The organism is Acinetobacter sp. UBA1297 (assembly GCF_002307755.1).
In the GTDB taxonomy this organism is placed as follows: domain Bacteria; phylum Pseudomonadota; class Gammaproteobacteria; order Pseudomonadales; family Moraxellaceae; genus Acinetobacter; species Acinetobacter radioresistens.
Genome location: NZ_DBUF01000028.1, coordinates 288358 through 344327 on the forward strand (window position 1 = coordinate 288358; position 55970 = coordinate 344327).

66 protein-coding genes (2 of these 66 only partly in view) are annotated in these 55970 nt (G+C 43.7%); 46 read left to right on the plus strand and 20 right to left on the minus strand.

All coding sequences use genetic code 11. The features are described from left to right. The 3 genes from B3R63_RS13330 to B3R63_RS13340 all read left to right on the plus strand — a co-directional run. Nucleotides 1-1246: the 3' portion of a hypothetical protein gene (locus B3R63_RS13330; RefSeq protein WP_286731833.1), read on the plus strand. The gene continues 23 nt to the left of window position 1, outside the view; the window shows 1246 of its 1269 coding nt (coding positions 24-1269); its start codon lies beyond the left edge, outside the window; it ends in the stop codon at nucleotides 1244-1246. A gap of 201 nt (nucleotides 1247-1447) precedes the next feature. Continuing rightward, nucleotides 1448-1666, plus strand: a complete 219-nt coding sequence (locus B3R63_RS13335) for a hypothetical protein (RefSeq protein ID WP_286731835.1) — start codon at nucleotides 1448-1450, stop codon at nucleotides 1664-1666. A gap of 96 nt (nucleotides 1667-1762) precedes the next feature. Then, nucleotides 1763-2716, plus strand: a complete 954-nt coding sequence (locus B3R63_RS13340; RefSeq protein ID WP_286731837.1) for a 2-hydroxyacid dehydrogenase — start codon at nucleotides 1763-1765, stop codon at nucleotides 2714-2716. A 146-nt stretch (nucleotides 2717-2862) separates the two neighbouring features. Here B3R63_RS13340 and B3R63_RS13345 read toward each other — a convergent pair whose 3' ends face one another. The 6 genes from B3R63_RS13345 to B3R63_RS13370 form a co-directional block, all read right to left on the minus strand. Next, complete coding sequence (locus tag B3R63_RS13345) at nucleotides 2863-3348, minus strand: hypothetical protein (protein WP_286731839.1); 486 nt, start codon at nucleotides 3346-3348, stop codon at nucleotides 2863-2865. Between the two features lie 217 nt (nucleotides 3349-3565). Continuing rightward, entirely contained in the window at nucleotides 3566-3955 is a 390-nt protein-coding gene (locus B3R63_RS13350) for a hypothetical protein (protein ID WP_034682882.1), read from the minus strand. A gap of 71 nt (nucleotides 3956-4026) precedes the next feature. Then, nucleotides 4027-4980 (minus strand): COG2958 family protein, encoded by a 954-nt coding sequence (locus tag B3R63_RS13355; protein ID WP_414630845.1) that lies wholly within the window; start codon nucleotides 4978-4980, stop codon nucleotides 4027-4029. A gap of 66 nt (nucleotides 4981-5046) precedes the next feature. Next, nucleotides 5047-7116, minus strand: a complete 2070-nt coding sequence (gene glyS, locus B3R63_RS13360; protein ID WP_286731844.1) for a glycine--tRNA ligase subunit beta — start codon at nucleotides 7114-7116, stop codon at nucleotides 5047-5049. After that, on the minus strand, nucleotides 7116-8105 hold the full coding sequence (glyQ, locus tag B3R63_RS13365; protein ID WP_005018241.1) for a glycine--tRNA ligase subunit alpha: 990 nt from the start codon (nucleotides 8103-8105) through the stop codon (nucleotides 7116-7118). Before glyQ ends, glyS begins: the two co-directional genes overlap by 1 nt. A 261-nt stretch (nucleotides 8106-8366) precedes the next feature. Beyond that, nucleotides 8367-8825 carry a hypothetical protein gene (locus tag B3R63_RS13370; RefSeq protein ID WP_286731847.1) on the minus strand — a complete coding sequence of 153 codons (459 nt, stop codon included), beginning with the start codon at nucleotides 8823-8825 and terminating at the stop codon, nucleotides 8367-8369. Nucleotides 8826-9033: 208 nt separating this feature from the next. On the opposite strand from B3R63_RS13370, the gene B3R63_RS13375 reads away from it, so the two are divergent. Continuing rightward, nucleotides 9034-10140, plus strand: a complete 1107-nt coding sequence (locus B3R63_RS13375; RefSeq protein ID WP_286731851.1) for an HPP family protein — start codon at nucleotides 9034-9036, stop codon at nucleotides 10138-10140. Nucleotides 10141-10217: 77 nt separating this feature from the next. On the opposite strand, the gene B3R63_RS13380 is transcribed toward B3R63_RS13375, so the two are convergent. Further along, nucleotides 10218-10487 (minus strand): PspC domain-containing protein, encoded by a 270-nt coding sequence (locus B3R63_RS13380; RefSeq protein ID WP_151828691.1) that lies wholly within the window; start codon nucleotides 10485-10487, stop codon nucleotides 10218-10220. A gap of 350 nt (nucleotides 10488-10837) precedes the next feature. Between B3R63_RS13380 and B3R63_RS13385 the strand changes: the two genes are divergently transcribed. Then, entirely contained in the window at nucleotides 10838-11500 is a 663-nt protein-coding gene (locus B3R63_RS13385) for a hypothetical protein (RefSeq protein WP_227499304.1), read from the plus strand. Nucleotides 11501-11593: 93 nt separating this feature from the next. On the opposite strand, the gene B3R63_RS13390 is transcribed toward B3R63_RS13385, so the two are convergent. Further along, entirely contained in the window at nucleotides 11594-13417 is a 1824-nt protein-coding gene (locus tag B3R63_RS13390; RefSeq protein ID WP_286731855.1) for an acyl-CoA dehydrogenase C-terminal domain-containing protein, read from the minus strand. Nucleotides 13418-13660: 243 nt separating this feature from the next. Here B3R63_RS13390 and B3R63_RS13395 point away from each other — a divergent pair, with 243 nt between their 5' ends. After that, nucleotides 13661-16051 (plus strand): hypothetical protein, encoded by a 2391-nt coding sequence (locus B3R63_RS13395; RefSeq protein ID WP_286731858.1) that lies wholly within the window; start codon nucleotides 13661-13663, stop codon nucleotides 16049-16051. Nucleotides 16052-16104: 53 nt separating this feature from the next. Here B3R63_RS13395 and aroE read toward each other — a convergent pair whose 3' ends face one another. The 4 genes from aroE to ribA all read right to left on the minus strand — a co-directional run bounded on the left by aroE (nucleotide 16105) and on the right by ribA (nucleotide 19244). After that, the gene (gene aroE / locus B3R63_RS13400) at nucleotides 16105-16896 is read right to left on the minus strand and encodes a shikimate dehydrogenase (RefSeq protein ID WP_286731860.1); all 792 of its coding nucleotides are present in this window, start codon (nucleotides 16894-16896) and stop codon (nucleotides 16105-16107) included. Between the two features lie 123 nt (nucleotides 16897-17019). After that, entirely contained in the window at nucleotides 17020-17226 is a 207-nt protein-coding gene (locus tag B3R63_RS13405; RefSeq protein WP_005018267.1) for a hypothetical protein, read from the minus strand. A 339-nt stretch (nucleotides 17227-17565) separates the two neighbouring features. Further along, entirely contained in the window at nucleotides 17566-18507 is a 942-nt protein-coding gene (hemF, locus tag B3R63_RS13410) for an oxygen-dependent coproporphyrinogen oxidase (RefSeq protein WP_111282426.1), read from the minus strand. Nucleotides 18508-18641: 134 nt separating this feature from the next. Further along, nucleotides 18642-19244: a GTP cyclohydrolase II gene (ribA, locus tag B3R63_RS13415; RefSeq protein ID WP_005407243.1), complete on the minus strand. Its 603-nt coding sequence runs from the start codon at nucleotides 19242-19244 to the stop codon at nucleotides 18642-18644. Nucleotides 19245-19546: 302 nt separating this feature from the next. Here ribA and dxs point away from each other — a divergent pair, with 302 nt between their 5' ends. From dxs to B3R63_RS13455, 8 genes are all read left to right on the plus strand, one after another. Continuing rightward, nucleotides 19547-21460 (plus strand): 1-deoxy-D-xylulose-5-phosphate synthase, encoded by a 1914-nt coding sequence (gene dxs, locus B3R63_RS13420; protein WP_286731866.1) that lies wholly within the window; start codon nucleotides 19547-19549, stop codon nucleotides 21458-21460. A gap of 117 nt (nucleotides 21461-21577) precedes the next feature. Beyond that, nucleotides 21578-22408 carry an inositol monophosphatase family protein gene (locus tag B3R63_RS13425; protein WP_005024392.1) on the plus strand — a complete coding sequence of 277 codons (831 nt, stop codon included), beginning with the start codon at nucleotides 21578-21580 and terminating at the stop codon, nucleotides 22406-22408. 524 nt (nucleotides 22409-22932) lie between these two features. After that, the gene (locus tag B3R63_RS13430; RefSeq protein ID WP_286731869.1) at nucleotides 22933-24792 is read left to right on the plus strand and encodes a DEAD/DEAH box helicase; all 1860 of its coding nucleotides are present in this window, start codon (nucleotides 22933-22935) and stop codon (nucleotides 24790-24792) included. Between the two features lie 348 nt (nucleotides 24793-25140). Continuing rightward, entirely contained in the window at nucleotides 25141-25959 is an 819-nt protein-coding gene (locus tag B3R63_RS13435; RefSeq protein ID WP_286731872.1) for an ABC transporter ATP-binding protein, read from the plus strand. Continuing rightward, nucleotides 25956-26732: a lipid asymmetry maintenance ABC transporter permease subunit MlaE gene (mlaE, locus tag B3R63_RS13440; protein ID WP_248131639.1), complete on the plus strand. Its 777-nt coding sequence runs from the start codon at nucleotides 25956-25958 to the stop codon at nucleotides 26730-26732. The genes B3R63_RS13435 and mlaE overlap by 4 nt, the downstream gene beginning before the upstream one ends. Continuing rightward, nucleotides 26732-27394, plus strand: coding sequence for an outer membrane lipid asymmetry maintenance protein MlaD (locus B3R63_RS13445; protein WP_286731877.1), 663 nt, complete (start codon nucleotides 26732-26734; stop codon nucleotides 27392-27394). The genes mlaE and B3R63_RS13445 overlap by 1 nt, the downstream gene beginning before the upstream one ends. A 17-nt stretch (nucleotides 27395-27411) precedes the next feature. Beyond that, nucleotides 27412-28050 (plus strand): MlaC/ttg2D family ABC transporter substrate-binding protein, encoded by a 639-nt coding sequence (locus B3R63_RS13450; protein ID WP_286731879.1) that lies wholly within the window; start codon nucleotides 27412-27414, stop codon nucleotides 28048-28050. A 23-nt stretch (nucleotides 28051-28073) separates the two neighbouring features. Further along, entirely contained in the window at nucleotides 28074-28364 is a 291-nt protein-coding gene (locus tag B3R63_RS13455) for an STAS domain-containing protein (RefSeq protein ID WP_248087094.1), read from the plus strand. Nucleotides 28365-28398: 34 nt separating this feature from the next. Here B3R63_RS13455 and B3R63_RS13460 read toward each other — a convergent pair whose 3' ends face one another. Beyond that, nucleotides 28399-29412: a magnesium and cobalt transport protein CorA gene (locus tag B3R63_RS13460; RefSeq protein WP_005407151.1), complete on the minus strand. Its 1014-nt coding sequence runs from the start codon at nucleotides 29410-29412 to the stop codon at nucleotides 28399-28401. 164 nt (nucleotides 29413-29576) lie between these two features. Between B3R63_RS13460 and B3R63_RS13465 the strand changes: the two genes are divergently transcribed. Continuing rightward, nucleotides 29577-30158, plus strand: coding sequence for a TIGR00730 family Rossman fold protein (locus tag B3R63_RS13465; protein ID WP_286731969.1), 582 nt, complete (start codon nucleotides 29577-29579; stop codon nucleotides 30156-30158). 9 nt (nucleotides 30159-30167) lie between these two features. Then, complete coding sequence (locus tag B3R63_RS13470) at nucleotides 30168-30569, plus strand: NUDIX hydrolase (RefSeq protein WP_286731885.1); 402 nt, start codon at nucleotides 30168-30170, stop codon at nucleotides 30567-30569. Here the strand turns inward: B3R63_RS13470 and B3R63_RS13475 are convergent. Both B3R63_RS13475 and recG read right to left on the minus strand, forming a co-directional pair. Then, on the minus strand, nucleotides 30566-31201 hold the full coding sequence (locus B3R63_RS13475; RefSeq protein ID WP_286731888.1) for a ComF family protein: 636 nt from the start codon (nucleotides 31199-31201) through the stop codon (nucleotides 30566-30568). The two genes, B3R63_RS13470 and B3R63_RS13475, sit on opposite strands and share 4 nt — an antisense overlap. Beyond that, nucleotides 31188-33233 carry an ATP-dependent DNA helicase RecG gene (recG, locus tag B3R63_RS13480; RefSeq protein WP_286731891.1) on the minus strand — a complete coding sequence of 682 codons (2046 nt, stop codon included), beginning with the start codon at nucleotides 33231-33233 and terminating at the stop codon, nucleotides 31188-31190. The genes B3R63_RS13475 and recG overlap by 14 nt, the downstream gene beginning before the upstream one ends. A gap of 23 nt (nucleotides 33234-33256) precedes the next feature. On the opposite strand from recG, the gene B3R63_RS13485 reads away from it, so the two are divergent. After that, entirely contained in the window at nucleotides 33257-34066 is an 810-nt protein-coding gene (locus B3R63_RS13485; protein ID WP_286731893.1) for an NAD-dependent epimerase/dehydratase family protein, read from the plus strand. A gap of 39 nt (nucleotides 34067-34105) precedes the next feature. Here the strand turns inward: B3R63_RS13485 and plsB are convergent, their stop codons facing one another. Then, entirely contained in the window at nucleotides 34106-36673 is a 2568-nt protein-coding gene (gene plsB, locus B3R63_RS13490) for a glycerol-3-phosphate 1-O-acyltransferase PlsB (RefSeq protein WP_005024417.1), read from the minus strand. A 289-nt stretch (nucleotides 36674-36962) separates the two neighbouring features. Here plsB and B3R63_RS13495 point away from each other — a divergent pair, with 289 nt between their 5' ends. Further along, nucleotides 36963-37835 (plus strand): acyl-CoA thioesterase, encoded by an 873-nt coding sequence (locus B3R63_RS13495; protein ID WP_286731898.1) that lies wholly within the window; start codon nucleotides 36963-36965, stop codon nucleotides 37833-37835. 143 nt (nucleotides 37836-37978) lie between these two features. Beyond that, the gene (locus B3R63_RS13500; protein ID WP_286731902.1) at nucleotides 37979-39226 is read left to right on the plus strand and encodes a dicarboxylate/amino acid:cation symporter; all 1248 of its coding nucleotides are present in this window, start codon (nucleotides 37979-37981) and stop codon (nucleotides 39224-39226) included. Nucleotides 39227-39323: 97 nt separating this feature from the next. Here B3R63_RS13500 and yihA read toward each other — a convergent pair whose 3' ends face one another. The 4 genes from yihA to B3R63_RS13520 all read right to left on the minus strand — a co-directional run bounded on the left by yihA (nucleotide 39324) and on the right by B3R63_RS13520 (nucleotide 43034). Then, nucleotides 39324-40160 carry a ribosome biogenesis GTP-binding protein YihA/YsxC gene (gene yihA / locus B3R63_RS13505; RefSeq protein WP_005018323.1) on the minus strand — a complete coding sequence of 279 codons (837 nt, stop codon included), beginning with the start codon at nucleotides 40158-40160 and terminating at the stop codon, nucleotides 39324-39326. A 100-nt stretch (nucleotides 40161-40260) separates the two neighbouring features. Further along, nucleotides 40261-40710, minus strand: coding sequence for an RrF2 family transcriptional regulator (locus tag B3R63_RS13510; RefSeq protein WP_286731909.1), 450 nt, complete (start codon nucleotides 40708-40710; stop codon nucleotides 40261-40263). 102 nt (nucleotides 40711-40812) lie between these two features. Next, nucleotides 40813-41574 (minus strand): globin domain-containing protein, encoded by a 762-nt coding sequence (locus B3R63_RS13515; protein ID WP_005018325.1) that lies wholly within the window; start codon nucleotides 41572-41574, stop codon nucleotides 40813-40815. Nucleotides 41575-41840: 266 nt separating this feature from the next. After that, nucleotides 41841-43034: a PLP-dependent transferase gene (locus tag B3R63_RS13520; RefSeq protein WP_248131628.1), complete on the minus strand. Its 1194-nt coding sequence runs from the start codon at nucleotides 43032-43034 to the stop codon at nucleotides 41841-41843. 161 nt (nucleotides 43035-43195) lie between these two features. Between B3R63_RS13520 and B3R63_RS13525 the strand changes: the two genes are divergently transcribed. The 27 genes from B3R63_RS13525 to rpsD form a co-directional block, all read left to right on the plus strand. Continuing rightward, on the plus strand, nucleotides 43196-43924 hold the full coding sequence (locus B3R63_RS13525; protein ID WP_286731911.1) for a type 1 glutamine amidotransferase: 729 nt from the start codon (nucleotides 43196-43198) through the stop codon (nucleotides 43922-43924). Between the two features lie 257 nt (nucleotides 43925-44181). Next, nucleotides 44182-44493, plus strand: coding sequence for a 30S ribosomal protein S10 (gene rpsJ / locus B3R63_RS13530; RefSeq protein ID WP_000070912.1), 312 nt, complete (start codon nucleotides 44182-44184; stop codon nucleotides 44491-44493). A gap of 58 nt (nucleotides 44494-44551) precedes the next feature. Next, nucleotides 44552-45190 carry a 50S ribosomal protein L3 gene (gene rplC, locus B3R63_RS13535; RefSeq protein ID WP_005018329.1) on the plus strand — a complete coding sequence of 213 codons (639 nt, stop codon included), beginning with the start codon at nucleotides 44552-44554 and terminating at the stop codon, nucleotides 45188-45190. Nucleotides 45191-45201: 11 nt separating this feature from the next. Further along, a complete protein-coding gene (gene rplD / locus B3R63_RS13540; RefSeq protein WP_005018333.1) occupies nucleotides 45202-45804 on the plus strand; it encodes a 50S ribosomal protein L4 in 603 nt (200 codons plus the stop codon). Continuing rightward, nucleotides 45801-46121 (plus strand): 50S ribosomal protein L23, encoded by a 321-nt coding sequence (gene rplW / locus B3R63_RS13545; RefSeq protein ID WP_005018334.1) that lies wholly within the window; start codon nucleotides 45801-45803, stop codon nucleotides 46119-46121. Before rplD ends, rplW begins: the two co-directional genes overlap by 4 nt. 11 nt (nucleotides 46122-46132) lie before the next feature. After that, nucleotides 46133-46957: a 50S ribosomal protein L2 gene (gene rplB / locus B3R63_RS13550; RefSeq protein WP_005018335.1), complete on the plus strand. Its 825-nt coding sequence runs from the start codon at nucleotides 46133-46135 to the stop codon at nucleotides 46955-46957. Between the two features lie 20 nt (nucleotides 46958-46977). After that, on the plus strand, nucleotides 46978-47253 hold the full coding sequence (rpsS, locus tag B3R63_RS13555; RefSeq protein ID WP_004985338.1) for a 30S ribosomal protein S19: 276 nt from the start codon (nucleotides 46978-46980) through the stop codon (nucleotides 47251-47253). 9 nt (nucleotides 47254-47262) lie between these two features. After that, on the plus strand, nucleotides 47263-47592 hold the full coding sequence (rplV, locus tag B3R63_RS13560) for a 50S ribosomal protein L22 (RefSeq protein ID WP_001982638.1): 330 nt from the start codon (nucleotides 47263-47265) through the stop codon (nucleotides 47590-47592). 1 nt (nucleotide 47593) lies between these two features. Further along, nucleotides 47594-48346: a 30S ribosomal protein S3 gene (gene rpsC / locus B3R63_RS13565; RefSeq protein ID WP_005018336.1), complete on the plus strand. Its 753-nt coding sequence runs from the start codon at nucleotides 47594-47596 to the stop codon at nucleotides 48344-48346. 3 nt (nucleotides 48347-48349) lie between these two features. Beyond that, the gene (gene rplP, locus B3R63_RS13570; protein WP_005018339.1) at nucleotides 48350-48763 is read left to right on the plus strand and encodes a 50S ribosomal protein L16; all 414 of its coding nucleotides are present in this window, start codon (nucleotides 48350-48352) and stop codon (nucleotides 48761-48763) included. Continuing rightward, the gene (rpmC, locus tag B3R63_RS13575) at nucleotides 48763-48960 is read left to right on the plus strand and encodes a 50S ribosomal protein L29 (RefSeq protein WP_005018343.1); all 198 of its coding nucleotides are present in this window, start codon (nucleotides 48763-48765) and stop codon (nucleotides 48958-48960) included. The genes rplP and rpmC overlap by 1 nt, the downstream gene beginning before the upstream one ends. Beyond that, on the plus strand, nucleotides 48957-49214 hold the full coding sequence (gene rpsQ, locus B3R63_RS13580; protein WP_005018344.1) for a 30S ribosomal protein S17: 258 nt from the start codon (nucleotides 48957-48959) through the stop codon (nucleotides 49212-49214). The genes rpmC and rpsQ overlap by 4 nt, the downstream gene beginning before the upstream one ends. Nucleotides 49215-49306: 92 nt before the next feature. Beyond that, nucleotides 49307-49675, plus strand: a complete 369-nt coding sequence (rplN, locus tag B3R63_RS13585; RefSeq protein WP_005018345.1) for a 50S ribosomal protein L14 — start codon at nucleotides 49307-49309, stop codon at nucleotides 49673-49675. A gap of 9 nt (nucleotides 49676-49684) precedes the next feature. Continuing rightward, the gene (gene rplX, locus B3R63_RS13590; protein ID WP_005018346.1) at nucleotides 49685-50005 is read left to right on the plus strand and encodes a 50S ribosomal protein L24; all 321 of its coding nucleotides are present in this window, start codon (nucleotides 49685-49687) and stop codon (nucleotides 50003-50005) included. 15 nt (nucleotides 50006-50020) lie between these two features. After that, nucleotides 50021-50557: a 50S ribosomal protein L5 gene (gene rplE, locus B3R63_RS13595; protein ID WP_005018347.1), complete on the plus strand. Its 537-nt coding sequence runs from the start codon at nucleotides 50021-50023 to the stop codon at nucleotides 50555-50557. A gap of 9 nt (nucleotides 50558-50566) precedes the next feature. Beyond that, on the plus strand, nucleotides 50567-50872 hold the full coding sequence (rpsN, locus tag B3R63_RS13600) for a 30S ribosomal protein S14 (protein ID WP_005018349.1): 306 nt from the start codon (nucleotides 50567-50569) through the stop codon (nucleotides 50870-50872). 12 nt (nucleotides 50873-50884) lie between these two features. Then, nucleotides 50885-51280, plus strand: a complete 396-nt coding sequence (gene rpsH, locus B3R63_RS13605) for a 30S ribosomal protein S8 (RefSeq protein WP_005018351.1) — start codon at nucleotides 50885-50887, stop codon at nucleotides 51278-51280. Nucleotides 51281-51293: 13 nt separating this feature from the next. Continuing rightward, nucleotides 51294-51827, plus strand: coding sequence for a 50S ribosomal protein L6 (gene rplF / locus B3R63_RS13610; protein WP_005018353.1), 534 nt, complete (start codon nucleotides 51294-51296; stop codon nucleotides 51825-51827). Nucleotides 51828-51841: 14 nt separating this feature from the next. Continuing rightward, complete coding sequence (gene rplR, locus B3R63_RS13615) at nucleotides 51842-52192, plus strand: 50S ribosomal protein L18 (RefSeq protein WP_005018355.1); 351 nt, start codon at nucleotides 51842-51844, stop codon at nucleotides 52190-52192. A 2-nt stretch (nucleotides 52193-52194) separates the two neighbouring features. Beyond that, nucleotides 52195-52692 (plus strand): 30S ribosomal protein S5, encoded by a 498-nt coding sequence (gene rpsE / locus B3R63_RS13620; protein WP_005018357.1) that lies wholly within the window; start codon nucleotides 52195-52197, stop codon nucleotides 52690-52692. A gap of 6 nt (nucleotides 52693-52698) precedes the next feature. Beyond that, nucleotides 52699-52875: a 50S ribosomal protein L30 gene (rpmD, locus tag B3R63_RS13625; protein WP_005012961.1), complete on the plus strand. Its 177-nt coding sequence runs from the start codon at nucleotides 52699-52701 to the stop codon at nucleotides 52873-52875. A gap of 3 nt (nucleotides 52876-52878) precedes the next feature. Continuing rightward, nucleotides 52879-53319, plus strand: coding sequence for a 50S ribosomal protein L15 (gene rplO, locus B3R63_RS13630; RefSeq protein ID WP_005018359.1), 441 nt, complete (start codon nucleotides 52879-52881; stop codon nucleotides 53317-53319). A 45-nt stretch (nucleotides 53320-53364) separates the two neighbouring features. Continuing rightward, a complete protein-coding gene (gene secY, locus B3R63_RS13635; RefSeq protein WP_171053907.1) occupies nucleotides 53365-54684 on the plus strand; it encodes a preprotein translocase subunit SecY in 1320 nt (439 codons plus the stop codon). A gap of 20 nt (nucleotides 54685-54704) precedes the next feature. Next, nucleotides 54705-54821 carry a 50S ribosomal protein L36 gene (gene rpmJ / locus B3R63_RS13640; RefSeq protein WP_000867907.1) on the plus strand — a complete coding sequence of 39 codons (117 nt, stop codon included), beginning with the start codon at nucleotides 54705-54707 and terminating at the stop codon, nucleotides 54819-54821. 106 nt (nucleotides 54822-54927) lie between these two features. Next, nucleotides 54928-55284: a 30S ribosomal protein S13 gene (gene rpsM, locus B3R63_RS13645; RefSeq protein ID WP_005018362.1), complete on the plus strand. Its 357-nt coding sequence runs from the start codon at nucleotides 54928-54930 to the stop codon at nucleotides 55282-55284. A gap of 19 nt (nucleotides 55285-55303) precedes the next feature. Continuing rightward, a complete protein-coding gene (rpsK, locus tag B3R63_RS13650; protein ID WP_001040166.1) occupies nucleotides 55304-55690 on the plus strand; it encodes a 30S ribosomal protein S11 in 387 nt (128 codons plus the stop codon). Between the two features lie 12 nt (nucleotides 55691-55702). Beyond that, nucleotides 55703-55970, plus strand: partial view of a 30S ribosomal protein S4 gene (gene rpsD, locus B3R63_RS13655; RefSeq protein ID WP_005018363.1) — the 5' portion only. It continues 356 nt past the right edge of the window; only the first 268 of its 624 coding nucleotides appear in the window; it begins with the start codon at nucleotides 55703-55705; its stop codon lies off the right edge, out of view.

The window sequence follows — 55970 nt, forward strand, 5'->3', positions numbered from 1 at the left end:
AGACGACGATATCCGGGTAATTTTTCTAAAAGGACATTCTCGTGAACTGGTTTTTTCCTTTGGTGATTTAATTACCAAAGCTAATGGTATGTCAATTAATGCCGAGAAATCTCTTTCTAAATATGACTACAACGTTATTGGTGTCATGCCCAAGCGGAAATCATGGTTTCCGGCAGCCAGTATGCAGGCCATGCTGGAACAGATACAGCCTATTTTAGCGCAGTTCGACTATGTAGCTGGATATGGCGGCTCAATGGGTGGTTATGCTGCGATAAAATATTCTCGCTTGCTTGGCATGAACCGGGTCATTGCTTTTGTTCCGCAATACTCCATTAATCCAGATGAAGTCAATGACCGCCGTTATAGCGAGTTCTTTGATGCTGACCTGAATGCCAATATGCGGATTGAACGCTCTGATATTGCGCCAGATAGTGAATATATTCTGGTTTATGACCCGTATTTTGAAGCTGATCATGAACATTATTCAAAGATTCAGCCCCTAATTCCGCAACTGCATACTATTCATTTACCGTTTACCGGCCATGATGCCTTGGCTGTACTGGCCAGCTCGACCCTGCTAAATGACTTTATTTCACATGAATGGGACCAGCAATATTTTTATAAACAGGTGCGTGAGGTTAAAAAGAACAGTAAATTCTATTACCGTAATGTTATTGCCAGGTTCCTGCCAAAACACAGCGCTAAACTTGGAAAAATCCTGAAAAATGGTGAATTCCAGCTCGACGGGCAATATCTGGATGCTCAATTAAAGCAGCTGATTACCCGAACCTTGCTGACCAACAAGCAGGTAAATGAGCAGGACCTGTTGAAGCTGGGTATTAAAGTCAACATGCCCCATGATCAGGAGCAGCGCAGCCTGTTGCAGGACTGCCATCAGGCCTATCTAGTATTTAATTTAATTACACAGAAGCTGGAAAGCTATAGTCAGGATGCAATTAGTCTCAATAACAAGTATCTGATCTCTCTACAGGCGAAAGAAACTGGTCTGCTCAGTGTTGATCTGAACAATGAGCGCTATATGGTGGTAATGAATGACCGCCGTATTATGCGGCTGGTAAAAGAGCAGGATGCACTTTCTCCAGACATGAGTCCGATTGTTCTAAAAAAATATCCGGATTTTTATGTACTCAGTTATAAAAACCTGAACCTGAGCTGTGATGAATATGGCAATTGCCATTTTTCTATAGAGCACGTTCAAAATACAGAGAAATTTGTGGTGGTCTAAAGGCCAGATTAACCTGTTAGCCGGGCTAAGCCTTCATTGTTTAGCCCGGCTTTTTTGGGTCTGTAAATAGCTGGAATTTAAATAGGAAAGTTACCTGATCTTACAAACTTGCTTTATTCTGTATGTGGGCTATAGTCGGGATTCAGTAATAGGTTTTTTGTAAATACCTAAATTTAAAGAAAAAAGATAAGGAGTGTAGATGTGAATGTTGATCCATCTTTGCTGTTTAGCTTAATATTTTTATTCCCTGGCTTCGCTCATGCGGGTGCAGTACATACACCGCATCTGGTTTTTGGTCTGGGAGTCATGGTAGTGCTGACTTTCGCGCTATATGTCTTAAAAGAGGCCTGGCAATTTTATAAAAGCCATCAGCACAAACCAGTGATTAAAAAACGCAAATTGCTGTCACCTGAAATTTAACACTAAAACTGTAGGCTAAGGATCATCTCTTGTACTGCTCTGGAATAAACATGGACGAGCTGTTTAAATAGAGTAGAGTCGCAGGAGATGAATCCAATGAAAGCCGTATTTCTAGACTTTAATTCACTGAACCAAAATGATCTGGAGATCAGCCGTCTTCAACAGCAGTTTGACCAGCTGACTTTACATGCAGTTACTGCACCAGATGAAATTCTGGAACGTGTACAGAATGCCGATGTCATTATTACCAATAAAGTCAGAGTAAATGCCGAACTGATTCGTCAGCTTCCCAGGTTAAAACTGATTCTGATTTCTGCTACCGGCACCAATAATGTAGATCTGAGTGCGGCCCGTGAGCATAACATCGTGGTCTGTAACTGTCAGGGCTATGGCACACCGGCTGTTGCCCAGCATACCTTATTGCTTATGCTGAGTCTGGCAACCTCCTTTTTAAAATATGACCGTGCGGTGCGGACCGGTGCATGGAACAAGGCCGAGCAGTTCTGTCTACTCGACTTTCCGATTGTTGAACTGGCTGGAAAGACTTTAGGAATTGTAGGGTATGGCGAACTTGGACAGGCTGTAGCCCGGCTGGCAGAGGCATTTGGCATGCAGGTCAAGATTGCCTCTTTACCGTGCCGTCCGGGGGGGCCTGATCGGATTCCATTAAAGGAGCTGTTGCCGCAAGTTGATTTTCTGAGCCTGCATTGTCCTTTAACCGAACAGACCCAAAACCTGATTGGAGCAGCAGAGCTGCAACAGATGAAACCTACCGCCTTTCTCATTAACTGTGCACGTGGTGGACTGGTGAATGAGACAGCATTGGCCCAAGCCTTAAAAAATGGTGAAATCGCCGGAGCTGCCAGCGATGTACTCACCGTTGAGCCACCTAAACAGGGTAATATTTTACTGAATGAGGATATTCCAAATCTGATTATTACACCGCATTCTGCTTGGGGAAGTGTTCAGGCGCGACAGCGTATGCTAGAGCAGCTTGCTGAAAATACTGAAGCCTTTAAACGAGGCCAGCCTATCCGGCAGGTCAATTAGTAAAGAGTTTTAACCAGCCAGCCCATTCCAAAGCATGGGCGTTGCATAATCCTAATCTCTTAATATTTTGCTCAAATATTGTGTAAGCCTGTTAAGCATTTAAAGAAACGTGTTAGCTCAATATATTTATTTAACCCCACGCAAGTTTAAAGTTCTGTGATTGCATAGCTTGTAGCACCTGAATGGGGTTGTAAGGGCGCTGTAGTTTGGGTAGCTGTCGATGACTGGCTTAGAGGCTGCTGAATAATAGGCGCCGGTTGTTGCGGTGTACCACCCCATGCTTCTCGGGAGCTCTGGATTCTCTGGTTAGCTTGTTGAGCTGCCTGCTGTGTTCCCTGATCTACCTTTTGAATAGTATCTGAGGCAACAGATTTGGTGTTGTTCCAGGCGCGGTCGACATCTGGCTTAATTCTGGCGATACTTTTTTCAGTCACCTTTCCCACTTTCTCCGCAGTATTGACTACGCCTTCTTGTGCTTTATAGGCAAATACATGCAGCAGATTTGGGTTCTCACCATAAGGTGTGACCGGTTTAGTAATCTGTGAAGAGGTCTGAGTAGAATTCGCCTGGGTGAGGAGTGGTACAGCGCCCATAAGAGCGATGAGCAAAAGTATTGGAGTTTTAATATTCATTAAGAATCGACCTCGAATTTGTTAAAGAGCGGTCTGAATTTTTTAGTGTAGCGGATGATGTTTTAAAAACAATGAATATCCTGTGAAGAATCGCTAAAGAAGAATATTGCAGTATCTTATAATTATTTTAATTTAAAAAAGATATAGAGGGTTATACAGCGATTTATGCAGCAACGTCATAGAGGACGCCCTATCTTTTATAAAAAGGGCGAGTTTGCTAGTTACATTGATCTAGCGCTTCTTTGGCAAAATGATCGCGCAGGGTAACAAAGTTCTTTTGAACATTCGCATCATGCAGGTTAAATTTTTCTGCTTTGCTGGTGCCATCACGCTGGAATGTGGCTGAACCGGCATTCATTAATCCCATACCTTTAAATGACCACTGCTCCACAACACGGTTTTCACCAATATCACCTGTAAATTCAATCACGCATTTATCAAGGAATTTGGTCAGTTTTGCCTTGTTATTGGTAGTTGCCGGAACAACTTCAAGATTTTGTACTTCCTGTAAAACGCCAAGATCAAGCTGAGGAATTTTCGGGGCTGAGCTACAAGCTGTAACTGCGATACTCGCAAGACCCGTCAACATGAGTGTTTTAAATGTCATATGATTCTTTCTTGTTGAGTGTTGTTAGTTTGAGTATATGAAATATATAGTGAAATGCCTATAGTCATACATTATCTATTCCAATCTTGAGGACGAATACGGCCTGTTTGATAGTAAATAGAAACAAGTTCTATAAAATTTCTAAAATCAGAATTTTCATTTAATATTCGATTAATGGATTGCCAATCAACCTCTGGTCTACGACGAGCAGGTAATAAAATTTCACTTTCACTTGGATTTTCAGGAATTAGAAGTATTACCCCGATACCGTGGAGGGCAGAAAGCATCCGAAGCTCTTCTTCAACCTCACTCGTAGATATTGATGTTGCGACTAAATATCCTTCATTAGCCCAACTTGAATTACTCACAGCCTGGAAAAAACTACTACGAATATTACTGCTATTTAGTTCCTTCTTGACTTCAAAAGACCATAGACGAACATTTTGACCAGAGCTATGTTTTACACAGGTTCTAATTAATTCATTCCAACGGTCATCTAATGCTTGCATAGCAACAACGTCAGGATGTAGCCATTGATTTCCATTCTGACCACGGGAATTTTTTGAACGTTTCTCATCAATTCTAAGGCAGTTTAGATTAACTTCAGAATTTAAAAACTCAATAAGAATTGGATAAAGATCATGTTCAGATAAATGATCTAATCTAATAATAGGTAAGTGAACTTCAGCATCAATATTTTCAGAATTAAAAATAGTATTAATTTCCCGTGTTAATTCATATGTTGAATTAGGATCAAACCAGAATTGTCTTGGACGAGGTTGATCACGTATATGAATATGCGGCGATACCTTTAAAATACTAGTTTTTGCATTACTACTAATTTCACGAACAATTTGTTGTACAAAATCTGAATTTGATTCAAATCGATGATTTAATCTTTTTTGTTCGTAATCTTCAGGAAAAAGCTGAATAATAGCCTCAGCTATTTCACGCGATGTAAATTTTTGATTTGGGTAAGATTTTAAAAATTCTACAACTTTTTGCGATTGTGATAATTTCATTATATTTAAAAAAATAAAAACCCCACTAACTTATAGCGGGGTTCTATAGACTTTTCAACTAATTAAAGCTTAGTGCTGCAACACCGAAATATCAGCTACTTTGGTAAACAAGTCACGCAGCTGAGCTAGCAAACGTAAACGGTTTGCTTTTAGCTCGCTATCATCAGCCATGACCATTACGCCGTCAAAGAACGCATCGACTGGCGCACGAAGAGCAGCAAGTGCAGACAACGCAGCAGTGTAGTCTTTGGCAGCAAATAATGGCTCAACCACAGGCGTAATTTTCGCAAGTTCAGCGAACAATGCTTTTTCGGCATCTTCAATCAGGCTCGCTTCAACTACTAAACCTTCAGGTGCAGCTTCTTTCGCCAGAATATTGGCTACACGTTTATTGGCAGCAGCAAGCGCAGCAGCTTCAGGCAAATTGCGGAAATGGTTAACGGCATTAACACGCTTGTCAAAGTCAAGCGGAGAAGCAGGTGACATCGCCTGGACTGCCTGAATGACATCTACCTGAACACCTTGGTCTTCATATTTGGCCCGGTAACGGCCTTCAAGGAAGGCAACTGCATCACTACGGGTTTTATTCGGATCAGTAATCAGCGCGCCATAGGCATGCAGGGCAGAGTTCACCAGTGCTTCAATCGTTACATCAAGATTATTTTCAATAATCAGACGCAAGATACCAATTGCCGAACGGCGAAGTGCAAACGGGTCCTTTGAACCTGTAGGAGCCTGCCCAATCCCAAAAATACCTACCAGTGTATCCAGACGGTCGGACAGTGCAATCGTAGTGCCTGTTTTGGTTTTTGGTAAAACATCACCTGCAAATTTTGGCAGATACTGCTCGCCAAGCGCTTCAGCGACTTCATCGTTTTCACCCTCAAGTCGGGCATAGTATGTCCCTGCAATCCCTTGAAGCTCAGGGAATTCACCTACCAGCTCGGAAGTCAGGTCGCATTTAGACAGCATGGCGGCTCTTTCAGCATCGGCAACCTGTGCACCTGTAAACTTGGTCAGTTCCACAGCCAGCATTGCGATACGTACAGTCTTGTCCCATAAGGTGCCAAGCTGTGCCTGAAATACCATGTTAGCCAGTTTTTCTGAACGTGAAGCCAGCGGCTGTTTCTGATCCTGCAAAAAGAAGAACTCGGCATCTGACAGACGTGGACGAACAACTTTTTCATTACCTTCAATAATCTGCTTCGGGTCTTTTGACTCAATATTCGATACGGTAATAAAATAAGGCTGAAGCTTGTGGTCGCTGTTGACCAGACAGAAGTATTTCTGGTTATCCTGCATGGTCGTGATTAGTGCTTCTTGTGGAACGGCAAGAAAACGCTCTTCAAAGCTGGCACGCAGAGCCACCGGCCATTCTACCAGTGAAGTTACTTCATCACGCAAGTCAGCCGGTACAATGGCAATTGCATTAACTTCATCAGCGAGAGCTTTTACCTGCTGGTCAATAATGGCTTGACGTTCTTCAAATGAAGCTACGACTTTAGCTGCACGCAGTGCATCCAGGTAGGCATCAGCATTTGCAAGTGTAATTGCGTCTGGTGCATGGAACCGGTGACCATAGGTTACATTACCGGCTGTATGGTCCTGAATAGTAGCATCAATGACCTGATCATCTTTTAGTAATACTACCCATTTGACTGGCCGTACAAATTCAGTACGGCTGGCTGCTGAGCGCATACGTTTTGCCACAGGCAGATGATCTAAAGCAGTTTGCAGGATTTGTGGCAGTAATACATCCAGACTCTGACCTTTTACATCTTTTAAGTAGCAGACCTTTTCAACTTTACCTGCCTGGAATGTTGATACTTGATCAATACTGATACCCTGACCACGCATAAAGCCTTCTAAAGCTTTGGTTGGTTTGCCTTCAGCGTCATAAGCCGCTTGAACCGCAGGACCATCAAAACGCTTCTGTGTATCTGCTTGTGCACCATCGACACTCACAATTTTAAGGGCTAAACGACGTGGGGCAGCATAAGCTTCGATTGAATCAAAGGCCAGACCAGCATCTTTTAAACCTTTTACTGTTTCTGCCTGTAAGGCATCTCGTAGGGTTTTCAGGCTTTTTGGAGGAAGTTCTTCACAGCCAAGTTCAAATAAAACTGTATGTTTAGACATTATTTGTTCTCCGCTGATTTTTCTGCCTGAGCAGCATCATTTTCCGCTTGAGCTTTAAGCTGGGCCAAGACTTCATCACGCAGATGAGGCTCGGCCATCGGGAAGCCTAGTTTGGCACGGGCCTGTACATAACTCTGTGCAATGGCACGGGCCAGTGTACGTACACGCAAAATATAGCGCTGACGTTCAGTCACAGAAATCGCACCACGTGCATCAAGCAGGTTAAAGCTATGTGAAGCTTTGATCACCTGTTCGTATGCCGGTAGTGGAAGTTCTGCTTCCATTAAACGGCTGGCTTCAGTTTCGTAAAAATCAAATAGTTCAAATAGTTTTTCAACTGGCGCATATTCGAAGTTATAAGTGGACTGTTCTACTTCATTCTGGTGAAACACATCGCCGTAAGTGACCGTACCAAACTGGCCTTTGGTCCAGACCAGATCATAAACCGAGTCTACACCTTGCAGGTACATGGCCAGACGCTCAAGACCGTAAGTAATTTCACCTGTAACCGGATAGCACTCTACGCCACCAACCTGCTGGAAATAGGTAAACTGTGTCACTTCCATACCGTTCAGCCAGACTTCCCAGCCCAAGCCCCAAGCGCCAAGTGTTGGAGATTCCCAGTTGTCTTCTACAAAACGGATATCATGGGTTAGCGTATCAATACCAATAGCTTTTAATGAATCCAGATAAAGCTGCTGGATATTATCCGGATTAGGCTTCAGCACTACCTGGAACTGGTAATAATGCTGTAAACGGTTTGGATTCTCACCGTAACGTCCATCTTTAGGACGGCGTGATGGCTGGACATAAGCCGCATTCCAGGTTTCAGGGCCTAATGCACGCAGAAAAGTCGCAGTGTGGAAAGTACCTGCACCCATTTCCATGTCGTAAGGTTGTAATACGACGCAGCCTTGCTCGGCCCAGTAATTTTGTAAGGCAAGAATTAAGCCTTGAAATGTATCAATATGTGATATGGCGCGACTCATGTAGCATCCACTAGAATATGAGAAAAAATTGTCCCTAAGTATAGGGAATTTGCAGGGGAGTGGCAAAGAATTCTATTTAAGAGTGCGAATCATGAGTTAAAGCAGAATTTTCAAGTCAGACCAGGCTTATTATTAAAATCAGTTCAGCTTTTTTATACAGATAAAATTCCACCAAACAGGTATTTAAACCTGGATTCTAGAAAATAAACCAGTATAAAACCTGATTCAGCTATAGCGAAATTCCTGTCCTTCAACTATTCATCAGTAGGTTTTTAACTTGTTAAAATGTGCAATTGCTGGGGCAGGTTGTGAATCAAAATATTTAAGTAGCAACCAGTAAAAGAATCCGGTCAATAAAGCCATCATATAATAGCCACCGCTCAAATAAAGTTCCCAGCCCATCGAAATATGATGATTGAGTATGAGCTGCAACAAAGTCAGCATAATTAACCATACACTTATAGAGCCAACTAAAATAATTCCCAGATTTAGATGAAATTTGAGTTGTATAAGCTGAGATAAGCCATAAGCAAACGGTAATGCTAAAATACAGTAAACTGCATAAATCATGACAGCTACAAACAGAATACTGACTACAGAGGATAACTGGCCTGCACCATTGGCGGCTGCCGAGAAAATTAAAATCACCAGCAGGCTTGGTATCGGTGCCAGAAGCAAAGAGCGTATTAAAGCTGTATTGTTATAGATTTTATTGTTCATATCATCCAGTCTTGATTAATCCCTGATCAATTATGAGTAAATAACAGAGCAAAGTAAGTATAAAGCTGAGAAAAGTTAAGTAACGCTAAGAAGCGTTGTGACTGCATTACAAAAAAACCAATATTGTAAAGATATAAAATCAATGCACCTTAATAAGGCTTAGGCGTATACTCGCCCTGTTTTTTATCTAACAAGAACAGGTTGTGCAGTGAGTAATTCACAGTTTTGGCTAGACACCCTTAAACCTAATTTTAAAACGCTGCCTTTAAAAGAGCGCTTACTCTGTGGTTGTGGCGCTCTGCTGGGACTGGCGATTTCATCAATTATTAGCTGGTATGCACTGGGCGGAATCAATGCCTGGTATATTGCGCCCATGGGTGCTTCCTCAGTTTTATTATTTGCAGTGCCGGCCAGTCCACTGGCGCAGCCCTGGAACATGGTGGTGGGCAATACCATCGCCGGCTTAATTGGTGTCAGTTGCGCTTTATGGATTCCTGATCTTACTTCTGCGTTTAGCTTGGCCGTTGGCCTATCTATTTTCTTGATGATGACTACAGATTCATTACATCCGCCTAGCGGAGCTGTAGCAATTACGGCAGTTTTGGGTGGCGAGGGTATACATCATCTAGGTTATCATTTTTTATTTTATCCCGTGTTACTAAATTCGGTTTTATTGCTGGGTTTTGCTATTTTTTTTAATCGTCTGTTAGGGAGGCATTATCCTCATCCACGGCAGGTAAATGAGCGTTCCAAAGACCCGACGCCTACCCAGAAGGTGACCATTCAGCCACAGGATATCCAGCAGGCACTTGAGCATCAGACCGAGCTTCTTGATATCAGTCAGTATGACTTGGAAAAAATTATTCTAGAAGCCCAAGAACGGGCAAATGAACGTATAGTTTTATACTATCACTGTCGTGATATTATGAGCCGTGACGTCATTGTGCTGCATGAAAACGATGATATTCATAAAGCCTTAGACAAGTTCAAACAGGTCAATTTAATGAGTCTGCCCGTAGTGAATGCCTCAGAGCATTTGGTGGGTACACTTGCGTTATATGATGTGGTCGAGTGGTTTAAGCGCGGTGCAGATTACCGGGCATCATGGGAGTATCTGGTAAAACAGATTATGAACCGTAAGGTGGTGACAGTTCACCCTGAACAGCCAATTCAAGATTTGGTGCCCTATTTTGTAGAGAAATCTTTTAACTATATACCTGTAGTTGAAGCAGAACAGCTAATTGGAATTATTAGCCGGGCAGATATGATTGCAGCCATGCAGCAAGAAATTCTGCATTTGCGCCAGAAACCATAATTTATAGATAAATAAAAAGGCTACGGCTGTCTAGGGGCACAACCGTAGCGACCAAACTGGTTAGAGAGGAGAGCTATTTAGCGTTTCACCTTATGTTCATCATAAACAGTACGTACTGGCTGCTGATAATTTTGTGGCGGTGCATCCAGACGATAATCACGTTTAGGCATCAATAGCCATAAAATCAGATAAACCAGAATTCCAGGAAAAGCTGCACTCATAATCGAGATCAAGACAAAAATGATGCGCAGCAGATTGGCATTCCAGCCAAAACGTTCTGCAATACCGCCCATTACGCCGGCAATCATGTTTTGTCGGTTAGAACGATATAAGCCAGAATCTGACATCAAAGTCTCCTCGCTGTAAAAAATAAATCTGATAACGAAACAATCATTACCCTCAATATTTATATAGTGATGAATGAATACCTTTTAAAGACGTATGTTCAGTAACTTGGTTAAGTTATGTAAGCAGGAGTTCAAATTTCTATAATTTGACCACTAAAATACCCTTAAAGTTATTTCCAACTCAGGAAGTCGACTTTATTTTTATTGGTATGCCTTCTCTACTCTTTTGAGTATTTAATTTAACTTGAGCGACAATGGTATTGAAACGCCTGATTTTAATGATAAAAGTGTATTGAAAATACATTTATTGGCCTGTATAAGCCGAATGTCGTCGGACCAACAAGTGAGTGATGAATAGAAAAATGCCTGTTCTAGCCAGAGTCTGTACCATTGTGTTATTAGGCGCATTGATGGGTGGCTGTGATCTCTCACAGTCAGAAACACGGGAAAGCTCACCTCTAAGTCAGGGTCAGCTCCCTTCTTTGAATAATATAAATTATACTGATGAAAGTTTGGTGACAGGCCGAAAACTGACTGAGGTTGCAGGCCGTGCGTCTTTGCCAGTACTGCAAAATGAGCAGAATGAAGAAGTACGCAGTACAAATTTACAGTATGCAGGACGTTACTATACGCAAGTTCCCTGTCAGGATGCTTTTGTAAATTGTGGCAAAGGAAGGGCAGAATATATTTTAAATTTGCTGCCTGATGGCAGTGCCCACCGTATGATCGCTACATTTGGCCGGGTGCAACCTGGCGTAGACAGGCCTGATATAGCGCAGCGCCGTTTTTATCGCAAAGATCACTGGTCTGTTGATCAGGCTAAGAATGAAATTATTGTGCACCTCGCTGAAGGGGTCAATTTTTATTATCGTGTTGATCCCAAGCAGAATCTGGTCATGAATCTCTATAAGACCTTGCATGCTAATGATCAGCGGGTAATACAGACTTTTATACAGCAGCATCCATTACCTGAACAGCCCTATAAACTGGTCAAAGATGCAGTAGAGTTTTAAGACTTGGAATAATTTAGAATCAATAATAGTCTGAAGTTAAAAAGAGCGCCTAAGCGCTCTTTTTAAAGAATAACTTATATTGAAATGATGAGCTTAGTAGTCAAAGCTGAAATGTTCGGCTGCCAGAGAAGTCATGGTACGTGAAGGATTCACCATGGCTTCAGCATGGCCTTGTGCACGTGGCAGCATACGCTCGAAATAGAAGTCTGCAACCTTGATTTTAGCTTTATAGAATTCAGGAGTTTCTTTACCTTCACCCGATTCAAGTTTTTCTGAAGCCACTGCAGCCTGCTGGGCCCAGAAATAAGCCATCATGGCGTATCCAGAGAACATGAGATAATCAAAAGAGGCACTTGAAACAATATCCCGGTCTTTACGTGCAGCCAGCATGATACGTACAGTAAGAGCATTCCACTGAGCACAGATTTTAGTCAGGTCCCAGGCAAAACGGCGCATATATTTGTTGCGTGCATGACGGCCACTGAATTTTAAAATTTCAGCGGTATAATCACGAACGACTTTACCTTTAGAAGACAGCAAAACTTTACGGCCAATCAAATCCAGTGCTTGCACACCGGTTGTACCTTCATACAAGGTGGCAATCCGTGCATCACGAACGATCTGCTCCATACCCCATTCTTTGATATAACCATGACCACCAAAAACCTGCATACCGTGGTTAGCTGCTTCAAGACCAAGTTCGGTCAGAAAGCCTTTTAAAATAGGCGTATAAAAACCGAGTTTATCATCGTATTCTTCATATTCAGCATTGTCACCGCGGGCCAGTGCATCTGTCATTTTATCGGCAAGCTGTGCAGCATGATAAATCATGGCACGGCCACCTTCGGCAATAGCTTTTTGTGTTAGTAGCATACGGCGTACATCAGCATGATGAATAATCGCATCAGCAACTTTTTCCGGATCTTTTTTACCGGACAGGGCACGCATTGACATGCGCTCTTTGGCATAAGGCAGTGCGCCCTGGAATGAAAGTTCAGCATGTGCAATACCCTGAACTGCTGTCCCGATCCGGGCAGTATTCATAAAGGTAAACATGGCATGCAGCCCTTTATTTTGTTCACCAATCAGATAACCGGTAGCATTATCAAAGTTGAGTACTGCTGTTGCAGAGGCCTTGATACCCATCTTGTGCTCAATTGAACCGCAGTTCACTGCATTGCGCTCACCGACATTTCCTTCAGCAGTTGGGAGGAACTTCGGTACGATGAACAGTGAAATACCTTTTGTACCCGCAGGTGCATCTGGCAGACGAGCAAGCACGATGTGTACAATATTTTCAGTCAGGTCATGTTCACCCGCAGAAATAAAGATTTTGGTACCGGTTATTTTATAGGTACCATCAGCCTGAGGTTCAGCTTTAGTCTTTAATTGACCCAGATCAGTACCGCATTGGGGCTCAGTCAAACACATGGTCCCTGACCAGGTACCTGCAACCAGAGGTGGCATATAAATATCTTTCTGCTCTTCAGTCCCGAATTGCAAAATAGTATTCATGCAACCCATGCTTAAACCTGGATACATGGTAAACGCCCAGTTGGCTGTGCCCATCATTTCCGACTTGATCAGATTGAGTGACATAGGGAGACCCTGTCCACCATACTGCTCCGGATAAGACAATCCCTGCCAGCCGCTTTGTACAAACTGGTCATATGCTTCTTTATAGCCTTTAGGGGTAGTGACTTCACCGTTGTTCCAGTGACAGCCTTCATCATCGCCGGTTTGATACAGGGGGGAAATTACATTTTCACAGTAATCTGCTGCACCTTCTAGAATCATGTCGACGGTATCACTATCAGCCAGTTCACCATTGGATAAAGTCTGGTAATGGGCTGGATAATCAAAAACTTCGTTCATCAAGAAGCGTGTATCACGAAGGGGAGCTTTATATGCTGGCATGGGTCTTAATCCTAATCTAGAAATTGTTTTGGATTATCTGGTGTATGTATTCAATTATTCATAAATTCTATAAAAATACATTGATATGACAGCAAAATTAAAATGTCAGAAAAGCTAATCTAAGCACAATTGCCAATCTTAAAAGGACTTGAGCTTGTTAAAATAAGCCGGATTATCTGTACAGATTAATTTGCAGTTTTTTTAGTTTAAATTATAAATAAATAAGGTGTTTAGAAAAACCTCATGAAATTACAATATTTAACCTTGTGCCTGTTAGGTTTAAGTCTGGGGGCGTGTACACAGCATGTCATTAAAACCAGTCCGGATGCTGCTAAAAGTGCTGGACAGCGCGCGATACATGGTCTTAATTCCATGCTTGAAACCTCGAGCTATGATTATCGGGGCCAATTCTTAGTAAAAGCATCTGCGTTACAAGATATAACTAAAACTCAGGAGGAACAGAAGAAATCGGATCGGTTCGACCACACATTGCAAAAGCAGATTGACCAGTTTTTAAAGAAACAGCATATTTCTCTTACAACACAACAAAAGCAGCAACTTTATCAGGCGATGGACAAGGAAGCTGATCGTTATAGAGCAGTGAGTACAGCTTCCGGGCGCCAGTTTGATGTTTGGGCGTTAAATCTGCTGAGTAATATTCAGTTTGATTATGCTGGTTCGGTACATTATCGCCAGAAACTGGCATCTCTTAATCTAACGGCAACCTATAAAAAACCGACTCTGCTGGTACAAGCCAAAATTCCAATGGTCGTGGACTTTAAAGATTATAAGTTCTATAGCAATTATTTTGCGCTTATGCCTTATCTGGTCAATCAAGACAGTCAGAGCAGCTTTGCCTATATTGACTTTTCCAAATATAAAAGTGATATCAATAAAGTAAACCTGCAAGAACTGGCTGAGTACATTAAGCAGATGAATGCAGTCGCTTACTTGCTAGCAGAGCCGCAACAGATACATTCGCTCGCTCTAACGGCTCAAGACCGTCAACAAGGCCTGGTTGAGAAAGTCCGGTTAGATACCACTCTTGAAGCCATTTCTTTACAATCAAGTCTGTTTAGTCAGCTCAACAAAGAGTACTTATCTCATACCGTCTTAGGTATGCCAGTACAGTCTAAAGATAATCAAATAGCAACCGATGCTGCTAGAGAAAAGGATGACTTTTCACACAAGGTAGAACTGGATATTTTATCTTCTGAAACAGGTGGTAGCGCCGAAACAGAAGCTTACCAGTCACGTGTATTATTAACCCAGTTGGTTAATGAGCACTTGAACCAGTTACAACATCCTGATATGGAAACAGACAGTGCTGTTGAAACCAGTTGCATAGCAGACAGCCATAAGGACTGTAGAGATGCAGCCCAACTGGCAGAAGATTCTGGTCATTTAGATACTGCTAAAGAGCAGACGTATATAGCGGCTGAAGAGGAAGCGAGCGGTTACCTAACCAAAGAGGAATGTCAAACATTGCTTCAACAGCCTCAGCAGATTGCTATGGGGCAGCTGAATGCTTGCCGAAATGAGTATGGTTTAGATGCTTTTCAAAAAAATGTAAAAGATAAGGGAACACTTTATAGTCTCAATGAAGCTTTGCTGAATTTACAGAAGGTATTTACCCCTTATGAAAAACAGCAGTTGACTACAGCTGAGGAATTTACCGGTTTATGGATGAATCACCAATCCGATATACAGCAGGCAATGAAGGGGCTTCATCGGCAGACACCATTACAGGTGGATGTTGGACTAGACCAGCAGGGCCGGGTAGTACAGATTAAATATGGCTTGCAGTACACAACACAAAAATATGGTGTACTGGATGTAAAAGCTGACATGGATATTTTAAATTATGGTAATGCTACCAAAATTGACCGTGCCCAGTTGCGTAATGCCAAGTCGATTGAGGAAGTCAGTAAAGGCTCAATGTTTGAAAACCTGATTAAAGGACTGGGGCGCTCTATGGGAGAAGACGAGTCATCCAGAACCAATACTCATAATGAAATGCCTGATTTTGAGCAGCAGGTACATAAGCTGGCAGAAAAGACTTACGCACGTACTCACTCTTACCAGCAAACTTATCAGACTGTTTTCCTGATGGAACTGGCAGTTCAACAGCCAGAACTGCTGAAGAATTACAGTCCGCAGGCATTACAAGAAATTTCTCAGGTTTATGCGTATCGTTATCAGGACGCTGATCAGAACACACCAGATACACAAGAACTGGCAAAAATTAAAATCTTGCAGGAAAAACATCAGCTCAAGGAAAGTATCCAGTTTGATGAGGTCTTGGGTAAGAGCGTAGACAAAATGGTCTCGGAAGTGATTACAGGTGCTGAAGACCGTCAAAACTGGAACAAGCTGGCAAGCCAGTACAAACAGCCCCAAGCTCTCTTTATTCAGTATTATATACAGCGTTTTGATGAGGAATATGAAGTTGAGCCAGCTAGCCGTCCCTTTCTGAAAGCAGCCGCAACAGTACTGGCGCGTGCATATAAAGACACTACCCAGAATAATCTTTCAGTAAAAAGTATTCAGCAGCTGACTTTAGATCAGGCCGATTATATTGACTTCGATTTATACCAAGAGACTTATCAAAAATTAAAGCAGCATGTTAAATAAGGCAGTTTAATTCTCTATTCTAAAAAGAACCTCAGTTGAGGTTCTTTTTATATTTAATCTAGAAAATCCTGCAATTCCGGTTTAACACCGTGCCAGATTGAAAATGATTCAATTGCTTGTCCGACCAGCATGCCATACCCATCGGCATACTTTACTCCGCGTGCTTTGGCCTGGTCCAGAAAGCTTGAAGCTTTGCCATAAGCCATCTCATAGGCATAGTGAAAGCTCAGACTTTCAGGTAGAACCAGTGCTTCACCAGTTAAACTGGCTGAAGTTGCATTAATCACTAAGTCAAAGTTTCCACTCAGTTCGTTTAATACCATGGCCTGCAACGTGGTTTGTGATACGGCTTGCTGCAAATCCTGAACCAGCTGTTCAGCACGACTTAAGGTACGGTTAGCTATAACAATCTTTCTGGCACCTGCCTGAGCCAGAGGATATATTACACCGCGAGTAGCGCCACCTGCCCCAATAATCAGAATTTGACTATTTTTTAATGGCCAGCCCAAAGCAGTCATGGCGGCCACTAAGCCCTGCCCATCGGTATTGTCTCCATATAGCTGGTCATTTTCCCGCCATAACGTATTGACTGCTTTGGCAATCTTGGCACGTTCAGTCAGTACATCACATAAGGCAAATGCTTCTTCCTTAAAAGGTACCGTCACATTCATGCCTCGGCCGCCTTGTGCAAAAAAAGCTTCAACCGAAGTTTTAAATGCATCAGGTGCTGCCAGTCGTTTGACATAATTTAGATAAATGCCGGTTTTCTGGGCGAAAGCTTGGTGAAGCTCAGGAGAGCGGGACTGCTCAATTGGGTTGCCAATGACGGCAAACTGCTGATTCATCTCACAGTATCCATTAAATAAAATGCAGACAATATACGTCAATCAGTAATTTTTGCCCACTGAAGTTAAAAACGGTTTCAATCAAAACTGAAAGCTGAAAATGAATAAAATCCTTAAGCTGACTCAAGGATCACAAATCGAGCGGATAACATCAATAAGGACTGTAACCAGACTTAAAGCCAGTGCAATACCAGCAATCACACTGACTGTTATGGATACGCCATCTGAGATCGTATTATCAGAGACAATTGTTACAGCGATGGAACATAGAAGAATAGAGAAAATACACCATGATAAAATCACAGTATGATTATTTGATTTTCTTAACATTATTTTGCTCAAGATAACCTGTTTAATAGTAGCGGTATAACTCGGCAGACATATCATTACCTTTTCATAGGTAAGAGCGACAACCGGGCCTAAAGAAATAGGCTAATGTATTCTCTTCATAAACATGCAAATATGCACCAAGAGAACTGATCTATAATCAGGATCAATAGCCTGACCAAGTACATAAAGTGTACCTGATATTTTTTAATTTATAAGTATTTAAATGCTAATGAATGAAACACTATGTGAAGCTGTTTAACAAAGTGCAAAGATATAATTTAAAATTGCATAAAAAAGCTGCTTCAAATAAAGCAGCTCCCATACTTTAAATGCTGAATATTATTGCAGTTCATTCAGCCAGTTATGAGGTTTTAAATAATAATCAGACAGGCGTTTTTCTGGCGAATCCTGTTCCCATTCAGGGCGATATGACCAAGCAGCCAGATTTGGCAAACTGACCAGAATGGATTCAATTCGTCCGCCAGTTTGCAGGCCAAACAGGGTGCCACGGTCATAGACCAGATTATATTCAACATAGCGGCCACGACGGTACAGCTGGAATTCACGCTGTGCTTCAGTATAAGGTTTTTCTTGGTTCTTTTGAAAAATTGGTAAAATCGCCTCAAGGTAACCGTTACCTACAGCTTGTATATATTTAAAGCAGGTTTCAAAATCCCACTGGTTTAAGTCATCAAAAAACAGGCCTCCTACTCCGCGTTGTTCGTCACGGTGCTTCAGGTAAAAGTAGTCATCGCACCATTGTTTATGTTCGGTGTATACCTCTTCACCAAAAGGCTGGCAGAGATCATGGGCTTTCTGGTGCCAAGCCCGTACATCTTCATCATCTGGATAAAAAGGAGTAAGGTCAAATCCTCCACCAAACCACCAAACCGGATCTTGGCCTTCTGGTTCAGCAATAAACAGACGGACATTTGCATGTGAGGTTGGGACATTCGGATTTTTAGGATGAATGACCAGTGATACGCCTAGAGCCTGTGCTTTGGCACCTGCAATTTGAGGATGACGTTCGGTAGCTGATGCTGGAAGTCTGGAGATATTGATGTGAGAGAACATCACTCCACCTTTTTCAATCACTTCGCCATTTTGCAATACGCGCGAGCGCCCACCACCACCTTCAGGGCGCTCCCAGTCATCAATTACAAATTGCGCCGTTCCGCCGCCGGCCTGTTCTCGCTGCTCTAACCCGGCACAGATACGTGCCTGCAGATCAAGAAGAAATTCACGAACACGTTGAATATCAGCTGAAGTTGGATTCTGCATGATGACCCTCGAGGGAGAAATAAAAAAGGTTAATCACATCAAAGCATAAAGACATAGAAAAAGTAAGGGATTTTTTCTAATAATATTGAAAAAATCCCTTAAGTTTTTATTTTATCTGGTTTAAAGAAAGTGAATTAGAAGTCATCTTTTTTATAAAGATGTGACATACGCTTATGTTTAGTTTTTAAATATTCTTCATTAAATGGATTTAAGCCCACAGTTAATGGAATACGGTCTACCACGTTTATACCCTGATCCTGCAGCGCTTTAATCTTTAATGGATTATTGGTGATCAGACGTACCTGTTTAACTCCAAGATGATTAAGCATAATTGGACACATATCATAATGACGCGCATCTGCGGGAAGATTTAGCATTAAATTGGCATCGACAGTATCATGACCCTGATCCTGCAGGGCATAGGCACGGATCTTGTTAGTCAGGCCAATCCCGCGTCCTTCCTGACGCAAATACAAGATCACACCTTGACCTGCTTCATTGATTAACTGCTGGGTCGCCTGTAATTGTGGACCGCAATCGCATTTAAGTGATGCAAAGGCATCTCCAGTAAGACATTCAGAGTGAATACGGACCAGCACCGGGCCATCTGGCGGAGTTTCCAGCCCTTTGGAAAGTGCCACATGTTCCTCACCGGTATCCGGATCCTGAAATACACTGATCTTGAACTCACCAAACTTGGTGGGTAATTTGGATGTGGCAACAAATTCAATCGGCACAGCTCAGCTCGTCTTTGTCATAGAAAATCGCTAAAGTATAGCCTAATGCTCGGCTATTGGTAGAATTGCGATACTGAAATTATTGATAAGATTTTCTTTTTTGTAGAAAGCACACAATAATAGTTGATAAATAGTAAGATTATTCAGGATAATCCTGTGCACTAAACAACGCCCTATGAGATAATGCTCGAAATTACGTCGCTAGAAATGTGGCTGATGGAAGGTGATTTCTTTCGATAATTTATCGATTTAACCCGTTTACCTAGCTTAGATTTGCCCGGCTTTAGAAGGCTTTGCCACATATGCTGTATACCGAAATTCCCACTCAACGCCCCGTAATCTCCTTGTTAGAGGGTATTGATCATCCACAACAATTACGTGAGCTTCGCCAAGAACAACTGGCTCAGGTTGTAGATGAGTTGCGTCAATATATTTTATATGCGGCCGGACAAAGTGGCGGGCACTTTGGTGCAAACCTGGGTGTAATTGAACTGACCGTCGCCCTGCATTACTGCTTTAATACACCAGATGACCGCTTGATCTGGGATGTAGGTCATCAGGCCTATCCGCATAAAGTACTGACTGGCCGGCGCGAACAAATTACTACAATTCGTGCCAAAGATGGTCTGGCAGCCTTTCCTGCACGAGATGAATCTGAATTCGATACTTTTGGTGTGGGACATTCATCCACAGCAATTTCTGCCGGCCTGGGTATGGCACTTGCACGTCGTTATCAAAACAATCCGTGTGAAGTGGTATGTGTGGTGGGCGACGGTGCCATGACTGCGGGCATGGCTTTTGAAGCCATGAATGACGCAGTGGCTCATGCTGCTGATCTGATCGTAGTGCTCAATGACAATGACATGTCAATCTCGCAAAGTACCGGTGGTTTTGCAAAACATCTGGCTGCAATCTGGGAAAAGGGACAATTTGTCAATGTTGATGAAAATGGTGAGGCTTATGTACAGCCGCACCCACAGTGGATCTATAATTCACGTCTGCATCAATCAGCGACCAGTGCAGCTGATAACCTGTTCAAAGCTATCGGATTCGACTATTTTGGTCCTTTTGATGGTCATAATATCGACCAGCTGGTTCAGGTGTTTAATGCTCTGAAAAAACGCAAAGGTCCACGTCTAGTTCACATATATACCAAAAAAGGAAAGGGGTTTACACCTGCCGAAGCTGATCCGATTACTTATCATGCTATTAGCAAGTTGCCTGCCCAGCCAACCTTGGCGACTAAAAAGGCTCCACCTAAATATTCAGAGATTTTTGGGCAATGGTTATACGATCAGGCAGCGCAGGATAAGCGTCTCATGGCAATCACGCCTGCCATGTGTGAAGGTTCGGGTATGGTTGATTTTGCTCGAGACTATCCGGAACGCTTCTTTGATGTGGCAATTGCAGAGCAGCATGCCGTCACGCTGGCTGCCGGCATGGCTTGTGAAGGCCTCAAGCCTGTCGTGGCCATTTATTCTACTTTTCTGCAACGCGGTTATGATCAGCTGATTCATGATGTCGCATTACAGAATCTGGATGTTACTTTTGGAATTGACCGAGCCGGTCTGGTAGGTGAAGATGGACCAACCCATGCAGGGGCTTATGACTATGCTTATATGCGGACTATTCCAAATATGATCATTATGGCGCCTAAAGACGAGAATGAATGTCGTCAGATGCTACATACAGCCTATGTCTATCCAGGACCTGCTGCGGTACGTTATCCACGGGGTTCAGGCTTAGGGGTAGATGTTCAGCAGGAAATGAGTTTGCTAGAGCTTGGCCGTGCTGAATTACTGGCTGAGTTTAATCCGCATCATGAGCAGCAGATCAGTATTCTGGCGTTTGGAAGCCGGGTACAGGCTGCACTCGAAGCAGGACAAGAACTGGCCGCTGCGCACAAACTTGGTGTTCGTGTAGTCAATATGCGTTTCGTCAAACCGCTAGATGAAGAAATTATTCAACAGCTGGCCGGACAGACCACATTATTTGTAACTGTAGAAGAACATGCAGTGATGGGCGGCGCAGGTAGTGCTGTTAATGAGTTCCTGGCCAAGGCCCTTCTTGTGAAGCCAGTGTTAAATCTGGGGCTGGCAGACAGCTTTATGCCACAGGCGTCTCATGCACAAATGTTAGAGGAAAGCGGCCTCGATGCACTCGGTATTCAGCGCTCGATTGCACAGTGCTGGGCCAAGCTGACTTTACATCCTTAAAACAGGCTCTAAAATTTAACAACATTTTCTCCCTAAAAGCGCATTCATTTGATAAAATGAATGCGCTTTTATGCACTATTCTTTGTCAAAATTTTTCTATTCTGTAGTGGGTGTTCAATGGAACCTATGGTGGTGATGGCTGCGCGTGCGGCTCAAACAGTTGGTCAAGAGCTTTTAAAAGCGCATCAAAATCGTCATAAGCTCGATCTACAAGTGGAAGAAAAAGGAATTGATGGTCCAGTAACCCGTGTAGACCGTTATCTGGAACAGTTAACTATCGATACACTTCGTAAAAGCTACAAAAATCACAGTTTCTTGGGTGAAGAGTTCGGTCTTCAGGAAGGAAAAGGTCACGATGCCGACTGGTGCTGGGTGATTGATCCACTGGATGGAACTTTAAACTTTATTCATGGTTTTCCGCATTTCTGTATTTCTCTTGCTGTTCAGCATAAAGGGATTACCCAGCATGGCGTAATCTACGATCCGGTAAAAGATGAGTTATTCTCTGCCAGCCGTGGCCGCGGAGCAATGATGAACCAGCGCCGCATTCGTGTAAATGTTAAGGACAGCCTGGACAATACCTTCCTGGCAGTAGGTCATCCTTACCGTACTCAGCGTGCTGGTGAAGTAGTATCTTATGCCGAGCAGCATTTTGCTTCTTTGCTGGCTGTAACTAAAGCTGGTGCACAAATTCGCCGTGGCGGTTCTGCTGCACTGGACTTGGCTTATGTGGCTGCTGGCCGCTTTGATGGCTTTTTTGAAGTTGGTCTGAAGCCGTGGGACATTGCAGCAGGTGAGCTCTTGGTTAAAGAGGCGGGTGGTACTGTAGTGGATGCGCGTGGTGGTTCTGAATCCATGTCAAATGGACAGGTCTTGGCATCTTCAATGAAAATGTTAAAACCGTTGATGCAAACTGTAGTTCCTGCTTGGGGCGATGCAGCTAAATAAACTCTGCAATAACGTTTAGAAGCCCTCAATTGAGGGCTTTTTACTTACTGGTACGATGTATATATTAAGGTTTGTTTCTCTATACAAGTTTCCACAAATGCTGAATTAAGGTTTTTTAAAAATTAATTGTATAAAAATTAATCAAAATTAACTTAAAAATGAGTCAATTACTGCTAAAACCGCTCTTTATTTTAGATTTAATCGAAAAAAATGATTACTTTTTAAAATGTTTCTGGTATCATGCTGTCACGCACTTAAATTTCCGTTCATTACCTGAACATTCTCTTCTAATCATTGTGTATGCGCGTACTGTCCATAGAGAGGACTATTCCTCGCGCCCCAATCGCTTAAGCGATTCTTTCAGGTTGCGGCCGTAATCATGCGTGCGTTTAATCCACATCGTCGTTATTCGGATCGCTGCTGAATTCTATATTTTTTCAGCTTCTAGTCGCTGTGCCGCTTTGTGCCGATGTCCATATTTGTATTTATTAAATGGAGCACCCAAAACAGGGTGAACACTCTCTATGAGCAAAACTTTTGCTGAATTTTCTTTACATGAATCTCTTACCCAAGCACTGACAGACTTGGGCTTTACAGCGCCAACTGCTGTACAAGAACAGGCGATTCCTGCTGCCTTAGAAGGTAAAGACCTTCTTGTTTCAAGCCAAACTGGCTCTGGTAAAACTGCGGCATTCTTACTGCCAACATTAAATGCTCTTGCTGATCAAGATACTTTCCTGCCGTTTAAAGAACGTATGCGTGCAGTGACTCAACCGAATATTCTGGTGATTTCGCCTACTCGTGAATTAGCCCAGCAGGTTTGTCAAGATGCAATCGCGCTGGTACGTCACATGAAAGGTGTACGTATTGCTGCGATCATGGGCGGTATGCCTTTTGGTAAACAAATCCAGCAGTTAAAAGGCGCGCAGGTTGTAGTGGCCACTCCAGGCCGTCTGCTTGACTTGGTAAACCGTCGCCAGATTAAACTGGATAAAGTTGATGCGTTAATTGTAGATGAAGCTGACCGTATGCTTGACTTGGGCTTCTCTGAAGACCTGGAAGCCATCAGCGAACTTGCTCTAAACCGCAAGCAGACTTTAATGTTCTCTGCAACTTTTGCTGATCGTATCATTCGTCTTGCTGAATGCATGATGAAAGATCCAATGCGTATTGCTATTGAAACAGGTCATTCAACCAATACTGACATCACCCAGACATTACACTGGACTGATGGTTTTGAGCACAAGAAAAAACTGCTGACTCACTGGTTAGAAGACGAAACTCTGGATCAGGCTGTTGTGTTTGCAAGCACTCAAGAAGATACCGACATGCTGGCTGAAGAACTGGCTGAAGCGGGTCACTCTGTTGTTGCATTACATGGTGCGATGCCACAAACCGTACGTAACCGTCGTCTGCGCAGTATTCGTGAAGGCCGAGCTAAAATTCTAGTGGCAACTGATGTAGCTGCACGTGGTCTGGATGTACCAACCATTTCACACGTAATCAATTTCGGTTTACCGATGAAGCATGAAGATTATGTACACCGTATTGGTCGTACTGGTCGTGCTGGCCGTACCGGTAAAGCCATTACACTGGCAACTTACCGTGAACGTGGCAAGATCCGTGCTCTAGAAGATTACCTAGAAACTCGTCTGAATGTTTCAGAAATTGAAGGCCTAGAGCCATCTCCACCGCCGGCTCGTCCGCGTCGTGAAGGTGGTGGCGGTAAACGCCCGGGCGGCCGTGATGGTGGCCGTGGCGGTTTTGGTGGTGGTCGCCGCTTTGAAGGTGAATCAAACTTCAAACGTCGTGAAGGCGGTCGTGACGATCGTTCTCGTCGCAGTTTTGATGATAAACCGCGTGGCGAACGTCCATTTGGTGATGACCGTCCTAAGCGTGATTTTGGTGACCGTCCAGCCCGCCGTGATTTTGGCGACCGTCCACAGCGCAGCTTTGATGATAAGCCACGTGGTGAGCGTAGCTTTGGTGGTGCTGAACGCCCACGTCGTGAATTTAATTCAGACCGTCCACAACGTAGCTTTGGTGATCGTCCGCAATCACGCAGTTTTGGTGGTGAAGACCGTCCACGTCGCAGCTTTGATGATAAGCCACGTGGCGAGCGTAATTTTAGTGGCGATCGTCCACGTCGTGAAGGCGGGTTTAATGACAAACCACGTTTTGACTCAAATGATGACAACCGTGGAAACCGCGTAGATTATAAACCACGCACTGGTGGATTCCGTGCTGCGGGCGACCGTAGTGAGCGTCCAGCTGGTGGAGACCGTCCACGCCGCAGTTTTGATGACAAACCGCGTAGCTTTGGTGGTGAAGATCGTCCACGTCGCGACTTTGGCGGTGAGCGTCGCCGTAAATTTCAAGACTAAGCTGTAATAAAATAAAAAAGCCAGTTCGTGAACTGGCTTTTTTATACTTTTAATTTAATTAAGTTTAATGGGACAACATCTTATTTTTATAAAAATAATGAACCAATAAAAAAGAAGCGGTATCAAACGATTCATTTTGTATATGTCACTTTAAACTTCTTGAATATCAAGTTATAGCTTTAAAGTTTAAAGTCTTTTCAAATCTCGCTATTTGAATTAAATAGAATGATCTTGGCATTTTTTCTTAATCCTTTGGCACTCTCATAGGACAAATTGTTAAAATACAACCAAGTTTTAATGGTTCGATGCTATAGTAGGCGGGCTGAAAAAGGCAGGAAATTCTCAGTTATGAATTACCCAAGTTCTCTTGATACTCGGCCCCTGATTGAAATCAGGAACCTGAGTTTTAAACGTGGGGAACGTATCATTTATGACAATGTTAGTTTAAGCATCCGTCGTGGCCAGATTACTGCAATCATGGGCCCTTCCGGTACAGGTAAAACTACCTTACTACGCCTGATTGGTGGTCAACTTACACCTGATCAGGGCGAGATATTGCTTGATGGCCATAACATTGCCGAAATGTCGCGTTCAGAGCTGTTTGCAGCCCGTGCTCGTATGGGGATGCTGTTTCAAAGCGGTGCATTGTTTACAGATATGACTGTATATGAAAATGTCGCATTTCCATTGCGTGCTCACACGCAGTTGCCCGAGCACCTGATTACTGAACTTGTTGCACTTAAACTCGAGTCAGTCGGTTTGCGTGGTGCCGAACAAATGATGCCTTCTGAACTCTCAGGTGGCATGAACCGTCGTGTTGCACTGGCGCGTGCGATTGCTCTTGATCCTGAACTGATTATGTATGATGAGCCCTTTGCAGGACAGGACCCGATTGTCATGGGGGTACTTACCCGGCTGATCCGTTCTTTACGTGAAGCACTAGATCTGACGACAATTGTGGTTTCACATGATGTTGCCGAGACTCTTTCAATTGCTGATTATATCTATGTGATTGCAGAGGGCAAGATTCAGGGTGAGGGTACACCTGAACAGTTACAGGCTGATGCTTCACCCTTTGTTCGCCAGTTTTTAACTGGTGCTGTGGAGGGGCCTGTGGATTACCAATTTAGCCATCAGGCTTATCTGAAAAATGAGGTTGGTTCATGAATGCCATTGCCTGGTTAGGCCGACTTGTTATTGAACGGGTGCGTGGTATTGGTGTAGCAACCTTGATGTTGCTGCAGATTATATTTTCATTGCCGACCTGGCTTGGGGTAAAGCTATTTATTTACCAGATGTACCGGGTTGGAGTGATGTCGCTATTGATTATTACGGTCTCTGGACTCTTTATTGGACTGGTATTAGGACTGCAGGGCTATTCAATTCTGGTGAATGTGGGTAGTGAAGCCATGCTGGGCACCATGGTTGCCTTAACCTTACTGCGCGAACTGGCTCCAGTGGTTGCGGCGCTACTATTCGCTGGTCGGGCTGGTTCTGCACTGACAGCAGAAATTGGTCTCATGAAGGCCACTGAACAGCTTTCCAGTATGGAAATGATAGGGGTAGACCCGCTTAAACGCATCGTTTCACCACGTTTATGGGCAGGTATAGTAAGTCTTCCCATGCTTACCGTAATTTTTGGTGCAGTAGGCATACTGGGCGGCAAACTGGTCGGCGTAGATTTTCTGGGTGTAGATGAAGGCTCTTTCTGGAGTGGAATGCAAAGCAGTGTACAGTTCGGGCATGATGTAGTGAATGGCATCATCAAAAGTATTGTATTTGCATTAATCTGTACTTGGATTGCAGTTTATCAGGGCTATGCCTGTGAACCGACTTCAGAAGGCATCGCTACTTCAACCACCCGCACAGTAGTTTTTTCTTCATTATGTGTTTTAGGTTTTGATTTTGTGTTGACTGCGGTCATGTTCGGAGGGGTTTGATGAAATCACGTATTAGTGAGCTGGCCGTAGGTATTTTCGTTATTCTTTTCGGCATCGCTCTATTTTTTCTTGCCATGAAAGTCAGTGGTCTGGCGGGTACCAACTTACGTGACAGCTATGAAATGAGTGCTCAGTTCGACAACGTAAACGGACTGAAACCCAGAGCTAAAGTTACCATGAGTGGCGTCACAATTGGACGTGTAACTGATATTACATTAGATCCAGTGTCGCGTCTGGCCAAGGTGAATTTTGAGCTTGATGGTAAACTTACAGGTTTTAATCCTGAGCAGTTGAAAACTGTACAGCAAAATGCCATAGAGGAATTACGCTACAGTAGTGAATATGCTGCTGCGGCACCGGCACAACAAAAAGCTATGGAACAGCAACTGATCAGTAACATGAAATCCATCACCAGTATTGATGAAGATGCTTATATTATGGTGGCTACCAATGGATTGTTAGGCGAGAAATATCTGAAAATTGTTCCAGGCGGTGGACTGAACTATGTCAAACGTGGTGAAACAATTGCCAATACGCAGGGCACTATGGATCTGGAAGATTTAATCAGTAAATTTATTACAGGTGGTGCGGGTAAATCATCAGAAAGTTCGACAACTGAAACGGCTGAAGCAAATAATGCTCAGACTTCATTTGTCGAGTAATGTAGAGGAGTGATTGAGTGAAAACCTTATTTAAACAAACCCTGACAGTAAGTGTATTAACCAGCTTATTGGCAGGTACAGCATTTGCTGCACCTTCTGAAGCTCCTCCGGCTTTCATTAAACGTGTAGCAGATGGGTTGATTGGCCGTTTAAAAGCTGATCATAACAAGCTGCAAACTAATCCGGCTGCAGTCAAAACCATTGTACGTGAAAATCTGGACCCCTATATTGATTCCCAAGCATTTACACGCATTGTGATGGGTACTTACGCAACCAATCAATACAGTTCAGCTGCCCAGCGTGCTCAATTTGAGAAAAATTTCCGTGAAACTCTGATTGAAAATTATGGCAGTGCGTTTGCAAAATATAGTAACCAGTCTTACAGCATTCGTCCTTATAAAACCACTAACAGCAAAAATCCTGTAGTTACTGTCGACTTTAACAATAAGGGCGAGAAAATTCCGGTTTCTTTCCAGTTGGTAGATAAAGGTACGCAATGGAAAATCCGTAATATTAACGTCTCTGGTATCGACTTGGGCTTGCAGTTCCGTAATCAGTTTGCAGCTACGGTAAAACGTAATGGTGGTAATCTGGATAAAGCGATTGCAAACTTCCAGCCGGATGCAGATGCTGCAGTCAGTCAGGCAAAAAAATAAGGTTTAGTTAGGGCAGGTGCAGAGTGGTTGAATTAATTGGGCAGGAGCTTAAGGTTACTGGGAAAATTGATTACGCTAATGCGGAACAATATTATCAGCAGGGCCTCAAGCTTATTCAGTCTCAGCAGCATTACCCACTTACAGTTAACTTGGCTGGACTAGAACATGGGAGTACGCTGGCCTTGGCGGTGCTGATCCGCTGGTTAAGGCAAACTCCACAGGCTCAGGGTTTGCAATTTAAGAGTGTGCCAGACAAGATGATGAAAATCATTCAGGCCTGCCATCTGGAAAATGACTTGCAACTGCTTAGCTAAACTGAAAGTAAAAAAGCACCATAAGGTGCTTTTTTTATATCCATTTTTTCCAGCGGAAGTAAATTAAGGGGCCAACAAAAAAGGCAATCAATATACTGATGACTACCATGAAACTGGTGGTGCCTTTAGCAAATGGAAGCACATCAGTATTCATACCATAAACACTGGCAATCAGCATCGGTGGCGCCAGCATACTAGGTAAAATCGAGAAGCGACGGATCGTATCGCTCTGTTCAGTATTAATAAATCCTGAAGTTGTATCTAGCAGGAAGCGAACCTTTTGAAAGAGGAAAGCATCATGTTCAACCAAAGAACGTACATCTTCACTTAATTCACGAATATCTGCATCATAAATATGACTGCTCAGAGCACGCGGACGCGATAAAAAAGTTAGCACCCGGCGCAGGTCAATCAGGCAGAGCTGGGCTTTACCCAGTGTATCTTCTTGCTGGGCTAGCCGCGTAATCATGTCGTCCAGATCCAGAATCTGTTCGCGATGATGATTATTTAAGACCTCAGTAGAGTACTTTTCCAGATCCCTATGGATATCTTCTAATATATCCGCAAGTTCATCCAGTTTGGCTTCTAATAACCCTAATAAGATCCAGGTCGGATCTTTATAATCCATTTCATAATCATTACGGCGCGCACGTGCCCGGAATGCCCGAAATGCCACCAGTTTTTCGCCACGTAATGTGAATAGATGATTTTTATGTAAAATAAAAGCCACAGTCTGTACGGTAGCCAGTCGGTTCATTCCATCTTCAGTCTCATTATCGACTTGGTAATTTTTATTTTTCGTTAAAAAGTAGGTACTGATATGCAAAATTCCATCGTCATCGCGGTAGAATCGTGCTGAGGAAGAAATGTCTTCTAGAGACTTTAAAGTCGGTAAATTTTGGTTATAGGCATCTACGACCCATTGCTGTTCCTCCTGTGAGGGCGCAATCAGGTCAATCCATACAAGTTCTGGATGTAAATCAAAGCCACCATTAATAGTGGCATCTTCCAAACTACCGCGCTCTGTGGCGTAAAAGGCTTCAAGCATATCTTTGGCTCCCTTGCGCAGTATTGGCGTTCAAGATGGGTGAGTATTTTAGACAAGGATTGCCGGAAAAACACACCCCAACAGAGATTTTTTTAGTCTCCTTTGCAATTCTGCTTTAAGCTTACTTGAAAAGTATGAAAAATTTACAACATGGTCAACATATTATGAAAGCTATTGGTGTTTTTTGTGGTTCTGCCATTGGCACTGAGCCTGTTTTTTTAGAAACGGCCCAAGTAGTCGGACAGGCAATCGCCCAGCGTGGGCAGACTTTGGTTTATGGTGGGGGACGTTCTGGCTTAATGGGTGTTATTGCAGATAGCGCCCTACAGGCAGGGGGAGCAGTGATTGGCGTTATTCCCCATGCTTTAGTTGACCGTGAATTGGCACATCCAGACCTGACTGAATTGCATGTCGTTCAGAATATGCATGAGCGAAAGACTAAAATGTCAGAACTTTCAGACGGCTTTATTGCACTACCGGGCGGCGCTGGAACCTTGGAAGAAATATTTGAACAATGGACATGGGCTCAGTTAGGGATTCACCAAAAGCCTTGTGCTTTTTTAAACCTGGATGGCTTTTATAATGATCTGCTTAAAATGATTCAGTTTACAGTCGATAAAGGTTTTACTCATAGCCGGTTTGTTGAAAAATTAATTGCCTCGGATAATATCGAACAAATCTTGCAGCAGTTTGACCAGTATCAGCCGCCTGCACCGAAGTGGGGAACTTCTGGCGTAAATCCATAAGGCAAATTGATGAAAAAAATTACTGTGGCAGCTGCCGTAATTCTAAATAAAGAACATGAATTACTGGTAGTACGCAAGCAAAATACTCAATATTTTATGCAAGTTGGTGGCAAGCTGGAAATAAATGAGCCCCCAGAGCAGACAATTATCCGCGAGATTCAGGAAGAAATTGGTTGCGAGACACAAGTAGAGCAGTTCATTGGTCGTTTCGAAACACAGGCAGCTAATGAGCCTGACCATGAGCTGATCAGTTACCTATATCTGGTTGCTATAGCCCAATCACCCCGGATTGCCGCAGAAATTGCTGAAATGAAGTGGGTCAGACTGGATGATCAGACCACTTTGCTTGCTCCGCTGACTCGCGAGATTGTTATACCCTGGTGCGAGCAGCAATTGCTGGAAAAAAACTAGGCTGTTTCTGCGGCTGCAATGCACGCAGCAAAAATATGCTGGCAATCCAGCCGGGTCAGGGCTTGAGCCAAGGCCGAAAGTGAGCTGCCTGTAGTCACTACATCGTCTAGCATTAATACCCGGCGGTAACGCCGGCGTTCGGTGAGGATCGGCTGAAATTGCATTTCAATCTGGTTCAGACGTTCGAGTCGCGATAAGCCTTTTTGCGAATGCTGAGCTAGCCGAATTACAGGTTGCCAGACCGGAACATTCAGCTCACGGGCTAGAATTTTTGCAATGACCAGTGACTGATTATAGCCGCGTTCAATTAAACGTTCGGTTGATATGGGCATAGGCACAATGGCCTGAACTTTAGGTAACCTGAGGGTTAGCATCGATGCAGTCAGTAACTGCTGATAGTTTAACTGCTGCTCATATTTAAACTGCTGGATGATGCGATCTATTGGATACTGATATCCACAGGCAACATGAATGTTTAATTCTTGTCGTTCTACAGTCTGCCGATACCAAGGTAGCTGTTCCCAGCAATCATGACAAATCCCATGCTGCATTTGCAAACTGCTGCTACAAAGCGGGCAGGGTAGCAGCCGTGAGATAGGCCTGAGTAAAGAAGACGGGTTAAACATATGCATAACGTGGTGCCTCAGGTAACCAGCGCTTAAGTAAAGTTTCTGCATTTACAGGATAATCCTTGAGGACTTGTTCGGCTACATAGTGTGCCTGAGTCAGCAAATGATCGTCCCGCTCCAGTTTAGCCACGCGAAAGCCCATATCGCCCGTCTGCTTGGTTCCAAGTAGTTCCCCCGGACCCCGCAGTTCTAGATCTTTTTCGGCAATCACAAAGCCATCATTACTTTCCCTTAAAATGGAAAGTCGCTCCTGTCCATTTTGTGAAAGAGGAGTTTTATAAAGCAGGGCACAAAAGCTGGCTTTTGCTCCCCGCCCAACCCGGCCCCGTAACTGATGCAGTTGTGACAGCCCAAAGCGCTCGGCATTTTCTATCACCATAATTGAGGCATTAGGTACATCGACTCCGACTTCAATTACTGTAGTCGCGATCAGAAGTTGTAGTTCATTGTTTTTAAATTGTTGCATGACTGACTGCTTTTCATCAGCTTTCATTTTGCCGTGTACCAGTCCAATATTCAGGCTAGGAAAGCGTTCCTTAATTTCTGCATAAGTCGCTTCAGCAGCCTGGGCATCCAGTGTTTCGGACTGTTCTACCAAGGTGCAGACCCAATAAGCCTGTTTGCCCTCCTGACAGTTGGTAGCAATTCGCTGCAAAACTTCTTCACGGCGGTCAAGTGGTATAGTCACAGTCTGAATCGGTGTGCGTCCGGGAGGAAGCTCATCAATCACCGAAGTGTCGAGGTCACCGTAGGCACTCATGGCTAGAGTGCGTGGAATTGGTGTAGCTGTCATCACCAGCTGGTGTGGGGTCATCTGTTCAGCCCCTTTGTTACGTAAAGCCAACCGCTGATCGACACCAAAGCGGTGTTGCTCATCGATAATAACTAGACCTAAACGGGCAAACTCGACATTTTCCTGAAACAGGGCATGAGTGCCTACAACCAATTGAGCTAGTCCACCCCGTATAATTGCTTCTGCCTGTGTCCGGGCTTTACCTTTTTGTTTGCCTGATAGCCAAGCCACCTGAATGCCCAGTGGTTCGAACCAGCGTTTGAAATTTAAATAATGCTGTTCAGCCAAAATTTCTGTAGGTGCCATGAGTGCGACCTGCCAGCCGGCTTCTAGGGCATGACAGGCGGCCACTGCTGCAACTAGCGTTTTACCTGCACCTACATCACCTTGGACCAGCCGTAACATGGGTTGATGCTGCTTGAGATCAATCATGATCTCTTTAGATACTCTTCTTTGAGCGCCCGTCATATTAAAAGGCAGATTAGCCAATAATTTTTTAGCCAGTATTGTGCTGGGTTCAAAAGCGGGTGCTTCAATTTCACGGATATAAGCGCGCCGAGTTAACAGGCTGATCTGATGAGCGACCAGTTCTTCAAAAATAAGTCTTTGCTGTGCGGGGTGTGAACCTTGCATTAACTGTTGCATATTGGCATCAATGGGTGGCTCATGAATGTATTCAAGCGCTTCTTTTAAGGCGTAACCGTTGGTGAATTTTTCTGGTAAAAGTTCAGGAAGATTTTCGCTGTGCTGCTCGAGAGCTTGGCGTACGTATTCACGTAGCTTGGCTTGAGTTAGGCCCTCGGTAGAAGGATAAATGGCAGTTAAGCGGGTTTTAGGCAGAGCAGTTTGTGCACTGATTTGCTGAATTTCCGGATGGTAAAGTTCCAGTCCGCGTGCGCCTACTCTAACTTCACCGAATACCCGCAGCCGGTTGTCACTACGCATTTTATCAGTCAGGGCCTTGTAGATATGATAAAAGCGCAATGTAACCTTACCAAAATCATCTTCGAGCAATACCGCCATAGATTTGCGTTTGCCGGGCGGAAAATCGATAGAACTTACCGTTCCTTCAAGCAAATAGCTACGGCCCACGACAAGTTGGTTCATGGGAATAATAGTGCTACGATCTTCATAATCACGCGGAAGATGAAATAGCAGATCATCAGTAGTAAAAATATTCAGTTTCTCGAGTAATGCAGCTGACGCTGTACCGACACCCTGTAATTGATGGACTGTAGCCATGTCCCCCTAACTTAGGTCATACCATGCATATTCTATTTATTGGTTATGGTAAAACATCTCAAAGACTTGCAAAACAGTTATTTGAGCAAGGCCACCAAATTACCACAATCAGCCGAAGTCCGAAATTTGATCCTTATGCCACTCATCTGATTCAGGATGTACAGCAGGCTGACTTCAGCCAGATTCCCCCTGTTGATTGGGTGTATATTTTACTAAGTCCAGACCAAAGTACAGCTGAGGCATATCAACAGACCTATGTATCTCCAATTGAATCGTTAGCAGCTGCTTTAAATGGCCATCCGGTAAAACGTATTGTAGTAGTGTCATCTACCCGGGTCTATGGTGAACAGGCAGGACAGGAAATTAATGATGAAACTACAGTTTATCCATGTGATGAACAGGGCTTTCTATTACAATTAATGGAGCTGAAATGGCAGGCAGCCTGCCCTGAACAAGTGGTAGTTGTGAGGCCGACCGGAATCTATGGTACATCGGTTGCACGAATGCAAAAGTTGGCCCAGAGCCGAAAGACTTATCCAGACCTGCATTATAGCAACCGCATTCATATTGATGACCTGGTAGGTTTTCTGGCACTTCTAATCTGTATTGAAACTCCGCAACTGAGTTATATCGTAACGGATAACCGGCCTTTGCCTTTGCCTGGTATTATTCAGTGGTTTCAGCAGCAGCTAGGATTACCTATACTGGCCCTTGAGTCGCAGCAAGCCAGCGGTAAACAGGTATATGCCAGCCGTATGCTGGACAGTGGTTTTCAGCTTAATTATCCTGACTGTTTTCAGGTCTATGCTGACCTGTTAAGTCAGTCAGCTTAACCAGTTTAAAAAAAGCCGCTGTCAGCGGCTTTTTTTAAATTACTTTCTTTTGCGCATCAAGCGGCGTTTAGCTTGCTGTGCAGCCACTGCATTTAAAGCTTCTTGCAGTTCTTCATCACTAAAGTCAGTAATGTGATGCAACATTTGTAAGGTCACTTCATCCAGTACCAGTTTAGCACCTTCGGCCATATTGCTAAAACCGGCATCGAATTCAATTAGGCCATTCTCATTGGTACGGATATATTCTTGCTGGGTTAAGACTTTAATAAAGCTCTGGAACAGGGCCTTATCAAAGAATTCTGGTGAGTTAAATTCATAAAGTACAGACAGGCGCTGACCCAGCAGATGGCTTAAATCTTCAACCTGTTTTGCAGAAATGGTGCCAGAACCCCGTTGCGTAATTAGGGCCAAGGTCATGTAATAACGCTCTAGGCTCTGTTTTACTGGGGCGGCTAATACAACCAGCTGATTATGTTCTTCAGTATTTGGGGCAGAACTGAGCAGATTGCCTTCTTCATCCTGGCTCATCAGGCCACCTTGAATCAGGGCATCTGCATTTTGGCAAATCTGCTCTTTCAATTCATCAGTATTCCATTTCAGGAATAACTCGGCCTTCAGGAATGGATACAAAGTACGGATAACACTGATCAGATCGCCGCGGCTGATTTTACCATTGTGCTCAACCAGTGATGCAACCAGAGAAGGCAAAACAAACGAATGCAAAATATTATTGCGGAAATAGGTCAGTAAGACTGCCTGATTATCTTCAATTGCAATAATATCCCCCAGTACATGCTGAACCCGTTTGATCAGTTTTAGTTTCAAGCCATAGGCAATTATTTCTTTACCAGATAAAGGCGTAACCTGAGTACGTTCATCATAAGGCAGTGCAGAGGCCAGACGTCGGTAAGCATCAAGCTGTTTAATACATACTTCTTCATCAAGTGTATGTTTCGGAGTGGCCAGTAAGATGAGTGATAATAACGATACTGGATTAATTACCACCGCACGGTTGATATTTTCTAAAATAGCAACAGCCGAGCTATTAATTGCTTCTGAAACTGCTGCAGGAACCGGATCATCATTTTTCTCGATGACTATATTTTCGGCGCCGTGCTGTTTCAGCAAGTCATCTAGAAACACAGGTTCACCGAAATTTACGTGGACCTTACCAAAAATCCGTTCGATTTTACGCAGGGTCTGCAAGATTCCAAAAATAGATTCAGCTTCTTTTGGTTTGCCCTGCATTTCACCTACATACGTTGCGCCTTCCATGAGACGTTCATAGCCAATGTAGGTGGGTACAAAGGCAATAGGTTTAGCACGTCCACGTAGATGGCTATGCACAGTCATTGCCAGCATGCCGGTTTTAGGTGGCAGCAGACGGCCGGTACGTGAACGGCCACCTTCAATAAAGTACTCAAGCGGTGTATTACGTGACAGAATGCTATATAGATATTCTTTAAATACCGAAGTATACAGTGCGTTGCCACGAAAAGAGCGACGAATAAAAAATGCGCCCCCACCACGTAACAGCTGGCCCACGAATGGCATATTCAGGTTGTCGCCTGCCGCAATATACGGAACCATCAAACCACGCTTATAAATCACATAAGAAAGCAGCAGGTAGTCGATATGACTACGGTGACATGGTGTATAGATAATTTCATAGTCTTTTGCCAGTTCACGAACAGTATTAAAGTTATGTACTTCTACACCATCATAAAGCTGCGTCCAGAGGCGGGTCAGTGCCATATCGGCAAACCGTACTGCTGAAGCTGAATAATCCGATACGATCTCATTCAAGTAACCAATTGCACGGCGTTCAGCTTCCAGCATGCTAATTTTGCCACGGATGCTTTCACGGCGAATGGCTTCTTGAACATCACGCGATTTGATCAAAGACTGCATCACATTGCGACGGTCAGATAAATCTGGTCCGAGTACGACTTCGCGCTGGCAATCCAGATAGTCATTTAAGGTACTAATAATATAAGTCGCTGCTGAGAGGTTCGGATAATTTTCTTTGGCGTATTCAACCAGTGTACGTAAAGACTGGCCTTCATGAAATTCCAGATACGTTTCACGGCCATGTAAACCAATATTAACCAGCTGTTTGACTTTACCCGGCGTCGCCCAGGTATCTGTAAATAAAAGTTTAAACCAGGAATCTTCTTTATCTGGCGAGCGGCCCCAAAGCACAGTAACTGGCACCAGTTCAATATCGTACTGTGGATACTGGTCGAGAAGCTCAATCAGACGAAGTAAACGGGGTGGAAAATTATGAGCTGGCGGATTTAAAAGATTTTTTTCATCATGATGTTGCAGAAAAAGAACCGAAGCTTTTTCTTTATGCTCGGCAATGACCAGCGGGTCCAATGCCGGAGCAAGCTGTAAACGTCGGGTTTCTGCATCTACAATTAAGGCGTTACTGCGAGAATAGTTTTGCAGGACATAACAGGTAATTTTTTTATTAACTTCAGCCAATTCCTGCTCTTCAGCCGGTGACTTGCCTGGAACTTCGCCAATAACATGGGGGGTTACGACAAGGTCAAGCAGCTTGCTTGAAAGCCGCCGATACAACTGACCAAATCCACTCTTGGACATAAAAACTCCTAGCTAGACGACTGAAACCGGTATCCGGTCATCGACTGATTTTGTATTAAATCGAACAGAAAAACGGGTCTGCCATTTTCTGCTAAAACAGAAGAGAATGGCTAGCTTTTATCGTTAAAAATCGTATTTTTAGGGATTATAACCCAAAAGTAAATATGGCAGCAGCTCTCAGGAAAGTTTAGCGTTTTACTCAGAAAATATGGCAAAATAGTTTATCTATCTTGTTTTCGTTCATCATTTCATGGGGCTGTTTCGGTCTTCCATTCATTAAAGGTATCTTATGAATACTTTAACTCAAGAACTTGTTGAGCTTTTAACCCTGGAAAAGCTAGAAGATAATATCTATAGGGGAATAAGCCGCAACCTGGTCGGTAAACGGGTGTTTGGAGGCCAAGTACTTGGACAGGCCTTACGTGCAGCATCTTATACTGCGGACCGTCCCGCACACTCCATGCATGCTTATTTCCTGTTTGGTGGCGATGTTAATGCGCCTATCATTTATGAGGTTGAACGTCTGCGTGATGGAAAAAGCTTTATCAGTCGTCAGGTGCGAGCCATTCAGCATGGACGTACCATTTTTTCTGCGATGGTGTCTTTTGCAGAACCGGAAGAAGGTTTGAACTACCAGCATCAGGAACCAAGTTATCCTGCACCTGAAACACTAAAAGCCGAGCAGGAGTTAAAAGAAGGTTTAATCAGCTTTATCCCTGAAAATGTACGTGCCAGCTTTATGCGGGACCGTCATATTGAAATCCGTCCGGTAAATGTAGATAACCCGTTTCAGCCCCAACCTGAAGCGCCTTATTATGCCCACTATTTACGGACCCATGACCAGATTGCAACCGAAGTCGATGAAATTTCCCTGCATCAGGCTATTGTAGCGTTCTATTCTGATTTCACCTTGATGACCACAGCGCTACGTCCACATGGCTTAAGCTATCTTTCACCAAGTCTGCAATGTGCCAGTCTGGATCATGCAATTTATTTCCATCGCCCTTTGCGTGCGGATGAATGGATGTTATATGACATGGAGGCAACAGTCAGTGCCAGCTCACGTGGTTTAAACTTTGGCCGCATGTGGCAAAATGGCCAGCTAGTGTGCAGTACTGTACAAGAAGGCCTGATGCGTTTACGTGAAATTGAAACCCAGTAATATCTGCTAAAAAGTACATTCTAAAAGCCCTCCTCAGGGAGTGGCTTTTAAATATTAATAAAAGTCCCTATAAATAGCCTCGATTCTTGTGGAAGCTCATGGCATAGTGCCTGAAAGGGACTACTTGATTACTACTTACTCTAATGAGCCTAAATACACAGATTCTATTTGCTGCCATTATCGGGCTGGCTTTCGGTTTTTTCTTAAAATATAACCCTGACCTCAGTTTTTTTGACAGCAGTATTTATCTGCTCGGCATTGCCAGCAGTATATTTATTGGTTTGCTCAAGATGTTGCTCATTCCACTCATTTTCAGCTCGATTGTGGTTGGTGTTTCTAACCTACAGTCTGGTGGGCAATTGGGCCGGGTCTGGAAAACCACGTTAATTTGCTGTGTGACCACTACAACCCTGGCACTAATTTTAGGTATTGGTTGTGCCCATCTGTTTGAAGTGGGTAAAGGGATGAATATTAATTTATTCCAGGAAGCCATGCAGTCACATCAGACCCCAGATACAATGACACCGTCTGCTTTTTTTACCAATTTTATTCGAAATACTCTTATTAACCCGTTTAAAGCTTTTAGCGATGGTAATGTGCTGGCTGTAGTAGTGTTTGCATTGTTTCTTGGGGTTGCACTGGTGAAAGGCGGGGAGAGGTTTAATTTGATTCGCGGACTGAGTCAGCAGTTTTTTGATCTGATGATGATGTTGGTCGGTTGGGTCATGAAACTGGCTCCCTTGGGTATTTTGGTACTCCTGGCAAAACTGGTCGCGACTGAAGATATTTCTATTTTGAGTCGACTGGCTGAATTTGCTGCAGTAGTAACCGGCACAACAATTTTTCATGGACTGGTAGTCTTGCCGCTACTGCTCTGGATTTTTGGCCGGATGTCACCGATACGCTTTTTCCGTGGTGCACGTATTCCTTTGGTAACAGCTTTTGCAACCAGTTCGAGTTCAGCAGTCATGCCTTTGAGCCTGAAGGCTGCACAGGAGAATCTGGGAGTACGACCTCATATTGCCGGTTTTGTAATTCCTTTGGGCACACAGCTTAATATGGATGGGACGGCTCTTTATGAAGCTGCGGCGGCTTTATTTATTGCGAACCTGATCGGGCTGGACTTAAGCTTGGGACAACAGGTAATTGTCTGCCTGACTGCCATGATTGCTTCATTAGGAGCCCCGGGAATTCCAAGTGCGGGAATGGTTACCATGATTATGGTATTACAGTCAGTAGGTTTGCCTGCCGAAGCAATTGCTATTTTACTGCCGATTGACCGTTTACTTGATACAGTGCGTACTGTAGTGAATGTGCAGGGTGATATGATGATTAGTGTAGTGGTAGACCGTTATAGCCAGCCGGCTAAAGATCTCCAGTCCGAAGTTTAAAAGAACTGTGTTCCGTATTTCCTTAACATGGACTGCAAAGTATTCCTACCGGAAAAAGAATCTATTCCGGTAGGATAATTTCTGTATCTTTACCGGGCTATTCTGGTTTTTGTTCAGCGTGCTGTTCTGGTAAAAAGTCTTCCAGTTCTTCTACAGTATCCGCTTCATCTTCTTCAACTGCTTCTGGAATACTGTCCAGATCAAACTGTGTAGACTGTTCTAGCGTAAAGTTCAGACGACCCGCCATAACACTGGCCAGCTCTTCTAACCCCTGTTTGTTCAATGAAGAAAATAGCTGGATCGAGAAATTGAGCTTCATCTTCTTCAATTCCTGCTTGACCTCAAGCAAAGTTTTATTAGCCGGACCGCGGTTTAACTTGTCTGCTTTCGTCAACAGGATATGTACAAACAGTTTCCGGGAATGGGCCCATTCCAGCATCATGGTATCGAAATGCTGTAACGGATGACGGATATCCATGAGCAGTACTAAACCTTGCAGGCTTTCACGGTGAATCAGATAGTTTTCCAGTTCTTTTTGCCAGACAATTTTCATGGTCTCTGGAACGGCCGCATAACCATAACCAGGTAAATCTACCAGACGCTGGTCAGGATTACCCAGACTAAAAAAGTTGATCATCTGGGTACGGCCAGGCTTTTTAGAGGCACGTGCTAGTTGTTTTTGGTTGGTTAATGCATTAATAGCACTGGATTTTCCAGCATTTGAACGACCTGCAAATGCAATTTCGTAACCAGTATCTTCAACACAAAGCGAAAGCTTGGGTGCACTCATCAGGAACTCGGCTTTACGTAACCAGTTTAGTGCCCGTACAGAGTATTCGGTAATAGCAGGGTCCAGCGCTTTTTCATAGCTGATTTTCTGCCTAGGCGCCTGCGCCGTTTTACTGTTTTTAGATTTACCACTGCTGCGATGCATAGCACTTCACTTGCGTTACTGAGATTACAGCGCCTAGTATAAAGGAAGTAAAGGATTCTCGCGAATCTTGTACTATCAAGTTATACAGATTAGCAAAAATTCAGGAAAGATTAAGTAAAGCAATTGCTGAATAAGTAGAGAGATGTGGTTGAACAGGCTGAATATTTAGAACCTGGCCCAATGTATATTGGTTCAGACTCTGATAGAACTGTTCAACTGCTGTATCTAAAATACCTTTAAGGCCACAATCTGAACGAAGCACACAAGGCGGTGAATTGCATTCTACAATTGGCTGGTCACCTTGCAGTATCCGAACAATATCACCTACACGTGAATCAAGTGCCTGCGGATTCAGCTGAATACCGCCCCCTTTGCCACGTAATGTAATCAGCCAGCCCTGTTTACCCATAAAATGTACAATCTTGACCAGATGATTATGGGAAATCTGTAGATCTACTGCAATTTCTGCAATGGTATATGGCGTATTTCTTGGACGTGAAATATACATCAAGCTACGCAAAGCATAATCAGTGAATTTATTTAATTGCATGACCAGCCAGCTTTGGAAACAGGGAAATAGGACACTATCTTAGCCTGAAAGCTTCCCGAAAGAAACTTTCAGTACATTATATAAATCTTTATATTCATAAGATCAAAAACTTACCGGCGCAGTCACATCCACCTGGTCACCTGCTTTATAGTGATTAAGCAGAATGTCTTCTACAGAGTATTCCGTCGGGGTTGGGTCAGGCTTGACCACAAATGTATAACTATTTTCTTGAGCTTCCTGAAAACTGAACTGTAATGGTTGTAACAGTTCCTGACCAGGAACATGGACACGGACTGAAATAAACGCGCCCGCATCAGCCGGAGAAATTGGCTGGCCATCTGCTGATTCTATGGTAAAGCGTTTACCACCTTCTACATCTTCAACCTGTGTAATCTTGAAAGGACGCCAGCCAGCCCAACCACCTTGATGCTCTGCCAGATTGCTGTATTTCTGTTTTTCCACCCCAATTAAAATATCTGCCAATTGTAAATAAGCCTGTTTCCATGCTTCGATCAATTCCGATTCGAATGGTACATCCAGTACTTCACTAATCGAATGCAATAAATTATCACCCACGATTGCATATTGATCAGGTTGAATGTCGAGGCTGACATGTTTGGTAGTGATGCGTTCAACGGCCTTAGCTAAAACAGCAGGATTCTCAATGTGCTCTGCATAAGCTAGTACCGCAGCAGCTAGTGCGCGTGGCTGGCGTCCTGTACTTTGATGGTCCAGATTGAAGACATTTTTTAATTCTGGATGGTTGTTTAGCATGCGTTTGTAGAAATAGCTGGTTAATGCCACACCATTTTCACGCAGTACAGGAACAGTAGATTGGACCAGTTCGATTTGTTGTGAATTCATGTTGAGAATCTCAAGGTATCTAAAAAGATATATTTAAAATACATTTTTAAAAATTGTTATGCAATAGATTGCTCATACAAAAACCATATTTTTTTTATGGTTTAAGATAAGCGGTTCTAATTAAATATGAAATAATCATAAATAAAAGCGAAAAATTGTAGTTATATTGAACAATCTACTATTAATTAAATTTAATCAGTCCATTAAGAATATAATTTTTATGACATGAATAAAAAAAGAGGAGAGTAAGCTCTCCTTAATTAAAATTATCTTAGAACCTGTAAAGCTTGCTGAATATCAGTTATCAGGTCATCTACAGCTTCAAGACCAATACAAAAACGGACTAAAACACCCTCTTTTAGGTGGGTATATTCAAGCGTCCGCATCTCTTTGAGCTGATACAGCATAACTAAACTGACCGGTCCACCCCAGCTAAAGCCTAGCTTAAAGAGTCTGAGCTGGTCACAAAATTTTCGTACTGACTCAAGATCATATTCAGGTTTAAAAATAACGCTGACTAGTCCGGCACTTTGTTTATCTATACAGGTTTCTTTCCAATATTGATGACCGGGTGAATTTTCATCTGCGGGATGTAATACCTGTACAAACTCAGGCTGCTGCTTCAACCAGTTCAAGAGCACAATGGTATTGGCAGACTGCTGCCGATAGCGAAGTTGCATATGAGCCAGACTGCGTTGTATCTGGGCTGCATCATCTCCAGAAATCGAGATTCCCTGAATGGCATGCATGCGAAACAGTTGTTGATATAGTTTCCGGTCACGTGTAACTACACTTCCCATTAGAATGTCAGCACCGCCACTTGGGTATTTGGTCAGGGCATGGACTGTCAGGTCTACACTCAAATGCTCATCAGAGAAATCAAAAGCATTAAAAGCAAGACCGGCTCCCCAGGTATTATCTAGTGCAGTAAGTATTCCTGACTGCCGGGCTTTTCTAACCAGTCTTTTTAAATCTGGAAACTCCAGACTGACTGATCCTGCTGCTTCCAGCCATAAAAGTTTGGCCTTTGAAGTAGGCTGAAAACTTTCATACTCCAGCGCATTATAAATTTTAACCTCAATACCATAACGTTGATGCAGATTGCGCAAATGCTCCATGTTTGGACCATAAATATTGTCTGGAACCCACACCTCATCCCCGTGACTTAAGAAACAGGAATTGACCAGATTAATTGCTGATAGCCCGCTAGGGGTAAGCAGACTGTGCTGTCCACCTTCAATCTGGGCAATATTATCTGCCAGGGTAAAAGTTGTCGGTGTACCGTGTGTGCCATAACTATAATCATATGCATCAGTCCAGTGCCGGTTAAACAGAGCATCGGTGTTTTTAAAAATGATAGTGGATGCACGAAAGAGGGGAGGCTGCACTGTTTCAATATATTGTGGAGCTTTACGTGGTGCGTGAACTAGGCACGTCTGTTTATTCTGAATCTTAGACATAATAAACTGGTAACGCTAATGTGGATTAAAATGACAGATAAAGTGATTTTTCCAGATTTTGCAAATGGATTTGTGAAAATGCGTAATCAATTTTTCACTTATCCAAAATTGGCGTCATTTTTGCAAATATTTGGCTAATACATTAATGATTGGTCAATACTATGAAAAAAAATTTAAAGGTCCATTATTTTCAACATATTGCCGGTGAGGGTTTTGGGAGTTGTTACGATTTTTTACGTCAGCATCAAGCCCAGATTAGTGCAACAGAATTTTTTGCCTTGCCTTTTAACCTTCCCGTAGATCTTGAGGCTCTGCCTAATATTGATGATGTCGACTTGCTAATTGTCATGGGTGGAAAAATGAGTGTAAATGATGAAGCACTCTATCCATGGTTAAAAGTAGAAAAGCAGTGGATTCGCCGTTATATTTCAGCTGGAAAACCGGCAATTGGTCTGTGTCTGGGCGGACAGTTGATTGCCAATGCGCTGGGTGCAGAAGTTAAGCCTAATCATCATCAGGAACTTGGCTGGACGACAGTTTACCGTAGCCGAACTGTTCCCAAAGACTGTTTTGCTCTACCTGCCCAGTTTGAAGTAATGCAATGGCATCGGGAAACATTTGAAATTCCTCACGGGGCTATCCAGTTAGCAGAAAACCCAGCATGTGCCAACCAGATGTACCAGGTCGGAAAAAATGTACTGGGTTTCCAGTTCCATCCAGAAATCACTCCAAATACCTTGAGGCTTTTTCTGGATGATGATGAGGAGTTATCCATATTCAACGGTGATTACACACAGTCCGCAATACAATTAAAAAAATCGGTTTCCGAACAGTTTGTCGTGGGGAACTCTATTTTGAATGAAGCGATTCAATACGTATTGCGTAGTTAACATACCAGTGCTCCTTAAATATCAAATAACCCAGATAAAATCAGGAAAATTGAAAAAGAGAATTGCGTAAGAGTTAAACAATCGTTATAATGAGCAACCCCTAAATTTGGGGCACTAACGGCGAATAAAGTCGTTAGGATCGTGACAGTCGTGGCATCGATCATGACCTTAGTGATTTTCACTGCCTTTGACACTTACCAATAGGTGAGGTGCGTCAAGGGTGATTCTTTATATATTTTGGCTTGGAGTTTACTGGTATGTCTAACCAGAGAATCCGTATCCGTCTTAAGTCTTTTGATCATCGTCTGATTGATCAATCTGCTCAAGAGATCGTAGAAACCGCTAAGCGTACTGGCGCACAAGTGTGTGGTCCAATTCCGATGCCTACTCGCATCGAACGCTTCAACGTTCTTACTTCACCGCATGTAAACAAAGATGCGCGTGATCAGTACGAAATCCGCACCTATAAACGTCTGATCGATATCGTTCAGCCAACAGACAAAACTGTTGATGCGCTGATGAAATTGGATCTTGCGGCTGGTGTTGACGTTCAGATCGCATTGGGTTAAGGCTTTCGGTTAATTAGCTCCTAAGTTAATTAAGCCGCTTTTTTAGAGGTTTACACACATGGCTATTGGTTTAGTCGGTCGCAAGTGCGGTATGACCCGTATCTTCACAGAAGCCGGCGTCTCTGTGCCAGTTACAGTGATCGAAGTTGATCCAAACCGCATCACGCAAATCAAAACGCTTGAAACTGATGGTTATCAAGCAATTCAAGTAACTACTGGTGAACGTCGCGAATCTCGCGTTACTAACGGTCAAAAAGGTCACTTTGCGAAAGCAGGCGTGGCAGCTGGTCGTCTGGTTAAAGAGTTTCGTGTTACTGAAGCAGAGCTTGAAGGTCGTGAAGTTGGTGCTTCTATCGGTGTTGATTTGTTCGCAGTAGGTCAGATCGTTGACGTAACTGGTCAATCAAAAGGTAAAGGTTTCCAAGGTGGTGTGAAGCGTTGGAACTTCCGTACGCAAGATGCTACTCACGGTAACTCTGTTTCTCACCGTGTTTTAGGTTCTACAGGTCAAAACCAGACTCCTGGTCGCGTGTTCAAAGGCAAAAAAATGGCCGGTCACCTAGGTGATGAACGCGTAACAGTACAAGGTCTTGAAATTGTATCTATTGACGCTGAACGTTCTGTTTTAGTTGTTAAAGGTGCTATTCCTGGTGCAACTGGTGGCGACGTGATCGTTCGTCCTACCATCAAGGCCTGAGGGGAAATAACGTGAATTTAAATACTGTTTCCGGCTCTGCTGTTGAGTTGTCTGAAGTTGCCTTCGGACGTGAGTTTAACGAAGCACTTGTACACCAAGTTGTTACAGCTTACTTAGCTGGTGGTCGTCAAGGCTCAAAAGCTCAAAAGTCACGTGCTGACGTATCTGGCGGTGGTAAAAAACCATTCCGTCAAAAAGGTACTGGCCGCGCTCGTGCTGGTTCTATTCGTAGCCCAATCTGGGTTGGCGGCGGTAAAACTTTTGCTGCTCGTCCACAAGACTGGTCTCAAAAAGTTAACCGCAAAATGTACCGCGGTGCAATGCAATGTATCCTGGCTGAACTTGTTCGCCAAGATCGCTTGGTTTTGGTTGAAGAGCTTCAGGTTTCTGCTCCTAAAACTAAAGAATTGCTTGCAAAACTGAACGACTTGAACGCACCTCGCGCATTGATCGTTACTGATGCGGTAGATGAGAACTTATATCTTGCAGCACGCAACCTTCCACACGTTGATGTGGTAGATGCAACTGCAATCGATCCTGTAAGCCTGATCGCGTTCGATAAAGTTGTAATGTCTGTAGCTGCTGCTAAGAAAATTGAGGTAGAACTCGGATGAACAACGAACGTATCTATCAGATTCTGAAAGGACCAGTCTTCTCAGAAAAAGCACAAGTTTTAGGTGAAACTGCTGGTGTTCAAGTATTCAAGGTTGCGATTGATGCAAACAAGCTTGAAATCAAAAAAGCAGTTGAACAACTCTTTGGTGTAGAAGTGGTTAAAGTAAACACGACTATTACTAAAGGTAAGTCTAAACGCTTTGGTAAAACATTAGGACGTCGTTCTGATGTTAAAAAAGCATACGTCACCCTGAAAGCTGGCCAAGATGTTGAAATGGCTGACTTGGGCGATACCGCTGAAAGCGCAGCGGAATAAGGACGAAAATTATGCCGATTCAAAAATGTAAGCCAACGTCTCCAGGACGTCGCTTTGTAGAGAAAGTCGTTCACGACCATCTTCACAAAGGCGCGCCTTATGCTCCGTTGGTTGAAGCTAAGAAACGTACTGGTGGTCGTAACAACAACGGTCACATTACAACTCGTCACGTGGGTGGTGGTCATAAACAGCACTATCGTATCGTAGACTTCAAACGTAACAAAGATGGTATTCCTGCGACTGTAGAGCGTATTGAATACGATCCGAACCGTACCGCACACATCGCATTGCTGAAGTATGCTGACGGTGAACGTCGTTATATCATCGCGCCTAAAGGTCTGCGTGCTGGCGATAAAGTACAGTCTGGTAACGATGCTCCAATTCGTACCGGTAACTGCTTGCCACTTCGCAATATGCCACTTGGTTCTACACTACATAACATCGAACTGAAAATTGGTAAAGGCGCGCAGTTAGCACGTTCTGCTGGTACTTCTGTTCAATTGTTGGGTCGTGACGGTTCTTACGCAATTGTTCGTCTGCGTTCAGGCGAAATGCGTAAAATTCACGTTGAATGCCGTGCTGTAATTGGTGAAGTTTCTAACCAAGAAAGCAACCTTCGCTCACTGGGTAAAGCTGGTGCTGCACGCTGGCGTGGTGTTCGTCCTACCGTACGTGGTATGGCGATGAACCCAGTTGATCACCCGCATGGTGGTGGTGAAGGGCGTAACAAAGGTATTCAACCTGTAAGCCCATGGGGTCAAAAAGCTAAAGGGTACAAGACACGTACCAACAAGCGTACGACTAAGATGATTATTCGCGACCGTCGCGTTAAGTAACAAGTAAAGGAATCTGACTAATGCCTCGTTCTCTGAAAAAAGGCCCATTCGTCGATGCGCACTTGTTCGCTAAGGTTGAAGCGGCTGTTGCGGCTAATAACCGTAAGCCGATCAAAACTTGGTCGCGTCGTTCGATGATCCTCCCAGACTTTGTTGGTCTAACAATTTCTGTTCATAATGGTCGTAACCATGTTCCAGTAATTATTACTGAACATATGGTTGGTCATAAACTCGGTGAATTCGCGCCAACTCGTACCTATCGTGGTCACGGTGTTGACAAGAAGTCTAAACGTTAAGGTGCTATGATGGAAGTTACTGCTAAATTACGCGGTGCCGCTATCTCGGCACAAAAAGCTCGTTTGGTTGCGGACCTTATTCGTGGCAAATCTGTTGCTCACGCGCTTAATATCTTGAACTTCAGCAATAAAAAAGCTGCGGTACTGGTGAAAAAAGCTTTGGAATCTGCAATTGCAAACGCTGAACACAATAACAGTTTAGATGTAGACGACCTTAAAGTTTCTACGATTTATGTGGATGAGGGCATGAGCCTGAAACGCATTATGCCACGTGCTAAAGGCCGTGCAGATCGTATTACTAAGCGTACTTGTCACATCACCGTTAAGGTAGGGGTTTGATATGGGTCAGAAGGTTCATCCAATCGGTATCCGCCTAGGTGTTGTGAAACGTCATAACGCTAACTGGTATGCGAATCCGAAACAATACGCTGAATATTTGCTTAAAGATCTTCAAGTACGTGAGTTTTTAACTAAAAAACTTAAAAGTGCGATGATCAGCAATATTCTTATCGAACGTCCTACAGGCGCTGCTAAAGTAACTATTAGCACTGCTCGTCCAGGTATTGTAATCGGTAAAAAAGGCGAAGATATTGAGAAATTACAGCGCGAACTTACCAACATCATGGGTGTTCCAGCGCAAGTAAGCATCAATGAAATTGATCGTCCAGACTTGGATGCTCGTTTAGTTGCTGAAGCGATTGCTTCTCAACTGGAAAAACGCGTTATGTTCCGTCGTGCTATGAAGCGTGCGGTACAAAATACGATGCGTGCTGGTGCTAAAGGTATCAAAGTTGAAGTTTCTGGCCGTCTAGGTGGTGCAGAGATCGCTCGTACTGAGTGGTATCGTGAAGGTCGTGTACCTTTACATACACTTCGTGCTGACATCGACTACGCTACCATGCGTGCTGAAACAACTTACGGTACAATCGGTGTTAAAGTTTGGATCTTCCGTGGTGAGATCTTGGGTGGCATGAAACAAGTCATGAACCCTGCTCCAGCTGAAGAGCGTCCAGCTAAACGCGGTCGTGGGCGTGGTGAAGGTCAAGAGCGTCGTGGTCGTCGTTCGGACCGTGCTGCAGACAAGGGAGAATAATCCATGTTGCAACCTAAACGTACCAAATTCCGTAAAGTGCAAAAAGGCCGTAACACTGGTCTAGCACATCGTGGAAGTACAGTATCATTTGGTTCTATCGCACTCAAAGCTACTGGCCGTGGTCGTATGACTGCGCGTCAAATCGAAGCTGCGCGTCGTACCATTAGCCGTCGTGTTAAACGTGGTGGTAAAATCTTTATCCGTGTATTCCCGGACAAACCAATTACTGAAAAGCCATTAGAAGTTCGTATGGGTAACGGTAAAGGTAACGTGGAATATTGGGTTTGCGAAATCAAACCAGGTAAGATCCTGTACGAAATGGAAGGTGTGAACGAAGAACTGGCACGTGAAGCATTTACGCTTGCTGCTGCTAAGCTTCCGTTTAAAACCACTATCGTGACTCGGACGGTAATGTAATGAAAACTAAAGATCTACGTGAAAAATCGGTAGAAGAATTGAAAGCTTTGCTTGATGAGCAGCAGCTTAACCAATTCCGTCTTCGTATGGCGAAAGCAACTGGTCAGTTGGGTAAATCGCACGAAGTGCAACTTGCCCGCAAGGCGATTGCTCGCATCAAGACACTCCTTACCGAAAAACAGGGGAACGGACAATGAGTGAAAATACAGTCCGCACGTTAACCGGCAAAGTCGTAAGTGACAAAATGGACAAGTCTATTGTTGTGCTTATTGAACGCCGCGTTCAACACCCGTTGTATGGCAAACTTATTCGCCGTTCAACTAAATTACACGCTCATGATGAGAACAACGTTGCTAAACTTGGCGACCTTGTAACCATTAAAGAAAGCCGCCCAATTTCTAAAACCAAGTCATGGACATTGGTTGAAGTTGTTGAAGCAGCTGCTGAGTAATTAGACGTTCTTGTTGCATCATCGGACAATTTCAAGTACTCTTTGAGCCTTTCGAAATTGTGACCGGTGATGCTCGGTTTTGGAGTAGGGCAATGATTCAAACCGAAACGATGCTCGACGTAGCAGACAACAGTGGTGCACGCCGCGTACAATGTATTAAAGTACTTGGTGGCTCACATCGTCGTTATGCTTCTGTTGGCGACATTATTAAAGTTACTGTAAAAGAAGCAATTCCACGTGGCCGTGTTAAAAAAGGCGACGTAATGAATGCAGTTGTGGTACGTACTAAGTTCGGTATCCGTCGTCCGGATGGTTCTTTGATCCGTTTTGATGACAATGCTGCTGTATTGTTAAACAACAATAAAGCTCCGATTGCCACTCGTATTTTCGGACCAGTGACTCGTGAACTTCGTACTGAACAGTTCATGAAAATTATTTCACTGGCTCCTGAAGTTCTATAAGAGGCAATCATGGCTAAGATTAAAAAAGGCGATCAGGTAATCGTGATCGCAGGTAAAGAAAAAGGCAAACAGGGTACTGTTCTGTCTGTTTCTGGTGACCGTGTTAAGGTTGAAGGCCTTAACTTGGTGAAGAAGCATCAGAAGCCAAACCGTGTAACTGGCGCTGAAGGCGGTATTGTTACTCAGGAAGCTTCGCTTCATATCTCAAACGTGGCAGTTTTTAATGCTACAACCCAAAAGGCTGACCGTGTTGGTTACCGCGTAGATGAAAACGGTGTGAAAACTCGCGTTTATAAATCTAACGGTGAATCAGTGGCGGTAGCGAAGTAATAGGTTGAATGGGCAATGGCCAGACTTAAAGCGCGTTACAATGAAGAAATCAAGACTAAGTTGAAAGAAGAACTTGGTCTTGCTAATGTGATGGAAACTCCTCGCATTACTAAAATTACCCTGAACATGGGTGTAGGTGCAGCTGCAACTGATAAGAAATTATTAGATGGCGCTGTATCTGATATGCAAGCAATTGCTGGTCAAAAACCAGTGGTAACACTTGCACGTAAATCAATCGCTGGTTTCAAAATCCGTGATGGTTGGCCGATCGGTTGTAAAGTAACTTTACGTGGCGACCAAATGTACGAATTCTTGGACCGTCTGATCTCAATCGCAATCCCTCGTATCCGTGACTTCCGTGGTTTCTCAGCGAAATCTTTCGATGGTCGTGGTAACTATTCTATGGGCTTGAAAGAACAAATCGTTTTCCCTGAAATCGATTTTGACAAGATTGATCGTATTCGTGGTATGGACATTACCATCACTACGACTGCTCGCACCGATGACGAAGGCCGTGCGCTTATGCGTGCATTCGGCTTCCCGTTCAAATAAGAGGTCGATATGGCTAAGAAAAGTATGATTAATCGCGAATTAAAGCGCGAGAAAACCGTTGCTAAATACGCTGCAAAACGTGCTGAATTAAAAGCTACGATTGCAAACGTAAATGCAAGCGACGAAGAGCGTTTTGAAGCGATGATGAAATTACAAGCATTGCCGCGTAATGCATCTCCAATCCGTCTTCGTAACCGTTGTGGTTTAACTGGTCGTCCTCATGGTTACTTCCGTAAGTTTGGCCTGGGCCGTAATAAACTACGTGATACAGTAATGCAAGGTGATGTACCAGGCGTTGTTAAGGCAAGCTGGTAAGGAGCGACTATAATGAGTATGCAAGATACCGTTGCCGACATGCTAACACGTGTTCGTAACGCACAAATGGCGAAGAAACAAACTGTTTCTATGCCGAATTCTAAGTTGAAAGTTGCGATTGCTAACGTACTTCAACAAGAAGGTTATATTTCAAATGTAGAAGTTGCTGATGTTGAAGGCAAACCTACTTTGACTATCACTTTAAAGTATTTTGAAGGCAAGCCAGTTATCGAAACTGTGAAACGCGTAAGCCGTCCAGGTCTTCGCCAGTATCGCGGTAAAGATAAACTTCCAAGCGTTAAGCAAGGTTTGGGTATTGCAATTGTTTCTACAAGCAAAGGCCTCATGACTGATCGCGCTGCACGTGCTGCAGGTATCGGTGGTGAAGTTATTGCTTTTGTTTCTTAATAGGTGATTCCTCATGTCTCGTGTGGCTAAAGCCCCAGTAACTGTACCTAACGGTGTTACAGTTACTCAGAACGGCCGGCAGGTCGAAGTGAAAGGCACAAAAGGTAACTTGTCTTTCAACCTGCATGCGCTGGTCGAGCTAAAACAGGAAGAAGGTCAGCTTCATATTGCTCCAGTTAAAGAGTCGAAAGACGCTTGGATGCAAGCTGGTACTGCTCGCGCTGTGTTAAATAACCTTGTAAAAGGTGTTAACGAAGGCTTCGAACGCAAGTTGCAACTGATCGGTGTTGGTTATAAAGCTGCGGTTAAAGGTGACGTTGTCAACCTGAACCTTGGTTATTCTCACCCAATCGATTATTCCCTTCCTGAAGGCGTAACTGCAGAAACTCCTACTGCAACTGAAATCGTACTTAAATCTGCGAATAAACAGTTGTTAGGTCAGGTAGCTGCTGACATCCGTTCATATCGTCAACCTGAGCCGTATAAAGGTAAAGGTGTTCGTTATTCGGATGAAGTTGTACTTCGTAAAGAAGCTAAGAAGAAATAAGGCGCGAGGTTCTGATGAACGAAAAGAAACAATCCCGTTTGCGTCGTGCGAAAAGCACACGCTTGCACATCCGTGCATTGGGTGCGACTCGTTTGTGTGTAAACCGCACTCCGCGTCACATCTATGCTCAAGTTATCTCAGCAGATGGTGGCAAAGTTTTAGCGCAAGCTTCTACTTTAGATGCCTCTCTACGTAGTGGTACTACCGGTAATGTTGAAGCAGCTACTAAAGTGGGTGCTTTAATCGCGGAACGAGCTAAAGCAGCTGGCGTTACTAAAGTTGCATTTGACCGTTCTGGTTTTAAATATCATGGTCGTATCAAAGCCTTGGCTGATGCTGCCCGTGAAGGCGGCTTGGAGTTCTAATCATGGCGAAAGTTGAACAAAACGAAGGTCTCGTTGAAAAGCTGGTTGCCGTTGATCGTGTAGCCAAGGTTGTTAAGGGTGGTCGTATCTTCTCTTTCACAGCATTAACTGTTGTGGGTGATGGTAATGGTCGTGTAGGTTTTGGTCGTGGTAAAGCACGTGAAGTTCCAGCTGCTATCTCTAAAGCACTTGAAGCTGCTCGTCGCAACATGATCACTATTGAACTTAACGATGGTACTCTGCAACACCCAGTTCGTGCTCGTCATGGCGCAAGCCGTGTATTTATGCAACCTGCATCAGAAGGTACTGGCGTAATTGCTGGTGGTTCTATGCGTGCTGTTCTTGAAGCAGCAGGCGTGCGTAATGTATTGACGAAATGCTATGGTTCTACTAACGCTGCAAACGTCGTAAATGCAACCTTTAACGGTTTGCGTGACATGACTACTCCTGAGAAAGTTGCTGCGAAACGTGGTCTATCAGTAGAACAAATTCAAGGGTAATCAGTCATGAAAACGATTAAAGTTACCCAGACTAAATCTTCATCGCACCGCTTGAAAAATCACAAGCTGAGCCTGAAAGGTTTAGGTCTGCGTCGTATTGGTCATACTGTAGAAGTGCAAGATACGCCTTCTAACCGTGGTATGATCAACCAAGTCTACTATATGGTTAGTGTAGAGGAATAAGCCATGACTCTGCGTTTAAATGAACTTGCACCTGCAGAAGGTGCTAAACGTGAAAACCGTCGTCTGGGCCGTGGTATCGGTTCTGGCGTTGGTAAGACCGGTGGCCGTGGTGTCAAGGGTCAAAAATCACGTAAGAGCGGTGGTGTACGTCCAGGTTTCGAAGGTGGTCAAACTGCACTTTACCGTCGTTTGCCTAAATTCGGCTTCACTAGCCAAATCGCTTTAAAAACTGCTGAAGTACGTTTGTCTGAACTTGCTAAAGTTGAAGGTGATATTGTTTCACTTGAAACTTTAAAAGCAGCGAATGTAGTACGTAAAGATATGTTGCGTGCTCGTGTCGTACTTTCTGGTGAAATTACTCGTGCTTTCACTGTACAAGGTGTTGCATTGACTGCCGGCGCTAAAGCAGCTATCGAAGCTGCTGGTGGCAAAGTCGAGGAGTAATCGCTAGTGTCTATGTCTCCTGGTTCTTCAAGTCATGTTAACATGATGAAAGGTCAACCTTTTCATGTGAAATACCGTGAAATTATTCGTCGAATGATGTTTCTGATCGGCGCATTGTTGGTCTTTCGGCTAGGAGCGCATATTCCAGTACCAGGCATTAATAATGCTGCGCTCGAAAACCTATTCAATGCAAACCAAGGTACGATCCTTGGTTTGTTTAATATGTTTTCAGGTGGGGCATTAGAGCGAATGTCTATCCTTGCGCTTGGAATCATGCCCTACATTTCTGCCTCGATTATTGTGCAGTTGATGTCAACCGTGATTCCAAGTCTTGAAGCCTTGAAAAAAGAAGGCGAGCAAGGTAAGCGTAAGATTAATCAGTACACACGGCAAGGTACGCTGTTGCTGGCTTTAGTGCAAGCAACCGGCATGTGTGCCGGCTTGATTGGTCAGGGGATTACCCTAACTTCAGGTTTGGCTTTTTATGTACCGGCTGTAACCTCTCTGGTTGCAGGGACCATGTTTTTGATGTGGCTTGGAGAACAGATTACCGAACGTGGTGTTGGTAATGGTATTTCCATGATTATTTTTGCAGGTATTGTAGCAGGTTTACCTAATCTGATTATGCAATCGCTTTCATCTGTAGATAGCGGCCAGACCAGCCTGATTGGCTTGGTCATTTTTGGCTTGTTATCACTTGGGGTGCTGGCGGCAATTGTATTTATCGAAAAGGCCCAACGCCGCATATCAGTAAACTATGCACAAAAACAGCAGGGCCGTCGTGTATTTACTGCTCAGCAAACCCACTTGCCATTAAAAATTAATATGGCAGGCGTTATCCCGGCAATTTTTGCCAGCTCTTTGCTGCTGTTTCCAGCAAGCTTGGGCCAGTGGGTAGGGAGTGCTGATCCAAATGCAGGGATGATCAAACGTGGTCTTCAAGACTTGGCTCTTGTATTATCGCCTGGACAGCCTTTGTATTTGGTGCTCTTTGGTGCGTTAATTATCTTTTTCTGCTATTTTTATACGGCACTTGTTTTTAGTCCAAAAGAAGTATCAGAAAACTTAAAACGCAGCGGAGCTTACGTGCCTGGTATTCGCCCAGGTGAGCAAACTGCTCGTTATTTAGATCATATTCTCAATCGTCTGACCTTCATCGGTGCGATGTATATTACAGTGATCTGCTTGATGCCGATGGTATTGCAAAGTTCATTTGGTATTCCGTTTTATTTAGGCGGAACCTCCCTGCTCATCGTGGTAGTGGTTGTTATGGACTTTATGGCCCAGCTTCAGGCTCATCTGACTTCGCATCAGTATGACAATCAGAGTTTAATGAGAAAAACGACTGCTCATCCTAAAGGATAAGCGCACTTAGAGGTTTCATCATGAAAGTACAAGCTTCTGTAAAGAAAATTTGTGGTAGCTGTAAAGTTATCCGTCGTAATGGGGTTATCCGCGTGATTTGCAGCGCTGAACCTCGTCATAAGCAGCGTCAAGGTTAATCTGATCAAGACCTGTTGATTTCAGTAGGCTAATTAGGTTAATATCCGCCCCTCAAGATTTTTGTGGGGCGGTTGATTATCTCTACTGCCTTTTTGGAGAAAGTGAATGGCTCGTATTGCCGGTGTAAACATTCCGGATAACAAGCATGCTGTTATCTCCCTCACGTATATCTTTGGTATCGGTCGCCACACTGCTAAGAATATCTTAGCTGCTGCAGGCATCACACCGACTGTCAAGATCCGTGAATTGGATGATGCTCAGCTTGATGCGATTCGTGCAGAAGTTGCCAAGGTTCCAACCGAAGGTGATTTACGTCGCGAAATTTCCATGAACATTAAACGTTTAATGGATTTAGGCTGCTACCGTGGTCTTCGTCATCGTCGTAGCTTGCCTGTCCGCGGTCAACGCACCAAAACTAACGCACGTACCCGTAAAGGTCCGCGCAAACCGATTAAAAAGTAAGATTTCTGGAAGCTAAAAGATGGCTAAAGATACTCGCACACGCAAGAAGGTCACTCGTACCGTCTCTGAAGGTGTTGCACACATTCACGCGTCTTTTAATAACACCATTGTGACTATTACCGATCGTCAAGGTAATGCACTGGCTTGGGCCACTTCAGGTGGACAAGGCTTCCGTGGATCACGTAAATCAACTCCGTTTGCTGCTCAGGTAGCTGCTGAAGTTGCTGGTAAAGCAGCTTTGGATTACGGTTTGAAAAACCTGGACGTCCTTGTAAAAGGTCCTGGTCCTGGTCGTGAGTCTGCGGTTCGTGCATTAGGTGCAGTGGGTTATAAGATTAATAGCATTACCGATGTGACGCCAATCCCTCACAACGGTTGTCGCCCACCTAAAAAACGTCGCGTGTAAGGAGAAACATTCATGGCTCGTTATATTGGTCCAAAATGCAAACTCTCTCGCCGCGAAGGGACAGACCTGCAACTTAAATCTGGCGTTAAACCTTTTGACGTCAAAACTAAAAAACATGCTAAAGCGCCTGGCCAACATGGGCAATCTCGCGCTAAGCAATCTGAGTACTCACTACAATTACGTGAAAAACAAAAAGTACGTCGTATGTACGGTGTGTTAGAGCGTCAATTTAGTAATTACTATAAAGAAGCTGCTCGTGTTAAGGGTGCAACTGGTGAGA

Bases quoted from the DNA above. Each gene is read 5' to 3' on its own strand.
- B3R63_RS13340 (WP_286731837.1), top strand. From the start codon at position 1,763: ATGAAAGCCGTATTTCTAGACTTTAATTCACTGAACCAAAATGATCTG.
- B3R63_RS13345 (WP_286731839.1), bottom strand. From the start codon at position 3,348: ATGAATATTAAAACTCCAATACTTTTGCTCATCGCTCTTATGGGCGCT.
- B3R63_RS13350 (WP_034682882.1), bottom strand. From the start codon at position 3,955: ATGACATTTAAAACACTCATGTTGACGGGTCTTGCGAGTATCGCAGTT.
- glyS (WP_286731844.1), bottom strand. From the start codon at position 7,116: ATGTCTAAACATACAGTTTTATTTGAACTTGGCTGTGAAGAACTTCCT.
- glyQ (WP_005018241.1), bottom strand. From the start codon at position 8,105: ATGAGTCGCGCCATATCACATATTGATACATTTCAAGGCTTAATTCTT.
- B3R63_RS13370 (WP_286731847.1), bottom strand. From the start codon at position 8,825: ATGAACAATAAAATCTATAACAATACAGCTTTAATACGCTCTTTGCTT.
- B3R63_RS13380 (WP_151828691.1), bottom strand. From the start codon at position 10,487: ATGTCAGATTCTGGCTTATATCGTTCTAACCGACAAAACATGATTGCC.
- B3R63_RS13385 (WP_227499304.1), top strand. From the start codon at position 10,838: ATGAATAGAAAAATGCCTGTTCTAGCCAGAGTCTGTACCATTGTGTTA.
- B3R63_RS13390 (WP_286731855.1), bottom strand. From the start codon at position 13,417: ATGCCAGCATATAAAGCTCCCCTTCGTGATACACGCTTCTTGATGAAC.
- B3R63_RS13395 (WP_286731858.1), top strand. From the start codon at position 13,661: ATGAAATTACAATATTTAACCTTGTGCCTGTTAGGTTTAAGTCTGGGG.
- aroE (WP_286731860.1), bottom strand. From the start codon at position 16,896: ATGAATCAGCAGTTTGCCGTCATTGGCAACCCAATTGAGCAGTCCCGC.
- B3R63_RS13405 (WP_005018267.1), bottom strand. From the start codon at position 17,226: ATGTTAAGAAAATCAAATAATCATACTGTGATTTTATCATGGTGTATT.
- hemF (WP_111282426.1), bottom strand. From the start codon at position 18,507: ATGCAGAATCCAACTTCAGCTGATATTCAACGTGTTCGTGAATTTCTT.
- dxs (WP_286731866.1), top strand. From the start codon at position 19,547: ATGCTGTATACCGAAATTCCCACTCAACGCCCCGTAATCTCCTTGTTA.
- B3R63_RS13425 (WP_005024392.1), top strand. From the start codon at position 21,578: ATGGAACCTATGGTGGTGATGGCTGCGCGTGCGGCTCAAACAGTTGGT.
- B3R63_RS13430 (WP_286731869.1), top strand. From the start codon at position 22,933: ATGAGCAAAACTTTTGCTGAATTTTCTTTACATGAATCTCTTACCCAA.
- B3R63_RS13435 (WP_286731872.1), top strand. From the start codon at position 25,141: ATGAATTACCCAAGTTCTCTTGATACTCGGCCCCTGATTGAAATCAGG.
- mlaE (WP_248131639.1), top strand. From the start codon at position 25,956: ATGAATGCCATTGCCTGGTTAGGCCGACTTGTTATTGAACGGGTGCGT.
- B3R63_RS13445 (WP_286731877.1), top strand. From the start codon at position 26,732: ATGAAATCACGTATTAGTGAGCTGGCCGTAGGTATTTTCGTTATTCTT.
- B3R63_RS13460 (WP_005407151.1), bottom strand. From the start codon at position 29,412: ATGCTTGAAGCCTTTTACGCCACAGAGCGCGGTAGTTTGGAAGATGCC.
- B3R63_RS13465 (WP_286731969.1), top strand. From the start codon at position 29,577: ATGAAAGCTATTGGTGTTTTTTGTGGTTCTGCCATTGGCACTGAGCCT.
- B3R63_RS13470 (WP_286731885.1), top strand. From the start codon at position 30,168: ATGAAAAAAATTACTGTGGCAGCTGCCGTAATTCTAAATAAAGAACAT.
- B3R63_RS13475 (WP_286731888.1), bottom strand. From the start codon at position 31,201: ATGCATATGTTTAACCCGTCTTCTTTACTCAGGCCTATCTCACGGCTG.
- recG (WP_286731891.1), bottom strand. From the start codon at position 33,233: ATGGCTACAGTCCATCAATTACAGGGTGTCGGTACAGCGTCAGCTGCA.
- B3R63_RS13485 (WP_286731893.1), top strand. From the start codon at position 33,257: ATGCATATTCTATTTATTGGTTATGGTAAAACATCTCAAAGACTTGCA.
- plsB (WP_005024417.1), bottom strand. From the start codon at position 36,673: ATGTCCAAGAGTGGATTTGGTCAGTTGTATCGGCGGCTTTCAAGCAAG.
- B3R63_RS13495 (WP_286731898.1), top strand. From the start codon at position 36,963: ATGAATACTTTAACTCAAGAACTTGTTGAGCTTTTAACCCTGGAAAAG.
- B3R63_RS13500 (WP_286731902.1), top strand. From the start codon at position 37,979: ATGAGCCTAAATACACAGATTCTATTTGCTGCCATTATCGGGCTGGCT.
- yihA (WP_005018323.1), bottom strand. From the start codon at position 40,160: ATGCATCGCAGCAGTGGTAAATCTAAAAACAGTAAAACGGCGCAGGCG.
- B3R63_RS13510 (WP_286731909.1), bottom strand. From the start codon at position 40,710: ATGCAATTAAATAAATTCACTGATTATGCTTTGCGTAGCTTGATGTAT.
- B3R63_RS13515 (WP_005018325.1), bottom strand. From the start codon at position 41,574: ATGAATTCACAACAAATCGAACTGGTCCAATCTACTGTTCCTGTACTG.
- B3R63_RS13520 (WP_248131628.1), bottom strand. From the start codon at position 43,034: ATGTCTAAGATTCAGAATAAACAGACGTGCCTAGTTCACGCACCACGT.
- B3R63_RS13525 (WP_286731911.1), top strand. From the start codon at position 43,196: ATGAAAAAAAATTTAAAGGTCCATTATTTTCAACATATTGCCGGTGAG.
- rpsJ (WP_000070912.1), top strand. From the start codon at position 44,182: ATGTCTAACCAGAGAATCCGTATCCGTCTTAAGTCTTTTGATCATCGT.
- rplC (WP_005018329.1), top strand. From the start codon at position 44,552: ATGGCTATTGGTTTAGTCGGTCGCAAGTGCGGTATGACCCGTATCTTC.
- rplW (WP_005018334.1), top strand. From the start codon at position 45,801: ATGAACAACGAACGTATCTATCAGATTCTGAAAGGACCAGTCTTCTCA.
- rplB (WP_005018335.1), top strand. From the start codon at position 46,133: ATGCCGATTCAAAAATGTAAGCCAACGTCTCCAGGACGTCGCTTTGTA.
- rpsS (WP_004985338.1), top strand. From the start codon at position 46,978: ATGCCTCGTTCTCTGAAAAAAGGCCCATTCGTCGATGCGCACTTGTTC.
- rplV (WP_001982638.1), top strand. From the start codon at position 47,263: ATGGAAGTTACTGCTAAATTACGCGGTGCCGCTATCTCGGCACAAAAA.
- rpsC (WP_005018336.1), top strand. From the start codon at position 47,594: ATGGGTCAGAAGGTTCATCCAATCGGTATCCGCCTAGGTGTTGTGAAA.
- rplP (WP_005018339.1), top strand. From the start codon at position 48,350: ATGTTGCAACCTAAACGTACCAAATTCCGTAAAGTGCAAAAAGGCCGT.
- rpmC (WP_005018343.1), top strand. From the start codon at position 48,763: ATGAAAACTAAAGATCTACGTGAAAAATCGGTAGAAGAATTGAAAGCT.
- rpsQ (WP_005018344.1), top strand. From the start codon at position 48,957: ATGAGTGAAAATACAGTCCGCACGTTAACCGGCAAAGTCGTAAGTGAC.
- rplN (WP_005018345.1), top strand. From the start codon at position 49,307: ATGATTCAAACCGAAACGATGCTCGACGTAGCAGACAACAGTGGTGCA.
- rplX (WP_005018346.1), top strand. From the start codon at position 49,685: ATGGCTAAGATTAAAAAAGGCGATCAGGTAATCGTGATCGCAGGTAAA.
- rplE (WP_005018347.1), top strand. From the start codon at position 50,021: ATGGCCAGACTTAAAGCGCGTTACAATGAAGAAATCAAGACTAAGTTG.
- rpsN (WP_005018349.1), top strand. From the start codon at position 50,567: ATGGCTAAGAAAAGTATGATTAATCGCGAATTAAAGCGCGAGAAAACC.
- rpsH (WP_005018351.1), top strand. From the start codon at position 50,885: ATGAGTATGCAAGATACCGTTGCCGACATGCTAACACGTGTTCGTAAC.
- rplF (WP_005018353.1), top strand. From the start codon at position 51,294: ATGTCTCGTGTGGCTAAAGCCCCAGTAACTGTACCTAACGGTGTTACA.
- rplR (WP_005018355.1), top strand. From the start codon at position 51,842: ATGAACGAAAAGAAACAATCCCGTTTGCGTCGTGCGAAAAGCACACGC.
- rpsE (WP_005018357.1), top strand. From the start codon at position 52,195: ATGGCGAAAGTTGAACAAAACGAAGGTCTCGTTGAAAAGCTGGTTGCC.
- rpmD (WP_005012961.1), top strand. From the start codon at position 52,699: ATGAAAACGATTAAAGTTACCCAGACTAAATCTTCATCGCACCGCTTG.
- rplO (WP_005018359.1), top strand. From the start codon at position 52,879: ATGACTCTGCGTTTAAATGAACTTGCACCTGCAGAAGGTGCTAAACGT.
- secY (WP_171053907.1), top strand. From the start codon at position 53,365: ATGAAAGGTCAACCTTTTCATGTGAAATACCGTGAAATTATTCGTCGA.
- rpmJ (WP_000867907.1), top strand. From the start codon at position 54,705: ATGAAAGTACAAGCTTCTGTAAAGAAAATTTGTGGTAGCTGTAAAGTT.
- rpsM (WP_005018362.1), top strand. From the start codon at position 54,928: ATGGCTCGTATTGCCGGTGTAAACATTCCGGATAACAAGCATGCTGTT.
- rpsK (WP_001040166.1), top strand. From the start codon at position 55,304: ATGGCTAAAGATACTCGCACACGCAAGAAGGTCACTCGTACCGTCTCT.